This window comes from Porphyrobacter sp. MBR-49, assembly GCF_053628655.1.
The window spans coordinates 56,493-113,744 of sequence record NZ_JBRJGU010000005.1 but is presented as its reverse complement, the minus strand read 5'-3'; the positions used below and the strand labels follow the sequence as shown (position 1 = coordinate 113,744).

The following is a 57,252-nucleotide window of genomic DNA, read 5'->3' as shown; positions in this document are numbered from 1 at the left end:
CGCCGCAAGGGTGCAGGCAGCCATCGATCTGCTCGATACGGTCATCACCGCTGCGCGCGGCAAGGGCGCGCCGGCTGACCGCATTATCGCCGAATATTTCCGCACCCGCCGCTATGCCGGATCGAAAGACCGGCGCGCGGTGCGCGACCTGGTGTATCAGGCGATCCGCCTGTGCGGCCCGGTGCCCGAAAACGGGCGCGCGGCGATGCTGGCGGTCGCGGGGCAGGACGCTGCGATTGCGGCGCTGTTCGATGGATCGCCCCACGGCCCCGCGCCGAAAGCCGAGGGCGAGCCGGTGGCCAAGACTGGCCTCGCGCCCAAATGGTTGGTGGCTGCACTCAGGGCATCGGGGCTGGGCGGGCCAGAGATTGCCGCGCTGCTCGACCGTGCACCGCTTGATATCCGGGTCAACGCGCTCAAGGCGGATCGTGCCACGATCGTATTGCCCGAAGCAGGCGAGCCACTCGCCGCCGCGCAGGCGCTGCGGTTCCCGTCTGGCACGCAGGTCGAACAGTGGGATGCCTATGCCGCAGGGCTGATCGAGGTGCAGGATCACGGCAGTCAGCTGATCATCGATGCGCTGCCGGTGCAGCCGGGCGACACCATCATCGATCTGTGCGCTGGCGGCGGCGGCAAGACTCTGGCGCTGGCAGCAAGGCTGGGCAATGCGGCGAGCATTATTGCCGCCGATACCGACAAGCGGCGGCTGGGCAACCTTGCCCCGCGCGCCGAGCGGGCGGGTGCGGCAATCGATCACATCGTACTGCTCGATCCCACCCGCGAAATGCGCGCGCTGGGCGATTGGGCGGGCAAGGCCGATCATGTGCTGGTGGATGCCCCGTGTTCGGGCAGCGGAACGTGGCGGCGCAGCCCCGAAGGGCGCTGGCGGCTCGATCAGGCGGAACTGAAACGGCTCAATGCCTTGCAGGATCATGTGCTGGATGTCGGCTCCTATCTGGTGCGTCCCGGCGGTTCGCTGGTGTTCGTCACCTGCTCGGTGCTCGATGCCGAGGGGGTAGACCGGATCGCTGCGTTTCTGGCGCGTCATCCCGGTTGGCAGGCCGAACCATTGCCGCTACCATTGGGCCGCGCGCACGGGGCGGGCCACCGGCTCGATCCGCTCCATGATGGCACGGATGGATTTTTCATCGCCTGCTTGCGTTCACCGTGATAGTCTCCAATGCTATGACCCAACCTTCCGGTTCCCGGTCCAAAGCATTGAAGGAGCTTTTGATGCGTTTTGCGCCTACTGCTGCCGCCCTTTCGCTGTGTCTGGCCATGACGGCGAGCGTAACTTTCGCTGGATCGGGCACTCCCGATGCGCGCGCAGCGGCGCTGGTGGCGCAGGGACAGGCGGCGTTGCAGGCGGGCGAAACGCAGGCCGCGATTGACGCATTCGAAGCCGCGCTGGCGGTTGATCCTGGCTACACCCCGATCTTCATTGATCTGGCCGAAGCCGCGCGCCAAAGCGGGCTGCAGGGCAAGGCGATCCACTACTACCGCGAAGCGCTCGAACGTGATCCGGGCAATTTCGCGGCGATTTCAGGCGAAGGCGCGGCCTTGGTGGAAAAGGGCGCGTTGGAAAAGGCCAAGCGCAATCTTGCCACGCTGCAAAGCCTGTGCGGCGATAATTGCCCCGAAACCGTGGCGCTGCAAGGCTCCATCGCGCGCGGGGTTCCGGCAGCGCGGCTGGCAGCCGATAGCGCGGCCGATGGCGCAGCGGTCAGCAACTGACAACTTAGATCAGCGGCAGAAACTCTGCCACCAGCGCGGCGTAAACATCGCGTTTGAACGGGATGATCAGATCGGGCAGCGTTTCGATCTCTACCCAGCGATAGGCGTTGAATTCGGGCGAATCGTGCGCTTCCAGATCGATATCGGCATCGGTGCCGAGGAATCGGCCAAGGAACCAGTATTGTTCCTGCCCGCGATATTTGCCCTTCCACACCTTGCCCAGCAATTCGGGCGGCAGGTCGTAGAACAGCGGGCGTGAGGCCGGAGCGATCACTTCGACCAAGTGCGGCCCGATCCCGGTTTCCTCCACCAATTCGCGCAAGGCGGCATCGCGCGTGTCTTCGCCCGGATCGATCCCGCCTTGCGGCATCTGCCAGAACCCGTGCGCCGATGCGTCGATGCGCTCACCCACGAACACCAACCCTTCGGCGTTGACCAGCATGAAGCCCGCGCAGGGGCGATAGGGCAGGTCTTTGTGGCTCATGCCGGGTTTGCCAGCATGAACTGCATCGCAGCGATGATGCGTTCCAGATCGGCTTGGGTGCTCGGCACTGCGCCGCGCAGGTTGGTGAAGGAATGCGTCACCCCGCGCATTTCGAGGAACACCACGTCGCGCCCCGCATCGACTAGCGCTTTCGCATATGCGCGGCCCGAATCGCGGATCGGATCAAGGCTGGCGGTGGCGACGATGGTCGGCGGGGCATCGCTGTGATCGGACAGGATCGGGAAGCCGCGCGGGTCGCTGCGGTCGGCACCGTAGGCGGCATCAAAAAAGCCCATCGTGTCGGCGGTTAGCAGGAAGCCTTCGGAAAAAGCCGCCATGCTGGCCGAACCATTGGCATCAGCAACCAGCGGAAATAGCGGCACTTGCAGCACCACCGGCACGGCGGCGGGGTTCGCGCCCAGCATTTGGCTGACGACCACGGCGGCATTGCCCCCGGCACTGTCCCCGATGGTGATGATGCCAGAGGCGGCGCGGCCCAATTCGGCAGGACTGCCAGCCACCCAGCGCGCCGCCGCCTCGCAATCGAGGATCGCGGCGGGGAAGGGGGCTTCGGGTGCGAGGGCATAATCCACCGCCACCAGCGGCAGATCGATCAGCGCCGCGATTTCGGTGCAGAGCGCGTGGTGCGTGTCCAAATCACCGATCACGAACCCGCCGCCGTGAAAGAACACCACCACCGGTGAGGCCGCGTCGCGGCTCTCGCGGGCATCGTAGAGCCGCAGCGGGATGTCGCCAGCCGGGCCGGGGCAGGAAAGATCGCGGATCACCGCCAGATCGCGCGCCGGGCGGTCGGCGATATTGTGCATCGCCTGATAGGACGCGCGCGCCTCCTCCAGCGACAAATCGGCAAGCTTTGGCCCGTTCACTGCCGCCATCATGTCGAGGAAGCCCTTCATGTCGGGGCGGATGAATGGGCCAGAACTATTAGAGTGATCGGTCATTGCGGTTCTCTCCTGGAATTGCTTTGGCGCTGCGATAGGCGAGGGCGCACCAGTTTTCCAAGCGCATTTGCAGTTCCCTTGCCGTCCGCGCGTCGCTAGCCAGCGAAGTCATGGACAATCTGACACATAGCCTTGTCGGCGCAGTGCTGGGGCAGGCGGGGCTGAAGCGCACCACCGGCCTTGCCATGCCTGCGCTGATCATCGGCGCGAACCTGCCCGATGTGGACGCGGCGTGTTTTTTCTGGCTGGAAGGCACCGAACACCTCGCCTTCCGGCGCGGGATCACCCACGGCCCGCCCGCGCTGCTACTGTTGCCGTTGATATTGGCGGGGCTGCTGTGGGGGTTTGACCGCTGGCAGACCAAGCGCGGGACGCGGCCCGACGGGCGGCTGCCGGTGCGGATTGGCTGGCTTTATGGACTCGCCTTCATCGGTTGCCTTGCCCACCCGGCGCTGGACTGGCTCAACGTTTACGGAATCCGGCTGCTGGAGCCGTTTTCGTCGCAATGGTTCTACGGCGATACGCTGTTTATTATCGACGTATGGCTGTGGGCGGTGTTGATTGGAAGCATCTGGTGGTCGCGGCGGCGGGAGAAACGGGGCGAGGCGTGGATGCGGCCTGCGCGGGTGGGGATTGCGGTGGGGTTGGCGTATATCGCGATGAACTGGGGGATTAGTCAGCAGGCCAGCGCGGCAGGCGAGCATGCGCTGGAGGTCGGTGTAAGGCCCATCGCCTCGCCTGTGCCGCTAGCTTTCTGGGAGCGCGAACTGATCTTCTACGTGAAGCAAAATTCGCCCATTCCCGATGCTGTACTAGGACGCTGGTCGCTCCTTCGCGGTACGGATCAGCAATCGTGGCAAGGTGTCGGAGGCCATTTCCCGCTCGTCGTGAACGAAGGGGAAAAACTTCCCGTATCTCTCGACACATTCAAGTTCGATCCTCAAGTCGCTGCATTCCTTTTCTGGTCGCGGGCCACCGTAGCGGAGTGCGAGAAAGGTTCGGTGATCCTCTACGACGCCCGCTTCTACGATCCGCGCGCGCGGGGGCGGTTCTCGGTTGCGTTGCCTGACGTGGAGTGTGAGGAACTTACAACGAATTAATTGCCTTAAGTCCCAAAACCCGTTCGTGCTGAGCTTGTCGAAGCACTGTCCTTCTTTCTGGGGCTGGGGACAGAAGAAAGTGCAGCCCTTCGACAGGCTCAGGGCGAACGGAGTTTGATGTTGTCCGATACCCAACTCGTATGGCTGCGGCGCGATTTGCGCCTTGCCGATAACCCAGCGCTCTATCACGCCGCCAAGGCCGGGCCGGTGGTGTGCGTCTATGTGCTCGATGATGCGGCGCCCAAACATCACGGCTATGGCGGTGCGTCACGCTGGTGGTTGCATCATTCGCTGGCGAGCCTTGCCCGCAGCCTTGAAGCACGCGGGAGCAAGCTGATCCTGCGGCGCGGCGATGCGGTGGAGGAACTCGCCAAGCTGGCCGAGGAAATCGGCGCGGCCACCATCCACGCCAATCGCCATTACGAACCGTGGTGGAGGAAAGCACAAGGGCGGCTGGCCGAACGCCTCACCCTGCAACTTTACGATGGCAATTATCTGATGCCGCCGGGCAGTATCGCCACCGGGACGGGCGGGCAGTACAAGATCTACACCCCGTTCAGCCGAGCGGTGCGCGCAGAGTTCCCCCCGCGCGATGAATTGCCAGCACCCGAAAGGCTAAGCGCGCCGGATAACTGGCCCGCGTCCGACGACCTCGCATCATGGAACCTGCTCCCGACCAAGCCCGACTGGGCGGGGGGGATGCGCGATTTCTGGCAGGTGGGAGAGGCCGCCGCGCAAGAACGCCTCAACTGGTGGGAAACCCACGTCGACGATTACGATGAAAAGCGCAATTTCCCCAGCGTCGACAAAGTCTCGCGCCTCTCCCCCCACCTGCATTTCGGCGAGATTTCGCCCGTTCAGGTGTGGCACCGCTTTCAACACAAGCGCTCGGATGGCTGGCGCACCTTTGAAGGCGAACTGATCTGGCGCGACTATGCACAGAACGCGATCCTGCAATTCCCCGCCTATGCCACCCAGAACTACCGCGAGGATTTTGACCGCTTCCCGTGGCGCGACCCCTCGACGGACGACGCTGCTGCCCGCGACCTCAAAGCGTGGAAGGAAGGCCGCACCGGATACCCGATCGTCGATGCCGGGATGCGCCAATTGTGGCAGACCGGGTGGATGCACAACCGCGTCCGCATGATCACGGCGAGCTTCCTGATCAAGCACCTGCTGATCGACTGGCGCGCAGGCGAAAAATGGTTCTGGGATACGCTGGTCGATGCCGATTATGCCTCGAACGCCACCAACTGGCAGTGGACGGCGGGGACGGGCGTGGATTCCAATATGTTCAGCCGGATCATGGCCCCGCTCAGCCAGTCTGAGAAGTTCGACGCGGCCCGTTATATCCGCGAATATGTGCCCGAACTTGCCGCGCTGGATGCGCCCTATATCCACGATCCCGAAGAGTTTGGAAGGCGACCGGCGGGCTATCCGCGCAAGATCATCGCGCACCGCGCCGCGCGCGAACGTGCGCTGACGGCGTTGCAGGCGATGAAGGGCGGGTGAGGGGAGGAAGCCCCACAGGGCTTGCCCACGCCGACTTCCCCCGCCTATGCACTGCGTATAAATGCATGAAAGGGATATGATGATGGGCGGCGCACAGCGGATTTCGCGTTTGGTTTCAGGCAGCGCGCTCGCTGCTTTGCTGGCGGGATGCACCGGCACAATTGGCGGCGAATCGGCTGTTGTCCCGCCGCCTCCGCTCACCGCGCCGATCACCCAACCGCCGCCGCGCGACCAAGCCGATTTGCAGATATTGTTCTGGAACGATGACCAGCGCAGCAAACGCTTCCGCGCGATGGAACAGTGGTTTGCCGGCCACGAAGTGCCTGCCGCGCGTACGCCGCGCATCTTGCCGAAAGGCGCACCGCTTAGCCAAGCGTTGCAAGCCGATCTGAAGGCGCTGATGAAGGACACCAATGCTTCCGGGATCATGGTGCTGGTTGATGGCAAGGTGCGGTATGAAAGCTATGCTCTCGGCCTTGGCCCCAAGGATCGCTGGACCAGTTTTTCGGTCGCCAAAAGCTTTACCTCGACCTTGCTTGGCGCGGCGATCAAGGATGGGTTTATCACCAGCCTTGATGATCCGGTGACGCAGTATATCCCTGACCTCGCCGGTTCAGCCTATGAAGGCGTAAGCGTGCGTCAGCTCGCCACCATGACCAGCGGGGTCGCATGGAACGAGAATTACACCGATCCCAATTCCGATGTCGCGCAGATGGCGCGGTTTGTGGTCGACCATGGCCCCGATGCGGTGGTCGCCCAGATGAAGGCACTCCCGCGCGAGGCACCGGCAGGCGAAAAGTGGGTTTATAAAACCGGCGAGACCAACCTGATCGGGGTGCTGGTTGAAAACGCGGTCGGGATGCCGTTGGCCGAATATGCGCGGGCCAAGATTGTCGAACCGGCGGGCTTTGCCGGGGGCATGTTCTGGATGGTTGATCCGCGCGGCGGTAATATCGGCGGGTGTTGCCTGTCGCTCCGGCTGTCGGATTATGCGCGGATGGGCCAGTTCGCGCTTGAAGGCGGCAAAGGCACAGTTCCCGAAGGCTGGTTTGCCGAAGCAGGCAAGCCGCAGGTCGATTTCGGCCCTGATGCGCCGGGCTTTGGCTATGGCTACCAGTGGTGGACCTATCCCGGCGGCAATTACGGCGCTCAGGGGATTTTTGGACAGGCGATCACGCTGGTGCCGGACAAAAAACTGGTGATGGCAGTGGTCAGCAATTGGCCGACGGCGACCTCCAGCGAAGCGCGCAGCCAAGCGCGCGCGGTGGTGGCCAAGATTGCCGAGAGCCTGGAATAACCTCCAGACCCGGCCCGATCAGATCACCTGACGGTACACGCCGATATTGCTGTAACGTTGCAGGATATTGTCGTGCACGATCGGGCTAAGCAGTTCCGAAAAGGCACATCCGACGATGCAGTTATCCCACCACACCACCTCGGCCTGCAGCGATTCGAGCCCCGGCAATGTCAGCCAGCACATCTGGCCTTCGTGCATCCGGTTGATCGACGCGGCGGAAAAGCCGGAAATCGACAGGTCATGCACCACGCTCTGAAAAGCGCGCCCGCCCGATGCGCGCAAGGTCGCCGGGATCGTCAACCGTGTTCGCGGCGCGCAGCGATCTTCCTGTGCGGCCGTAAGGTAGGGATCAGAAGTAAGCGCCATCACTGGGAACCTTGTATACTTAGCCTGTGGTCTCGAGAGTCGGATGGTCCAGCGGCTGCTATGCCAGCGCATCCCCTAAGACGCATTTGCCGAAAAGGGTTAACGACCAGGTAGGTATTTGCGGGGAGTGGCGCCCGAACCGGGGCCGAGCCCTATCCGATGCGTTCGCGGTGGAGCGTGTCAAACCCTTGGGTAAGCAGCGCAACCAGACGGTTGGCGACCACTTCTGGGGCCTTGACCGTTTGCGGGTCTTCACCCGGATAGGCGCGGGCGCGCATTTCGGTGCGGGTCGCGCCCGGATCAATGATGGCGACGCGCAAGGGGCTGAGCCGCTCGACTTCGGCAGCATAGGTTTCAAGCAGGTTTTCAAACGCCGCCTTGGTCGATCCATAGGCACCCCAATAGGGGCGGGGGGTAGCGCCGACGCTGCTGGTCAGCCCGATGATGCGGCCTGCCTCGGCCCGGCGCAGCAACGGATCGAACCCGGCGATCAGCGCCTGCGTGGCGACCACGTTGGTGAGCAAGGCCTGATTGAACTGCTTCGGTTCAACCTGCGACAGCGGGGTCAGTTCGGGCAGGTAGGCTGCGGCCAGCACCATGATGTCGAGCGTGTTCCAGCGTCCGGCAATCGCACCCGCCAGCCGCGTGACTGCATCGGGCTCCATCAGATCGAGCGGCGCAATGGTCGAGGTGCCGCCGAAAGCGTGAATCTCATCCTCGACCGCTTCCAGTGCCTTTACCTTACGCGCCACCAGAATCACGTGCGCGCCAGCCTCGGCCAGCGCTTTGGCAGTGGCGGCCCCGATCCCGCGGCTTGCGCCTGTGACAAGCGCGGTGCGCCCGGATAGCGGTTTCGTCGTCTCGGTCATGGAATCAGGCGGCTTTCGGATCGGCAAAAGGAAGTTCAGCAGCCTTGTTTTCGGCCTGCGATAGGTCAGTCAGCGCGGTGGGGTAATCGCCCGAGAAGCAAGCGTCGCAGAATTGCGGGCAGGCGGCATTGCGATTTTGCGAACCGACGGCGCGGTACAATCCGTCAATCGACACAAAGGCGAGGCTGTCAGCCTTGATGAATTCGCGCATCGGTTCCAGATCCATCCGCGCGGCGAGCAGTTTGGAACGTTCCGGCGTATCGACTCCGTAGAAACAGGAATACGCAGTCGGCGGGCTGGCGACGCGGAAATGCACTTCGGTGGCGCCAGCTTCGCGCATCATCTCGACGATTTTCATGCTGGTGGTGCCGCGCACAATCGAATCGTCGATCAACACGATCCGCTTGCCCGCCACCAGCGCGCGGTTGGCGTTGTGCTTGCGCTTGACCCCCGAATGGCGCGCACCGTCAGACGGTTGAATGAAGGTGCGCCCGACATAGTGCGAACGGATGATGCCGAGTTCAAACGGCAGGCCCGAAGCTTGCGCGAACCCGATTGCGGCAGGCACGCCGCTATCGGGCACCGGCACCACCAGATCGGCATCGCACGGGGCTTCCAATGCCAGCTGGGTGCCGATCGCCTTGCGCGCTTCGTAAACGCTGCGCCCGGCAAATACGCTGTCGGGGCGGCTGAAATAGACGTGTTCAAAGATGCACGGGCGGGGCTGTGGTCTGCCAAACGGGCGCACACTGGTAATTTCGCCGGAGAAATCGACCAGCACCAACTCGCCCGGTTCAACTTCTCGAATGAATTCGCCGCCAACCACATCGAAGGCGACGGTTTCGCTGGCAAACAGGATCGTCTCTCCCATCCGGCCCATCACCAGCGGACGAATGCCCAGCGGGTCGCGGCAGGCGATCATGCCTTCGGGGGTCATCACGATCAGCGCATAGGCGCCTTCGACCAGCCGCAGCGCGTCAACCAGCCGATCAGCGATAGTGGGATAACGGCTGGTTGCAACGAGGTGGATGATCACTTCGGTATCGGAGGTCGATTGAAAGATCGAACCCTTGTTCACCAGATCGGTGCGCAGCATCATCGCGTTGGAGATATTGCCGTTGTGCGCCACCGCGAACCCGCCGCTGGCGAGTTCGGCATAAAGCGGCTGAACGTTGCGCAGGCCCGATCCGCCGGTGGTGGAATAACGCACGTGACCTGCCGCCATGTGGCCGGGCAATTCGGCGATGGCCTCGGGTGAGGAGAAATTTTCGGCAACATGGCCAAGCCCCCGGCGCGAGTAAAACTCGTGACCGTCAAAGCTGGTGATCCCGGCGGCTTCCTGCCCGCGATGCTGCAACGCGTGGAGGCCCAAAGCCGTTGCTGCGGCCGCATCGGAGGCATTGATCGCGCCAAATACCCCACATTCTTCGCGCAGCTTGTCTCCATCCGCATCAAGGAAGGGGTGGGTCATATTCAGGGGTGTCATCGGTATCACCAGACCTGTCGGCAAGATTGCTTCCGGGGCGCTCCGCCCCAATGGCGATGTGACGGATCAATTACAAGCGAAAGCGGGATGGCGATGCCCGGCTTTTTGCTGACCACGTTGTGACAAGTCTGGATTGCTTTGGTGGTGCCGGGGACAGGTTTCAACGCGGGATTGCGGCCTTTGCCCCGGCGCACTACAGGCAATGTTCACCTTACAGGCAGCACTGACCTTCCCATGCTCTCCCCATTCGAATGGATGATCGCCAAACGGTACCTCTGGCCCGGCAAGGGGGAGGCGTTCATTGCGCTGGTCGCCGGGATTTCGGTGGGCGTGGTGATGTTGTCGGTCGCGATGCTGGTGATCGTGATGAGCGTGATGAACGGCTTTCGCGCTGAATTGATGGACAAGATCGTCGGGCTGAACGGCCATGCGATTGTGCAGGCCTATGGCGGCAGGCTGGATGATTGGGAAAGCGTGCTCGCCAATGTCGAGCGCACGCCCGGCGTCGTCGATGCCTCTCCGCTGATCGAACAGCCGCTGTTGACCAGCTTCAATGGCCGGGCAGAAGCAGTGTTCGTGCGCGGCCAGACTGACAAGGATATTGCCGAACTGGGTGAAAAGGTCGTGCTGGGCGACATGGCAAGCTTGCGCGATGGATCGGGCCGGATCGCTATCGGCACGCGGCTGGCGCAGAATATCGGCGCGCGGGTGGGGGATACCATCACCATCATCAACCCGCAGGGCCGCGCGACGCCATTCGGCACCTCGATCCGGCAGGTCGGGTATGAAGTCGGCGCGATCTTTGAAGTCGGCATCTATGACTATGACGAGAAATTCGTCGTCCTGCCGATCAAGGATGCGCAGAAATTGCTATTGATGGGCGATTCCATCGGGATGATCGAAGTGACCGTGGATAACCCTGACCGGGTCGGCCAAATCCTTGAACCGCTGGCCACGCAACTGGCGGGCAAGGCGGTGATTGCCGACTGGAAAACGATCAATTCGGCGCTGTTCGAAGCCTTGCAGGTTGAACGCGTGGCGATGGCATTTGCGCTGAGTTTCATGGTGCTGGTGGCCGCGTTCAACATCCTTTCCAGCCTGGTGATGCTGGTGCGCGCCAAGACCCGCGACATTGCGATCATGCGGACAATGGGGGCAACGCGCAGGAGCTTGCTCAAGATTTTCGTCACCACCGGCACCACCGTCGGTGCGATTGGCACCTTTGCCGGTCTGGTGCTGGGCGCGATCGTGCTGTTCTTCCGCGAGCCGATTGTCGATTTCATCGCGTTCACCACCGGGCAGGAAATCTGGGATCCGCAGGTGCGGTTCCTTACGACCCTGCCATCGCGCACCGATCCGTGGGAGATCGCCGGGATTGTTACGCTCGCGTTGGTGATGAGCTTTCTGGCCACGCTCTATCCGGCGCTGAAGGCGGCCAATACCGATCCGGTGCAGGTGCTGCGTTATGAATAGCCCCTTGAACCCTGACGCTCTGATCGTTTCGTTGAAGGGCTTGAAGCGCACCTTTGAACAGGGCGGCCAGCGTATCGAAGTGCTGCGCGGGGTCGATCTCGACATCATGCCGGGGGAAATTGTCGCGCTGCTCGGCCCTTCGGGTTCGGGCAAATCAACGATGCTGCAAGCGGTCGGCCTGCTTGAAGGCGGGTTCGAAGGATCGATCAGCGTGGCGGGGGAACGCGCGGAGGAGCTTGCCAGCGATCAGCGCACCCGGCTGCGGCGTGAACATCTGGGGTTCGTTTACCAGTTCCACCACCTGCTGCCCGATTTCGATGCGCGCGAGAATGTGGTGATGCCGCAGATGATCCTCGGCACACCGCGCGCTGATTGCGAAGAACGCGCCGATAGTCTGCTCACCAGCCTCGGCCTCGGCGAGCGCCTGACCCACCGCCCCAGCCAGCTTTCGGGCGGTGAACAGCAGCGCGTTGCGGTTGCCCGCGCGCTGGCCAACCGCCCGATGCTGGTGCTGGCAGACGAACCGACCGGCAATCTTGATGAACACACGGCGGACAAGGTGCTAGAACAATTCCTCGCGCTGGTGCGCGGTGAAGGCAGCGCGGCGCTGGTCGCGACGCATAATGAACGGCTTGCCCGGCGGATGGACCGCGTGGTGCGACTCCACGACGGCGTGCTGACCCACGGGCTTTGAAAAGGATGGGCGCATGACCACGATTGCCGATTTCACTGTCACCACCAACCGCAGCGAAACACTCGACCTCAAGGACAAGCTCGGCACCGTGCTGCTGGTGGTCAACACCGCGAGCAAATGCGGTTTTACCCCGCAATATGACGGGCTGGAAAAGCTGCATCAGCGCTATCAGGATCGCGGGTTTGAAGTGCTGGGCTTTCCCTGCAACCAGTTCGGCGGGCAGGAACCGGGCAATGCCGATGAAATTGCGGAGTTCTGCAAGGTCAATTTCGGCGTCACTTTCCCGCTGATGGCCAAGGTGGATGTCAACGGCGCGGGCGCATCGCCGCTGTATGACTGGATGAAAACTTCGGCGAAGGGCCTGATGGGATCGACCGCGATCAAGTGGAACTTCACCAAGTTTCTGGTGGGCCGCGATGGCAAGGTGGTCAAACGCTACGGTCCGACCGACGCGCCCGAACGGATCGCCAAGGATATCGAAAAGCTGCTGTAGGCATATCTTCGTCATTGCGAGCGCCGCGTTTGCAACATGAGATGCCAGCTTTCGCTGGCACGACGACCATGAGTTTCCTGTGGAAGTCGCCCTTGGCGCTGGCAGCCTGTTTGCGCATAGTCGCATCATGGCTTTTGCTCCATTTGTCCCCTTGCGCGTGCTCTCGTCCTTCTCGATGCTCGAAGGGGCAATCGATCCCAAGGACATTGCCAAGCTGGCAAAGGAACGCGGCTTTCCCGCCATCGCCATCTGCGACCGCAACGGGCTTTACGGGGTCATGCCCTTCGCCGCCGCGTGCAAGGCCGAAGGTGTGCAGCCGATCATCGGCGCATTGCTGGGGGTGGCGCGCGAAGGGGTGGCAGGATCGGACGCGCGCAGCATCGATTACCTCGCACTGCTGGCGCAGGATGACGAAGGCTATGGCAACCTGTGCCACCTGGTATCGCAGGCCCACCTTGATCGCCCGCTGGAGCTTGACCCGCACGTTACGCTTGCCGATCTTGAAGGGCATACGGGCGGGCTGATAGCGCTGACCGGCGCGGGAGAGGGCGGGCTGACCCGGTTGCTCGCCGATGGGCAAGCCGAAGCGGCGGCGCGGCTGGCCACGCAGTTGGAGGCATTGTTTCCGCAGCGGCTCTACATCGAACTGGCGCGGCACGGTGATCCGGTGTGCGAACGGGCAGAAAGCGCGCTGATCGATCTTGCCTATGCGCGCGATCTGCCGCTGGTTGCCACCAACCCCGCCAACTTCGCCGAACCGCACATGCACAAGGCGCATGACGCGATGCTGTGCATTGCCCATTCGACCCAGATCGAGGCCGAGGATCGCCCGCGTTCCAACCCGCAGGCTTTCGTCAAATCGGCCAGCATGATGGACGAGGCCTTCGCCGACCTGCCCGAAGCGACCGCCAACACGCTGGTGATTGCGCAACGCTGTGCCTTCGCGCCGCCGTATCGCAAGCCGATCCTGCCGAGCCTTGCAGGCGACCTGTCGGGCGAAGCGCGGGCGCTGGCGGAGGATTCGCGAAAGGGGTTGGAGGCGCGATTGGCTGCCTATCCAGACCTGCCGGCCGAAGATCGGCAGGTCTATTTCAACCGCCTCGAATTCGAAATCGACGTGATCGTGAAAATGGGCTTTCCCGGCTACTTCCTGATCGTGGCCGATTTCATCAAATGGGCCAAGGAACAGGGCATTCCGGTGGGGCCGGGGCGCGGGTCTGGCGCGGGTTCGGTAGTCGCCTGGGCGCTGACTATCACCGATCTCGATCCGATCCGGCTGGGGCTGCTGTTCGAACGTTTCCTCAACCCCGAACGCGTGTCGATGCCCGACTTTGATATCGACTTTTGCGAAACCCGGCGCGGCGAGGTGATCCGCTATGTGCAGGCCAAATATGGCAGCGATCACGTCGCGCAAATCATCACATTCGGCAAGCTGAAGGCGCGCGCGGTGCTGCGCGATTGCGGGCGTATTTTGCAGATGAGCTATGGTCAGGTCGACCGCCTGTGCAAGATGATCCCCAACCACCCGACCGACCCGTGGCCGCTACCGCGTGCGCTGAACGGGGTGGCGGAGTTCAAGCGCGAATATGATAACGACAAGGAGGTGAAACGCCTCGTTGACCTCGCCATGCAATTGGAAGGGATGCCGCGCAATTCATCGACCCACGCGGCGGGCGTGGTGATCGGGGATCGTCCGCTGGCGCAACTGGTTCCGCTCTACCGCGATCCGCGATCCGATATGCCGGTGACGCAGTTCGACATGAAATATGTCGAATCCAGCGGGCTGGTGAAGTTCGACTTCCTCGGTCTCAAAACCCTGTCGGTGCTGCGCAAGGCGGTTGATCTGCTGGGGGAGCGCGGGATCAGCATTGATCTGGGGGCGCTGCCGCTGGACGATCCGGCGGTCTATAGCCTGATGCAGACGGGCAATACCGTGGGCGTGTTCCAGCTGGAATCCGAAGGGATGCGGCGTACGCTGAAAGCGGTGAAGCCGACCAATTTCGGCGACATCATCGCGCTCGTCTCGCTCTATCGCCCCGGCCCGATGGACAACATTCCGCTGTTCGGTCAGCGCAAAGCGGGCGCGGTGCCGATCGAATATCCGCACCCCAAGCTGGAAGGCATTCTGGCCGAAACCTACGGGATTTTCGTCTATCAGGAACAGGTGATGCAGGCCGCACAGGTGCTGGCGGGCTACTCGCTCGGCGATGCCGACCTGCTGCGCCGCGCGATGGGCAAGAAGAATCAGGCCGAAATGGACGTCCAGCGCCAACGCTTCATCGAAGGCTGCCGCGAGGTGTCCGGCATTGAGGCCAGACACGCCAACGAGCTGTTCGATTTGATCGACAAGTTTGCCGGCTACGGCTTCAACAAATCCCACGCCGCCGCCTATGCGCTGCTGGCCTATCAGACGGGTTGGCTCAAAGCGCACTACCCGGAAGAATTCTACGCCGCGTCGATGTGTTTCGACCTGCACCAGTCGGACAAACTGAGCGTGTTTGTCGATGATGCGCGACGCTACCCGAACGGCAATGGCGGGGTTGAGGTGTTGCCGCCCGATATCAACGCCAGTCAGGCGCGCTTTACCGTTGAACAGACCGATCACGGTTACGCGGTGCGCTATGCGCTCGCGGGCATTCGCAATGTCGGTGAAAAGGCGATGGAAGCGATCGCGGCGCAGCGGCAGGCGGGCGGGGCCTTTGCCAGCATCAAAGACCTGTTCGAACGCTTGCCGCAGGGCAGCATGAACCGGCGGCAGCTGGAAGGCCTGATTTGCGCGGGCGCGTTTGACGGCCTCGAACCGGATCGCGGACTGCTTTATGCCAATGCCGATCTGCTGGTGGCGGTGGCTGATGCCGCTTTGCGCGAACGATCAAGCGGGCAGGCGGCTTTGTTCGGCGGCGAGACGGCGGCGGAGGAGGATTTGCGCCTGCAATCCGCCCCCGCGTGGAGCCGGGCAGAGCGCATGGCGAAGGAGCGTGAGAATTTCGGCTTTTATTTCTCCGCCCATCCGGTGCAGCAATATCGCGATGTCGCCTCGGCCAATGGCGCGCGCACTTATCAGAGCCTGATGGAAGCAGGCGCGCCGCCGGGCGGGCGCGGCACAGCGGTGATGGCGGCGCTGGTCGAAGGCATCACCAAGGCGCGCACCCGCAAGGGCGGCACCTTTGTGCGCGCGGATTTTTCGGATTCGTCGGGCCAGTTTTCCGCCGCCTGTTTTGAAGAGGCGCTGGTGCCGCAGTTTGAACGCTGGGGACAGGAAGGCGAATGCCTGCTGCTGACGGTCGAGCTGGATGCGCCCAACCCTGATGAGCCGCCGCGCCTGACCGTGCGCGGCGCGCGGCCCCTTGCGGCGGTCAGCGGGGCGACGGCGATGCAATTGACCGCCGATATCGCCAGCATTGAGGCGCTGCTTGAACTGCGGATCGAACTCGATCTTGCGCAGGAACACCAGCGCAGCGGCAGCGGCAGCGGCGAAGTGGTGGTGCGCCTTGCGCTGGCGGCGGACGGCCATGCGCAGGTGCGGCTGGGCGGCGGGTTCTGGCTGAATGGTGAACTGGCGGAGCGGCTGGCGGCGGTTGAGGGGATCGACAATGTCGCGCTGGTGCCATTGAAGGGCAAAGCGCGGCTGCGGCTGGTGGCGTGAATTCCACGCACATCGCACGGCCGGGGGCGCAAACCGCTCGTCACCGGCGCGATGGCTACGTTGGATGATTGCCAAGCAGCCCAGTGATGGGCATTGAATGGCCATGATTCACCAAATTTGACGCAATTAATTGCGCTATTGAGGGAGAGAGACAGCGATGGCCGGATCAAGGCTTGGGGCAATGCAGGACTGGACGATGCGGGTGACGGCGGTGATCGATCACGCTGCCCGTGAAGCGCCAACGCGCGAAATCGTTACCCGCTGGGCCGACGGCAGCGTCACCCGCACCGATTGGGCCGGTATCCGCCGCGATGCGTTGATGATGGCCCAAGCGTTGCAGGCGCTTGGCCTCAAACCGGGCGACAAGGTCGCGAGCCTCGCAATGAACCACGCGCGCCATCTGGTCAGCTGGTATGGCGTCGCAGGCATGGGCGGGGTGCTGCACACGGTGAACCCGCGGCTGTTTGACGATCAGCTCGACTATATAGTCAACCACGCCGAAGACCGGGTGATGTGTTACGATGCGGCGTTCCAGCCGATTGTCGACCGTATGAAATCGCGCTGGCCGATGGTTGAACATTACATATGCTACGATAGCGGCGATCACGCCCCGGCGTTTGAGGATTGGATCGGGGCGCACGATGGCGTCTTCGAATGGGTCAGCGGGGCAGAAAGCGATCCTTGCATGATCTGCTATACCTCCGGCACCACCGGCAATCCCAAGGGCGTGCAATACGAACACCGCTCCACCGTGATGCACGCCATGGCCGGGCTGCAACCATCGGCGTTCAATTTCTCCAGCGCTTCGGTGATGCTGCCCGTGGTGCCGATGTTCCACGCGGCGAGCTGGGGCTTGCCCTATGCGGGCGCGATGGCGGGGATAAAGTTCGTGTTTTCGGCGGTCAATGATCCCGCCGTGCTGCACGATCTGATGCTGCGCGAAGGTGTGACCGATTCTGCGGGTGTGCCGACGGTGTGGCTGGCGCACTTTCAGTATTGCGATGCCAATGGCCTCGACCTGCCGCCGTTGAAGGCCGCCACCATCGGCGGATCAGCCGCGCCCAAGTTCATGATCGAACGGCTTTTGAAGTGCGGCATCCGCGTGCAGCACGCCTGGGGGATGACCGAAACCAGCCCGATCGGCACGGTTGGCGGGCCGACCTGGGATTGGGACAGCCTGACCCTTGAACAAAGGATCGAAAAGATCGCGATGCAGGGCCGTCCGATTTTCGGGGTGCAATTGCGCACCGTCGATCTCGACGACATGACCACCGAACTGCCGCGCGATGGCCAGACCAGCGGCGCGCTGCAAATTCGCGGGCCGTGGATCATCAAGCGCTATTTCAAGGCGGAGAAGGACGCGGTTGGCGATGATGGCTGGTTCGATACCGGCGATGTCGGCATCCTGCACCCTGATGGCACCCTGCAACTGACCGACCGCACCAAGGACGTGATCAAATCGGGCGGCGAATGGATCAGTTCGGTCGAGCTGGAAAATGCCGCCTGCGGGCATCCGGCGGTGGCTGAGGCGGCCTGCATCGGCATCAGCCACCCAAAGTGGGATGAACGCCCGGTGCTGTTCGTGGTCAGGAAGGCTGGCGCGGACGTCACCGGCGGGGAGATCATCGAGCATCTGAAACCGATTGTCGCCAAGTGGTGGCTGCCCGACGCGGTCGAATTCGTCGACGACATTCCGCACACCGCGACCGGCAAGATTTCAAAGAAAGACCTGCGCGACCGATTTAGCGATTACATCTTGACGGAATAGATCCTGATCTCTCCTCGTCATTGCGAGGAGCGTAGCGACGACGTAATCCATGACGCTTCGCTACGTCTGACCGGTTCATGGATTGCCGCGCAGCCGTGCGGCTGCTCGCAATGACGAAGGAAATGATTTGACCAACGTAACCTATATTGACCCATCACCCGCCAATTTCGCCGCGTTCAAGGATCTGCCGCGTGATGAGCCGATTGCGATGCTCAACCTGCTGCTTTACCGCGACCATGCCGAATATCCGGAAGGCCACGAACATGCGGGCAAGGGCTGGAGCGGACGGCGCGCCTATCAGGAATACGGCAAAACCAGCGGCCCGATCTTTGCCCGCGTCGGCGGCAGCATCGTGTGGCGCGGCACGTTCCAGACGATGGTGACTGGCCCGGATGACCGCGTCTGGCACGATGGCTTTATCGCGCAATATGCCAATGCGGGCGCGTTTTTCGATATGATCAAAGACCCGGATTACCAGCTGGCTGTGGCGAACCGCACCGCCGCGCTGGCAGACAGCCGCCTGATCCGCTTTGCACCGGGCAAGGTGGGTGCGGCGTTTGGGTAAGGGGCAGGCGTTAACCCTTCGCGCTGCCTAATCCGCGCCAGCCCAATCCCTCATCCCAGCGAAAACTGGGTTCTCAGCGCTTAAACCGCGTCATTAGCGTTCCAGCAGCGCAGACCGCACCGCTTGCGCTTGCGGAAATTCCGGCCAGCGACCCTGCGCCAGCGCGCGGCGGCTGGGGGATGGCGCTCCGGCAGCGCGCTCATACATCCAGTAATTGCGCATCACGATCGCAACATAGCCGCGCGTTTCCCAATAGGGGATCGATTCCATCCACAATAGCGGATCGTTCTGGTCGTTGATCTCGGAATTCCAGCGCGCCACCGGGGTCAGGCCGGCATTATAGGCGGCCATGATCTTGGGCAGTGTTCCGCCGGTTGCAGGCGAATCGCGCAGCATTTCAAGATTGCGCTGGCCGAATGCCAGGTTCACTTCGGGATCGTCGAGATTGACGTAGGACGCGCTCATATTGAGGCGCGGTGCGTGTTGGCGCACGGTGATCGGGGTGATCTGCATCAACCCGCGCGCATTGGCGGGGCTGACCGCAGTGGCGCGGAAATTGGATTCCTGCAGCGCGTGGGCAAAGGCGAGCGAGGGATCGACCTGCCAGCCATCTACCGGTTGCCAGCGCGCTACCGGGAACCGCAGCGATGGATCGCTGCGGGTGCCGTAAGGCGCGTTGTGCGCCATGAACAATTGTGTTGCGGGCATCCCCAATTCGCGCGCCAGCCGCGACAATGCGGCAAACTGGCTGGCAGGGCCGATCCGCGCTTCGTGGCGCAGCACCTCATCGGCGAGCGCGGGGCGGCCAATCTCGGCCAGCGCCACTGCCACGCGGATATTGCCACGGCGGGCCAGCTGTTCCCAATCGGTGCGCTCGAATGCCTGCGGCGGAGCGTGGGCGGGCAGTTCAATGCCAAGCTGATCGGCGGCGAGCATCCCGTAGAGCGTTTCGTCCATCTGCGCGGCCGCGGAAAGGTGCTGCTGCGCCTGTCCCGGTTCGCGGCAGCGCACAGCTGCGCGGTGCGCCCAGTAGTGGCCTGCGGCGGCAAGTTCGACATTCGAGGCGCGCGATGCGGTGCGGGAAAATGCGTCCCCGGCGAGCGAGCAATGGCCCAACCGCCACGCGGCCAGCCCTTCGACCCACGCGCCTTCAGCCACCCATTCGCCCGAACCTTCGGCAACGGTGCGTGCCAGTTCGAGCGCGGCAGCGTCATCATTCTCGATATAATGGCTCCACGCCACGCGCTGGCGCCATTCGGCGCGGGCATCGCTGGAGAGTTGCCAATCCGCTTCGGCCAGCAGGCGCTGGGCTTCGGCGGGATTGTCAGCCTTGATCGCTTCAAGGATTGCCGATGCGGTCGCGGCGGCCATCGTGCCATCGTTCACAGTGCGCGGCAGGATCCGTTTTGGCGCATAGGGTTGGCGGGCGAAGCCTTGTTCAGGGGGAAGCGCGGGCAGGTATTCGACCCCGCGCTTGGCCCCCATCCGCACCAGCTGATCGGCCTGCGGCAGTTCGACTCCGGCGGTGAACCACGCAGCGATCTGTTCGGGCGAAATTTTGGGACTATTGGCGTGGGTGTAATATTCGGCGCGGGCAACCTGCGTCAGAACGCCATCGGGGCGCTGTGCCAGCAGTTCTTCAACCACGCTCCATTGCTGGGCATCAATCGCCGCGAACAACTGGCGGTAATGCGCGCGTTCTTCCTGCCCAAGCACCGCTGGAAGCGCGCTTTCGCCGCGCGTCTGATTGCCCCATTGTGCGACAAGGCTGCCCGATTGCGCCTGTGCGGCGACCGGCAGAGCCAGCCCCGCCAAGGCAATTGCCGCAAATCCGGCGCGCTTGCGCATTAGTTTGAGGCTGACCATTCCATCCATCTCTTCCAGAATCGGGCTTTGAGCCGGGGCATATCCATCATGGCATCAAGCGTTTCACTGACCATGACCGGGGTCTTGCCACCATTATGGTTGATTTCACGTAAAGGTTGATCGTCTTGCGGGCCAAGCATCGGTGCAAGCCCGGTGCCCAGCACCAGCAAGCGTTGCGGCGCGGCGCGCGCAATGTGATGCGCCAGCACCGCGTCCATTCCGCCAGCGGCCAAGTTGGCCAGATCGGCCATCGGTGTGTGGCAGGGCAGGGCAGAGGCAATGTAAGTCGCGCTGTCATCCAGCCCCATCGCGGCCAGAATATTCGCCAGCAAGCGGCCCTGCGGCCCTTGCAGCAGCACGTCGCGGTCGTGTTCCTCGGGCTGCGGCACCAGCACCATCAACGCGGCGCCGGAATCGCCGCGCGGCGCAATCCGGGGATAAAGCCCGCCGGTATCGAGTTCGGGCGATTCCAGCCACCACTGGCGAAACGCAGCCAGATCAGCGGGCGGCGAATCGCCCAGCAGGTTGCGGCGCTGAGCCACCGGGGCGGGGGCGGGCGAGGGGACAATCCGTTGCGGCGCCATTTCATGCCCGGCGGGCGAGGGCGCGGTTCGCTGTGCGCCAGATAACGCAGCGCCCGCTGTCGCAGCCGCTTCCAATGGCGCGTCTGCCAACCACGTCGTAGCGTCATCGGCAAAGTCACAGTCCACCCCGGCCGCGCGCCACCAGGCGAGCGATGCGTCGAATTCGCGTGCTAGAGAGGGGGCCGGTTGGGTCATGCTGATGAAGGCAGGTCTTGACTGTCCCATACCCAGTTAGCAAGTGGGTCATAAGATCAATTCGCCGGAGTGTGCGGCGGGCGCGCTCAAAGCATCAGCAAACAGGAAAGCCCCATGACGACACGTGAATCAATGCCCTGCGACGTCGTGATCGTCGGCGGTGGCCCGGCGGGACTGGCATCGGCGATCCGACTCAAGCAGATCAATGCTGAGCTTGAGGTGATCGTGCTGGAGAAAGGCTCGGAAATCGGCGCGCATATCCTGTCGGGCGCGGTGGTCGATCCCAAGGCTTTGGACGAATTACTGCCCGAATGGCGTGAGCAAGGCTGCCCGATGGCGGAAACCCAGGTGACCGACAATTGGCACTGGGCTTTGTCCAAGACGGGCAAAACCGCCATCCCGCACCTCATCATGCCCTCGTTCCTGTCGAACCACGGGTGCTACACGGGGTCGCTCGGCAACATGACGCGCTGGCTGGCCGAACAGGCCGAAGGGTTGGGGGTGATGGTGTTCCCCGGCTTTCCCGCTGCCGAGGTGATGATCGACGAAGAAGGCCGCGTCGCTGGCGTCATCACACAGGACATGGGTATCGCCGCTGATGGCAGCCACAAACCCGATTACACCCCCGGCATGGAAATCCACGCCAAGTACACCCTGTTTGCCGAAGGCGCGCGCGGGCATCTGACCAAGCGAATGAAGGCGCGTTTTGATCTTGAGGCAGATTGCCAGCCGCAGATCTATGGCCTCGGCATCAAGGAATTGTGGGACATTGATCCGGCGAAGCACAAGCCGGGTCGGGTGATCCACACGCAGGGCTGGCCGCTGTCGGAGAGCGGCAGCAATGGCGGCGGGTTCCTCTACCATCAGGCCAATGGGCAGGTGGCGCTCGGCTTTGTGACCTGGCTCAACTACAAGAACCCGTGGGTCTCGCCCTATCAGGAATTCCAGCGCTGGAAGCAGCACCCAGCGATCCGCGAATATCTCGAAGGCGGTAAGCGCGTCAGCTACGGCGCCCGCGTCATCAATGACGGCGGTTGGCAGTCGATCCCCAAGCTCGCTTTCCCCGGTGGTGCGCTGATCGGCTGCGCGGCGGGCTTTGTGAACGTGCCGCGCATCAAGGGCAGCCACACCGCGATGAAGAGCGGGATGCTGGCGGCCGAAAGCGTCGCTGCGGCGATCGCCGCGGGCCACGAGAAGACCGAGCTCACCGATTACGAGCCTGCCGTGCGCGGCAGCTGGGTTGGAGACGAGCTTCAGAAGGTCAAGAACGTTCTCCCGGCGATGGAGAAGTACGGCGATGACATCGGCACGCTGCTCGGCGGGATCGACATGTGGATGCGCCAGCTCAAGATCGGCCTGCCGATCACAATGAAGTTCCACGCCGATCACGAAATGACCGGCCGCGCCGATCTTTATCCCAAGATCGACTACCCCAAGCCGGATGGCGTGATCACCTTCGATAAGCTGACCAACGTCGCCTATAGCTACACCAACCACGCCGAGGATCAGCCGTTGCATTTGCAGGTGGCGGACTTAGGCTTGCAAAAGGCGAGCGAGTTGGCGGTGTTCGGCGGCCCCTCGGCGCGTTACTGCCCGGCGGGGGTGTATGAATGGCTGGAGGAAGCTGACGGCAGCCCCAAGTTCCAGATCAACTCGCAGAACTGCGTCCACTGCAAGACCTGCGACATCAAGGACCCCAACCAGAACATCAACTGGGTAACGCCTGAGGGCGGCGGCGGGCCGAACTATCCGAATATGTGATCGTGAGCGCGTTCCAACTCCATCGCGTTTGGCTGCTGGCGTTCCTTGGAGCGATGCTCGGCATGTTCGTGCTCTCGATGTTGATCAGCCGAGGGAGCAGTGCTGACCAATTGCTCGTGCCGACCGCGATCTTTGTCCTTTTCTGGTTTGTGGCGCTCGTGTCGCTCTTCGGGCTCGCGGTATCGGCGAACCGGCTCGCCAAGGAGCTCGGCGTCTGGAAGCATGAGGCCCCACTTCCGCTCCTCTATGCCGTAGGACTGGGCGCCTTCTACTCGGTGTGGCTTGACAGGAAGGCCAGCCAGTCAGGCCCATCGCTCGGCGACTGACGGTGGCTCTGACCGAAACCGCCTACGCCAAGATCAACCTCGCGCTGCATGTCCGCAGGCGGCGGGAGGACGGCTATCACGACCTCGAGACCCTGTTCGCCTTCGTCGATGCGGGCGATGTGCTGAGCGCCGCGCCTGCCGCCGCCGACAGTGTCACCACGCTCGGCGAGTTTGCGGGTGGGCTCGACAATCCCTTCGACAACCTCGTTGCCCGCGCCTTGGGCGCCCTGCCGCGCACTCAGGGCCTTGCGGTGACGCTGGAGAAGAACCTTCCCGTTGCGGCTGGCCTTGGCGGCGGGTCGGCGGATGCGGGGGCGGTGTTCCGAATCGTCGAAGCGCTGCACGGCTTGCCGGACGACTGGCAGGCAAAGGCCGCAAAACTCGGCGCGGATGTACCTGCCTGCGTGCTCAGCCGCACCCATATTGGTCTCGGCACCGGCACCGAGCAGCTTGCGGTCGAGGACGACCATGCCGGAACCCCCGTCCTGCTGGTCAACCCGCGCGTGCCGCTGTCGACCGGGCCGGTGTTCAAGGCGTGGGATGGTGAAGACCGGGGCGCGCTGCCGCAAGGCCCCGCCTCAAAAATCGCGCTGGAAGGGCGCAACGATCTCGAAGCCCCGGCGATTTCGCTATGTCCGGTGATCGCCGAGGTGCTGGCGGCCTTGCAGGCAACCAAGCCGTGGCTCGCGCGAATGTCCGGTTCTGGCGCGACCTGTTTTGCGCTGTATGAGACCATTACAGTCCGCGATGCGGCGCGGGCGGCCATGCCCGCCGCGTGGTGGACGATGGCGGGACGGCTGCGGTGATTTTCCGCAAATCCGTTCGCCCTGAGCTTGTCGAAGGGCCGTCCTTGCTTGAAAGCCACTGCCTCCGCAAAAGAATTGCAGTGCTTCGACAAGCTCAGCACGAACGGGGGTTGGGTTTGTGACTTTGCCCTTCCGCCAACGCGGCACGCCCACCCCCGGCGGGATCGTCTGCGTTGCCGACCATGCCAGCAACCATGTGCCGCAAGGCATTGATCTCGGCATCCCTGCGCGCTTGCTGGAAGACCACATCGCGGTTGATATCGGCACCGAAGCCATTGCCGAACGACTGGCACATACCCACGCCATCCCCGCACACATCGCCGCCATCAGCCGCCTCGTGTGCGACCTCAACCGTGAGGAAACCGCGCCCGGCCTTGTCCCCGACACCAGCGACGGCCACCCGATCCCCGGCAATATCGGCGCGGATCGCAAGGCAAGGCTCACCCGCTTCCACCGGCCCTATCACACCGGGCTGGAGCAATGGCTGGCGGCGGCCGAACCGGCGCTGATCCTCTCTCTCCACAGCTTTACCCCGCAGCTTGCCTCGCGCGAAGAGGCGCGTCCGTGGCAAGCTGGCGTGCTCTACAATCAGGACGACCGCGCCGCGCGCATCGCCATCCCGCTGCTGGCGGAGCGAGGACTCATCGTGGGCGACAACCTCCCTTATTCGGGCCGTGATCTCAATTACACCATGAACCGCCATGCCGAATTGGCGGACAGGCGCTATCTTGGTATCGAAATCCGGCAAGACTTGGCCCGAACCCCCGCAGACCACGCCCGCTGGGCCGCGTTGCTCGCCGATCTTGCGCAAAGGGTTGCGTCGGCGCTCACCTGAAGGCAGGGGAAGTTTCGCAAAATCCCCGAAACAGGAAATCTTATGTCTCGCACGTTTGACAAGTCCAAGCTCCCCAGCCGCCACGTCTCGGTCGGGCCGGAGCGCGCCCCGCACCGGTCCTATTACTACGCGATGGGCATGACCGAGGAAGACATCGCCCGGCCCTTCGTCGGCGTGGCGAGCGCGGGTAACGATTCCGCGCCGTGCAACACAACCTTGAACGCGCAGGCCGATATCTGCCGCGAAGGCGTGATCGCAGGCGGCGGCACCCCGCGCCGGTTCAACACCATCACCGTCACCGATGGCATCGCGATGGGCCATCAAGGCATGAAATCCTCGCTCATCAGTCGTGAAGTGATTGCCGATTCGGTCGAGCTTTCCGTGCGAGGCCATTGTTATGACGCGCTTGTCGGGTTCGCGGGCTGTGACAAGAGCCTGCCCGGCATGATGATGGCGATGCTACGGCTCAACGTGCCGTCGATCTTCGTCTATGGCGGGTCGATCCTGCCCGGCACTCACCACGGCAAGGATGTGACCGTGGTCGATGTGTTCGAGGCGGTGGGGCAATTCGCGGCTGGAAATTGCCCGCTGCAAGAACTGATCGCGCTCGAAAAGGTCGCTTGTCCCGGCCACGGCGCGTGCGGCGGTCAGTTCACCGCCAATACCATGGCCTGCGTGGGTGAGGCTATCGGATTATCTCTGCCGAACAGCAATATGACACCGGCACCTTACACTTCGCGCGAAGAAATTGCGCGGGCGGCAGGCGCGCAGGTGATGGAATTGGTGGCGCGCAACCTGCGCTCGCGCGATATCTGCACCCGCGCCGCATTTGAAAACGCTGCGCGCGTTGTGGCGGCCACCGGCGGTTCGACCAACGCCGCGCTGCACCTGCCCGCCATGGCGAGCGAATGCGGGATCGATTTCGACCTGTTTGACGTCGCCGAAATCTTCAAATCAACGCCTTACATCGCTGACCTGAAGCCCGGCGGGAGGTATGTCGCCAAGGATATGCACGAAGCGGGCGGGGTCTATATGGCGATGAAAACTCTACTTGATGGCGGGTTCATCGATCCCAACCCGATCACCGTGACGGGCAAGACCATCGGTGAAAACCTCGATGAAATCACCTGGAACCCCGATCAAAAGGTGTTCTACGACGTGAAGACCCCGATCACGCCTACCGGCGGCGTGGTTGGTCTTGGCGGCAGCCTTGCCCCTGATGGTGCAATCGTGAAGGTTGCGGGGATGGCACGCTTGCAATTCAGCGGCCCGGCGCGGGTGTTTGAATGCGAGGAGGACGCCTTTGCTGCCGTCGAACGCCGCGACATTGCCGAAGGCTGCGTGATCGTGATCCGTTACGAAGGGCCCAAGGGCGGCCCCGGAATGCGCGAGATGCTGTCCACCACCGCCGCGCTCTATGGGCAGGGGATGGGCGAAAAGGTCGCGCTGATCACCGACGGGCGCTTTTCGGGCGCAACGCGCGGGTTTTGCATCGGCCATGTCTGCCCCGAAGCCGCCGATTGCGGCCCGATTGCGCTGGTCGAGGATGGCGACATCATCAGCATCGATGCCGAAGCGGGCACGATCGAACTTGACGTTGCCGATGACGTGCTGGCTGAGCGGCGCAAGGCATGGCAACCGCGCTCCAATGACTATCAGGCGGGCGCTTTGTGGCGCTATGCCCAGAATGTCGGGCCGGCGCGCTATGGAGCACTGACCCATCCCGGCGCGAAGGCGGAAACCCATGTGTTTGCGGATATCTAGCGCCGCCTTATTGCTTGCGCTGACGGCGTGCGGAGCGGAAAGCCCGCCTCCGCCGGGTGACATCGTCGATTGCGCGATCGGCGCGGGCGCGGATTTGTCGCCGGTTTGCACGCTGGAACTGGTGGCCGGGACGCAGGACATCGTGATCCATCACCCTGATGGCGGGTTCCGGCGGCTTTCCCGCGACCTCGCCACTGGCACACTGGCTCCGCTTGACGGAGCGGAGCCGCTAGTGCCGGAGCCCGGCACGGGCGGCACGGTGCAATTCGCTATTGGCGAAGATCGGTACAGCATTCCGCCCGATCTGCTGGAACCCGCTCAGCCGTGAGCGCCGCGCAAGTCCTCACGACTGTGCAAATGCGCGCTGCCGAACAGGCGCTGTTCGATGCGGGGATGAGCGTTGTTGAATTAATGGAAGTGGCGGCAAGCGGCGCGGCGGAATGGGTCCGGCGCGTCGCCGCGGGGCGCAGTGTCACGGTGCTGTGCGGCCCCGGCAACAATGGCGGCGATGGCTATGTTATCGCAAGGCTTTTGCGCGATGCTGGCAATGCCGTCACCGTTGTCGCTCCGCTTGAACCCACGACCGATGCGGCCAAGGAGGCGCGCAGGCGTTGGGGCGCTGCGACCATGCAAACGGGCGCGGATGGCGATGTGCTGGTCGATTGCCTGTTCGGTTCCGGCCTGACCCGTCCGCTGGAAGCCGAACACGCGTTGTTACTGCGCGATCTGGCGGCGCGGCACCGCTATCGTGTCGCGGTGGATGTGCCATCGGGCATTGCATCCGATAGCGGCGCAGTGCTGAACGAGCGGTTCCCCGGCTTTGATCTCACGCTGGCTCTCGGCGCGTGGAAATTCGCGCATTGGAGCCTGCCGGGGCGTGCGCTGATGGGGCAGTTGCGGCTTGTGCCGATCGGTATCGCGCCAACCGAGGGGGCGGCGCAGATCATCACGCGCCCTCGCATCGCCGCTCCTGCCGCAGATAGTCATAAATATATCAGAGGCCTGCTGGGCGTTGTTGGCGGTACCATGCCGGGGGCGAGCCTGCTGGCCGCCGCCGCTGCGCAACGTGCCGGGGCGGGCTATGTCAGGCTGCTCGGTCGCGCAGCCGATCCGCGCACGCCGCCCGATCTGGTGGTCGATACCACGCCGCTATCCGAAGCATTGGCCGATCCGCGCATGGCGGCGGTGCTGGTCGGGCCGGGGCTGGGGCGCGATGGCGCGGCGAAAGCGGCGCTGGGTGAGGCTTTGCGACGGGCGCAGACGCTGGTGCTTGATGCCGATGCGCTGGTGCTGCTCGCGCCAAATATGCTCGCGCGCGAGGTGCCAATGCTTGCCACCCCGCATGATGGCGAGCTGGAAACGCTGTGCCGCACGTTCGGGGTGATTGCCGAGGGGCGGCAGGCCCGCGCGCTGGCGCTCGCCAAGATGACCGGCATGGTGGTGCTGGCCAAGGGGCCGGACACGGTCATCGCCGCGCCCGATGGCAGGCTGGCGATCGGCACGCCTGCGCCAAGCTGGCTCTCGGTCGCGGGCACGGGCGATGTGCTGGCGGGGATAGCAGCGAGCCGGATGGTCACCGGGACCGATCCCTTCACCGCAGCTTGCGAGGCGGTGTGGCTGCATGGGGAGGCCGCGCGGCGATCTGGCCCGGCTTTCACCGCGTCACAGCTTGCCGAACGGGTATCAGAGGCGCTAGCGGCCTGTCGATGAACGCTAGCGGCAGCATTTCCGAACCCATCATCCGCCTCGCCGCCAAGGGAGACGGCGTTGCCGCATCGGGTCGCCATGTGGCTGGCGCAGTGCCGGGCGATGCGGTGGACGCGGGCGGGGCGATCACGCCGGGGCCGCACCATGTTGCGCCCGCTTGCCGCCACTTTGCAACCTGCGGCGGATGCCAGCTGCAACACGCCGATGACGCGGTGCTGGCTGATTTCGTGCGCGACCGGGTGGTGAATGCCGCCAAAGGGCAGGGGCTTGAGCCTGCCGAACTGCTGCCTGTCCACCTTTCGCCGCCCGCCAGTCGCCGCCGCGCCGGGTTGCATGGGTTGCGCACCGCCGGGGGCGCGGTGCTGGGCTATCGCGAAGGCGGATCGCACCGCGTGGTCGATCTGGCCGAATGCCCTGTGCTGCACCCCGCGCTGACCGCGCTGATCGCGCCTTTGCGCAAGTTTGTCGCGGCGCATGGGCCAAAGGTGATGGTCGGGATCGACCTGACGCTCGCCGATCAGGGCGTGGACGTAAATCTTGCGCACTTCCCGCTTGAAGGGCTGGGGCCGACCGAAGCCGCGCTCGATTGCGCGCGTGAACAGGGCCTTGCGCGGCTGAGCATTGATCAGGGCTATGGCCCGGAAACCGTGTGGGAGCCTGAGCCCTCCACAGTAACGCTTGCCGGGGTGCCGGTCAGCCTGCCAGCGGGTGCGTTCCTGCAGGCGACCCACGATGCCGAGGCCCGGATGGCCGCCGATGCCGCAGACTGGCTCGGCAGCGCGCGGTTGGTGGCCGATCTGTTCGCCGGGCTGGGCACCTTTGCCTTTGCGCTGCGGCAGGGACGAAAAGTGCTGGCGGTTGAGGCCGAGCGTGCGGCGCATCTGGCCTGCAAATCGGCCGGTGCACAGTCGGGCGGAGGCGTGCTGGCGCTGCACCGCGATCTGTTCCGCAATCCGTTGCAGCCTGAGGAATTGAACCGCTTTGATGCCGTGCTGCTCGATCCCCCGCGTGCGGGCGCACGGGCGCAAGTGGCTGAAATCGCGGCGAGTACGCTGGCGCGGGTGGTTTATGTCAGCTGCAACCCGTCAAGCTGGGCGCGCGATGCGGCGACGTTAACGGCCGCCGGGTTCAGCTTGACCAAACTGCGCCCGGTCGGGCAGTTTCGGTGGTCCACCCATGTCGAATTGGTGAGTTATTTCGAGCGTTAAGCGCGTAATGCGCTGAGGATTTCGGCCTTCAGCCAGTCACGATGTTCTGGCTCAACATAGGCGTGGCCTGCCCCGTCGCAGCGCCGGATGCGCGGGTCGGATGGGTTCCATGCGCTCTCGAATACCTGCGCGGTTCGGTCCGCGGTGGCGAGCAGGATGCGGACATCGCCAGCAAAGCCTGCCAGCCCCGCGCGCATTTCCTCGGCCAGCGTTGATGGCGGCGGGGCAGGGCGCAGCGAACGGGTGAGACCACGCGCCAGCTTGCGCAGATCAACCCCGCCGCCCAGCAAACGCGCAATTTCGCGCGGGTTTTTGAGCTTTTCGAGATAGCGCGCGCGGATCGCTGCGGGGGGCGGGGTGGTATCATCCTCGGCCCCGTCGTCTTGCTCAATCGTCCACGGGTTTGACAATATCAGCCCATCGCATCCCGCACCGCCTGCCAGCATCAGTGCCGAAGCAGCATCGCAATTGCCGAAAGCGACCACGCGGGTGATCTGCGGGGCCATCGCCCGGAATGCGTCGAGCGCGGCGGCGATATCGTTCGCGCTTTTGCGAAATCCGCGGTTTTCGCCCTCGCTGTCTCCCACCCCGCGTCGGTCGAACCGGAATACCGGGAACCCGGCGCGGGCAATGCGCGCGGCGAGCTGCGCCTGCCCACCAAACGCGCCGCTGCGGATTTCATTGCCGCCGCTGACGATCAGCAGTCCGCAGGTGCCCGGCGCGGTGTCGAGCGTGCCCGCCAGCGTCTGGCTGCCGCAGCCGAAGGTGAGCGGGAGGCGGGTCATGCCAGTGCCTCGATGATGATTGTAGCCAGAGCGTCAGCCTGCGCGGCGTCTTCGGCAGGTTCGGCGCGCAGCCACAGGCCGGGGCCGCCGAGTTCCAGCTGCGCGATACCGTGCTGACCGGGGGCGAGGGCGGGTTCTGCGATCTCCAGCGCCGCAATCATTGCCGCGCCCAGGTGCCAGCCGCCGAGCGTTAGCCCCTCGCTTCGGCCGATGGCCAACAGCTCGTCAGAAGTCTCTGAAATCCCGGCCTCACGCGCAGCAATAGTGCGGGCGCGGATCATGCCGCGCAGCAGTTTGGGGCCGGATTGCGGAGCATAATGCCACCCCGGCAGCCCCGCCGGGGCCAGCATTGCACCTGCGCGGATCGCCAGCACATGGGTCGCGGCAAAGCTGGTGGCGGCAATATCGGCAGCCCTGCGCCAACCCTCCAACGTCTGATCCGCGAGCGGGGCGAGGCTTTCATTGCAACCGGGCAGATCGGGCAGAAAACTGTCGATTCCGGCTGCATCGAGCCGCCGCATAACCTCGACCGTAAAGCGCCGCAGCTTGTTTGCCTCGTCAAACCATGCGGGCAATATCAGCACCCGAGCCGGGCGGCCCCGGTCGAATGCCAACAGCAGTTCTTCACCCGCAATGCTGCCATCAAGGGCCGGAATGTTCCACGTGAAACTCACGCAAGCACGGGCTTAAAGGGGGTCAAGAGTGGGTCTGGAGGGGGTCTAGCTTGGCACGCGCAAATGCCCGCAGCCCGCCATAGGTTTCGAGCATTTCGCCATCCACATCGTCATCTTCGATCACAATGCCGAACCGGTCTTCCATTTCGGTAAGCAGGCCCGCCACCGCCATCGAATCGAGTTCGGGTAAGTGGCCAAACAGCCCCGAATACGCGTCAAACGCAGCCGCCTGCGCCGGATCAAGGCCCAGCACATCGGCGATCAGCGTCTGCAATTGCTGGTCGAGCGCGGCTTCGTCCAATTGGCCATCAATGATTGGCGTGATGCTCATTGGGGTACCTTGATCCCTGTCTCCAAGCTTGGCCGCGGGGCTTAGCCATGCGCGCGCGCGGGTGCAAGTATTGCGGGCCTGTTAGGCGCGCAGCCCCGCCAGCATTCGCTTGGCCAGCGGTGCCCAACTTCGCCGCTGTGCCGGGTCGAGACAATCGATGCGATAGCATGGGCGCACGTCCTCCATCCAATCGGCCTTGTAGCTTTGATGACCAGTGCCGAAATCGACCAACTCGACCCGGTCGATGTCGATCACGTGGGCAAACAGCGCCGCGCTTAACGTGGTGCCCGCCGATAGTGGCTTGTAGCTGTCAAGATGGGCGAGCTTGTGGATGTAGGCAATTGAATTTTCTACCGTCCAGCATTGCGCTGCCACCGCCACGCCGTCGACCCGTGCCACACCAAGCCGCAATCGTCCCGCCGCGCCTTCGGCCTTGGCAAAGGCGCGCAGCATTGCAGGGTGATCCTCGGCGGGTTTCCAGCTGGCGGCATAGATTGCCTCGTATTCATCCCACACGTCTACATCGAAGCGGGTGAGCACCTGCGTTTCTACCTTTTTGGCCTTGCGTTTCAGCGTGGTGTGCAATTGTCCGGGGCGGCTTTCCCAATATTCGGCAAAGCTGCGTCCGCGCAAGGGGAGGACGTGGTTGGTGTCCGATTCCTCGACGCTGACGCGCCACCCGGCCGTGCGAAACGCCTGCGCCAGCCGCTCGGCCGAGCCACCCTCCCCCGGCACGGGTTCGAGCGTGACGCGCCAGCCGCGTGTTTTCAGATCCTTGGCGATCACGGCCAACAGCCGGTCGCCCGCCGCGCCTTCAGGAGCCAGCGCGCGCCAGGTGAAGCTGTACCAATTACGCAAGGGGGTGATCCGTCCGCCATCCTCGGTCAAAGCCATCGCGGCGGTGCTTTCGCCGTCGCTGGCAGTGGCGATCAGCGGCGTGATGCCGGTATCGGCGATCAGCGCAAACCAATCGGCGCGGTCAAACGGCGCAGCGCCTGCGCCCGCAGTGAGGGCTTGCAAGACGTTAACGCTATCGTGATACCGCGTTTCGATCACTGAAAGAATACTCCTGCCGATGCCCACCACGCCCGATCCTTCCCCGCGTCCGCTCGATCACTTGGCCGAACTGGCCGGGGCGATGGGGCATGGGGAGCGCCCGGCGCTGCGCTTGCGCGACGCCACGCTTAACCACAATCAGTTAAGACAGCGTGTTGCTGTGCTGGCCGGGTGGCTGGCCGGGATGGTGCCACACAAGGGCGCGCGGGTGGCAAGCTGGGCGGCGAAGGGCGAACTCACCTGCCTGCTGCCGCTGGCGGCGGCGCGTGCGGGGCTGGTGCACGTGCCGATCAACCCGCTGCTCAAACGCGCGCAGGCGGCGCATATTCTCGGCGATAGCGGGGCGCGGCTGCTGATCGGCACGGGTTCGCGGCTGGCTTCGCTGGAACCGGGTGATCTGCCACCGGGCTGCGCGGCGCTGGGCGAGGGTGAGGCGTTGGCGGCGGCTGCCACGACGGGGCGCGAACTTGGCCCATCTGCGGCTGATCCCGATGATCTGGCGGCGATTCTCTACACCTCGGGTTCTACGGGGAAGCCCAAGGGCGTGATGCTCAGCCATGCCAATATGTGGCTCGGCGCGGTGAGTGTGGCGCATTATCTTGGGCTGGCAGCGGATGATGTGACGCTGGCGGTGCTGCCGCTGTCGTTTGATTACGGGCAGAACCAGCTGTTTTCGACTTGGTATGCTGGCGGTTGCGTGGTGCCGCTCGATTTCCTGTTCCCCAAGGATGTGGCCAAGGCCTGCGCAAAGCATGGTGTAACCACGCTGGCCGCCGTGCCGCCGCTGTGGGTGCAACTGACCGAGATTGACTGGCCGGATGAGGCGCGCGCGCCGCTGCGGCGGTTGACCAATAGCGGCGGGGCGTTGACGGTTGATCTGGTCACGGCGTTGCGTGGGATGTTCCCGGCGGCAAAGCTGTTCCCGATGTATGGTCTGACCGAGGCGTTCCGATCAACCTTCCTCGATCCTGCTCTGGTCGATTCGCATCCGACTTCAATGGGTAAGGCAATACCCATAGCAGAGATTCTGGTTATCAATGATGCAGGCGGCATCGCGGCTGATGGCGAGGAGGGTGAGCTGGTGCATTGCGGCCCGCTGGTGGCGCAGGGTTACTGGCAAGACCCGGCGCGCACCGCTGAACGGTTCAAGCCTGCGCCCGCAGAGTCCACCTATGGCGGCACTGCCGTGTGGTCAGGCGACAGGGTGCGGCGTGATGCGGATGGATTGCTCTATTTCGCCGGACGGCGCGATGCGATGATCAAGAGCGCGGGCAACCGCATCAGCCCGCAGGAGGTTGAAGAGGCGGCCCTTGCTACCGGGCTGGTGGCGGAAGCCGTGGCGCTTGGCGTGGCGGATGCGCGGTTGGGCCAAGCGGTTCATCTGGTGGTGCGCGGAGCGGGCGAGGATGAGGCGCGCGCGGAGCTGCCGATCCGGCTCAAGCGCGAATTGCCCAATTTCATGCAGCCGCAGATGATCCACTGGCGCGATGCGATGCCGTTGAACCCCAATGGCAAGATTGACCGCACCGTTTTGCAGGCTGAACTCACACAGGAATTTGCACAATGAAGCCCGTTGGCCCGATCCCCGCCGGTTACACCGCGATTGATGGAGAACTCGCCATCGACGGGCGGCGTGTCAGCGAATTGGTGGCAGAGGCGGGGCGCACGCCGCTGTTTGTCTATTCGCGCGCGCATCTCGATGCCCGCGTCGCCGCATTGCGCATGGCGCTGCCCGCACGGGTGGGGATCAATTACGCGGTCAAGGCCAATCCGCATCTGGCGGTGATCGGCCATATGGCGGCGTTGGTCGATGGGTTCGACATTGCCTCGTCGGGAGAACTCGGCCTTTGCATCGCTGTCAGGATTGATCCTGCGCGCATCAGCTTTGCCGGGCCGGGCAAGCGCGATGATGAGTTGGAGGCGGCGATTGCGGTCGGGGTGACGCTCAATTGCGAAAGCGCGGGCGAGGCGGCGCGCGCGCTCGCCATCGGGGAGCGGTTGGGCAAGGCGCCGCGCATCGCGATCCGGGTCAATCCTTCGTTCGAACTCAAGGGATCGGGCATGAAGATGGGCGGCGGGGCCAAGCCGTTCGGGGTGGACGCCGATCAGGTGCCCGCGCTGGCCCGCCATGTCATCGCCGCAGGGGCCGAATGGCGCGGGCTGCACATCTTCACCGGCAGCCAGGCGCTGAGCGCAGACGCGATCATCGAAGCGCAGGGCAACGTGTTGGAACTGGCTGCAAAACTGGCAGGGGATATCGGCCAGCCCTTACCCAAACTGAACATGGGCGGCGGGCTGGGAATCCCCTATTTCCCCGGCGATACGCCGGTCGATCTGGCGCGGGTCGGCGCGGCACTGGCCGAGCGGGTCGAGAGCCTGCCTGCGGTGCTGGCCGAAACCGAATTGTGCATTGAACTCGGGCGTTATCTGGTGGGCGAAGCGGGCGTCTATCTCACCCGGATCATTGATCGCAAGGTCAGCCACGGGGTGACTTATCTTGTTACCGATGGCGGGTTGCATCACCAACTGGCGGCGTCGGGCAATTTTGGCACGGTGGTGCGGCGCAACTATCCTTCTGCGATTGCAACGCGTTATGGCGCGGAGCCGACAGAGGAAGTCAACATCGTTGGCTGTCTGTGCACCCCGCTCGATCGGCTCGCCGATGCGGCTGCGATGCCGGAGGCGCAGGTGGGCGATCTGGTCGCGGTGTTTTGCGCCGGGGCTTACGGGGCAAGCGCATCGCCGGCCGCCTTTCTCGGCCACGGCCCGGCGGCGGAAATGCTGGTGTGAAGTGCACCGGCCGCGCCGCGCGTTAACCCGCGCAAATCCGCTGTCCCGGATCGGGATGGGGCCGCATTTGGCGCTCTATAACTAACATTATATTCACCAATTTCGACGACAAGCGATCCTCAGCGCAGAACCATGTGTCGCAGGTCGCTCCTGCGGCGTGCACATGGCCCTCGCGAACTTTGGCCAAGGACTTGTGCGTCGATGTTTACTTTCCCGTCTCTCCCCCGTTTGGCGACCCTGAGCCTGTCTGCGCTGGCGCTTGCCGCCTGTGCCGCCGGGGGCAAGGAACTGCCGCCTGCGAATTATTCGAGCACGGAAATCGCGCCGAGCGAGGAATACACCATCGGCCCGCTCGACGAGATCACCATCCACGTCTGGCGCAACCCCGAACTTTCCGCCGACAAGGTGCGCGTGCGCCCCGACGGGCGGCTCACCATCCCGCTGGTGCAGGACATTCCGGCGGTGGGCAAAACCAGCACCGAATTGCAGGAATACATCGCGGGCGAGTTGGCGAAATATATCGAACAGCCGATCGTCTCGGTGATCGTCAACACGCCCGAGGGCAATTTTACCCAGCAGGTGCGGATCATCGGCGCGACCGGGCAACCGGCCTCGCTGCCATTCCGCGCCAACATGACCGTGCTCGACGCGATGATCGCCGTCGGCGGCTTGAACGAATTTGCCGCAGGCAACCGCGCCAAACTGATCCGGCTTGATCGCGACAGCGGTGAACAGGTCGAATATCGCCTGCGCCTGTCGGATCTGATCCGTCGCGGCGATGCGACCGCCAATGTCCTGTTGATGCCGGGGGATACGATCATCATCCCCGAAAGCCGGTTCTGACGGAGCCGTTGCACCCATGAGCGAGATATTCGACGAATTGCGCGCGGCGCTGTGGTCGGTCTGGCACCGGCGCTGGATCGCGATTGCGGTCGCGTGGGGCGTGTGCCTGCTGGGCTGGCTGGTGATCGCGATGATCCCCAATTCGTACGAATCCAAGGCGCGCGTTTACGTTGATGTGCAGGATGTGCTGTCCAAACAGCTCGGCATTGCTGGCGACGGCAAGGAAGAAATCATGCGCGTGCGGCAAACCTTGTCGAGCGCCAAGAACCTCGAAAAGGTGATCACTGCCACCCGGCTGGGCGAAGGCATCACCGAACGCGGTGCGCTGGACACCGCGATTGCCGAGCTGGAAAAGAAGGTCAAGGTGACGAGCGAGCAGGATAACCTGTTCGAAATCACCGCCCAAATCGGTCGCCGCGACCTGTCTGACGCGGAAAACGCGGTGCTGGCACGCGATGTGGTGCAGAAACTGCTTGATATCCTGCGCGAAGAACACGTCATCGGCAACCGCACCGGGATCAGCACAGCGATCGGCGATCTTGATCGGCAGCTGGACGAACGCAAGCTTGAGCTGGAACAGGCCGAACAACGCCGCCTGGCGTTCGAAGCGCAATATCCCGAACTGATCGGCGGGTCGGCGACGCTTTCGAGCAAGGTGCAGCAGGCGCGCGCCGAACTGCGCGATGTCGATGCCAACCTGGCCGCTGCGCAAAGCGCGCTGGCGGCGATTTCCAGCCAGTTGGCCACCACCCCGCGCACCTTGGCGGGAGGCCGCGATGCCACCGGCCCGCGCGCCGCGTTGCAGCAGGCGCAAACCCAGCTGGCAGAACTGCGCGCACGCGGGCTGACCGATAATCACCCTGATGTAATTTCCACCAAGCGGCAGGTGGCGATCCTGACGCAGCAGGCCGCCGCAGCTGGTGATGATGCCGGCGGCACGCCCAACCCGGCGCATTCTTCGCTGATCGCGATCCGCAGCGAACGGCAGGCCGGGGTTGAAGCCTTGCAGGCGCGCCGCGCCGCTTTGCAGAGCAATTTTGCCGCATTGATGGCAAGTCAGGCGAGCGAGCCGACCGTTGCCGCCGAAGCCAACCGCATCAGCCGCGATTACGACGTGCTGCGCCAGAATTATGAAAAGCTGCTGCAAGACCGTGAGGCGCTGCGCACGCGCGGGCAGGTTGAGGACAAGGCCAGCCAGTTCCGTTTCGATGTGATCCAGCAACCCGGCGTGCCGCAGAAACCGGCAGCACCCAATCGTCCACTGCTGCTGTTTGGCGTGCTGATTGTCGGGTTCGGCGCGGGCGCGGCTGCGGCCTATGGGCTGAGCCAGGTGAAATCGAGCTTTGCCACGGCGCAAAAGCTGGAGCGCGCGTTTGATCTGCCGGTGATCGGTTCGATTTCGCTGACGGTATCCGATGCCGCGCGGGTGATTGAACGCAAGCGGCTGAAGCAGTTTGCCGGGGCCTGCACCGGGCTGGTGGCGATGTTCGTGGTGCTTGTCGCCATTGAAATCATCGCTGTCGGAACGATTGCATGAGGGTGGGGGCAATCCGATGACCGAACAGAGCAAGATCAACCGCGAAGGCGCAACGCCTGCGTCGCTGTTTGAACGGGCCGATGCCGCGTTCGGGCTTGGCCCGGTGCGCGTGCCGCAGGTGCCGCCGGTTCCCGAACCACAACGCCGCGCGCCCACGCCGCAGCCGCAACCGCCGCAGCAAAATGCAGCGCCAGTCGCTGCGCCTGCCGCTCAGCCGCAACCCGCCGCGCCTGCTCCCGCCCCCTCTCCAACCGCGCCGCGTGCCGTGGCGTTTGGCGGCCCGGTTGTATCGATCGACCGCGATCACCTGCGCGACGAAGGCCTGATCGTGCCTGAAGACCCGGTGACAGGCCTGTTGGAGGAGTTCCGGATCGTCAAACGTGATCTGCTCGCCGATGCGCGCGCGGGCGATACCCCGCTGGCGCGCCGGATACTGGTATGTTCCCCGCATCAGGGGGAGGGCAAGACCTATTGCGCCATCAACCTTGCGATTGCGCTGGCGGCTGAACGCGGGCTGGAAGTGCTGTTGGTCGATGCCGATGTGGTCAAGCCATCGGTGGCGAAGCGGCTGGGGATCGAAGCCGAACGCGGCCTGATGGATGCGCTTTCCGATCCCGCAATCCTGCCCGAAAAGCTGGTGATTGCGACCGATATTGACGGCCTGTTCGTGCTGCCTGCGGGCACCGCGACATCGCTCGACGCCGAATATCTCGCGAGCGCGCGCACCGGTGAAGTGCTCGACCGGCTGACGCAGGGCGCGCCGGACCGGATCGTGATTTTTGATACCCCGCCCGCGCTTGCCGCGTCGGCGGCCGCCGAACTTGCCGCCCATGTCGGGCAGGCGTTGCTGGTGGTGCGCGCCGACGAAACGAGCCGCGCCGCGCTGGAAGATGCGCAGCAATTGCTGTCGGCCTGCGGGGATATCAAATTGCTGCTCAACGCTGCGCGCTACAGCCCTTCGGGTCGGCGCTTTGGCTCTTACGGGGCCAAGGGGAAATGATGATGCGTGGGCGCTCGCTTTGGTCCGCACTGATAGCTGCTGCCGCAGCCGTGGCGGGTGCCTGCCCGGCAGTCGCGCAGGATCAGGGCCAGGCCTTTGGCGGTAGCGAGGACAGCGCGGGCACGCGCCGCGCCGCAGTGGTGCAGCCCTATATCGAAGTTTCGCAGATCATCTCGGCTGAATTGACGCCGGGTGATGATGTGTTGACCTATACCCAGGTCGCCGCCGGGGTCGATATCAACGTGCAGGGCCGCAACAGCGGCGTGGCGGTTTCGCTGCGCTATGAGCGCAACATTTCCTACGGTGATGACGATGTTGATTCCGACACCATCAGCGGGGTCGCGCGCGGCACGCTGGCGGTGATCCCCAATGCGCTGAGCTTTGAAGCGGGCGGCCTCGCCGCGCGCACGCGGTTTGATGGCGGCGGCGGGACAACCAATAATCCGCTGCCAAGCGAGGATGCCGAAAGCCGGTTCTACAGCGTCTATGCCGGGCCAAGCCTCAACACCCGCGTCGGCGGTGTCGATCTGCAAGGAGTGGCAAGGGTTGGCTATAACCGCTTTGAAAACGACGATTTCCTGGTCAACACTCAGGGCGAAAGCGTCGATGTTTTCGACGATAGCGTGACCTATCTTGGGCAGATCCGGGCCGGGGTCAGCCCCGACGTGGTGGCGCCGGTAGGCCTTGCGGTGACCGCCGGCGGATTTCAGGAAGATATCGGCAACCTCGATCAACGCGTGCGCGATCTTTACGTGCGCGGCGATGTCACCTTGCCGATTTCGCCCTCGCTCGCACTGGTGGCGGGTGCGGGTTATGAAGATGTCGAGATTTCCAGCCGCGATGCGCTGCGCGATACCAACGGCGCGCCGGTGATTGATGCCAATGGCCGGTTTGTCACGGATAAATCTGCGCCGCGCCGGATTGCCTTCGATGTCGATGGCTTGCTGTGGGACGTGGGCGTGCTGTGGCGGCCCAGTTCGCGCACCAACCTTCAGGCTTCGGTCGGGCGGCGGTATGATTCCACCACCTATTACGGCACCTTCACCTACGCCCCCAGCCAGCGCAGCAGCTTTGCGGTGTCGGCCTATGATGGGGTGACGGGGGCTGGCGGCGTGCTCAATAATGCGCTGGCCGGGCTGTCGAGCGATTTCGAGGCGATTCGCAATCCGGTGACCGGCGATTTCGGCGGGCTGGTGACCGGCACCGATGGCATCGCCACGATTGGCGGGCTGGGTTCGGTGCGATCAGCGGCGTTCCGCGGGCGCGGGGTGCGCGCGTCCTATCAACGCCGGATCGGGCGCACCAGCGCGTCGCTCGGCGCAGGCTATGACCGGCGCACCTTCATAGCGGCGGCGGGCACGGCCTTGTCGCCAGCCAACGGCCTGACCGACGAAAGCTATTACGTGATCGCGGGGCTTGCGCGGGACTTGGGCGCGAATGCCAACATTTCGACCAATGCCTATGTCAACTGGTTCGATTCTGCCGGTGTCAATAATGATGTCACCGCCGTGGGTGTATCAGGGGCCTATAATCGTTCGATCACCCGCCGCCTGACGGGCCGCGCGGCGATTTCGGTCGATTATTTCGACAGTGAATTCACCGCTGAAGATTTCGCCTTTGCCACCGCGCTGGTCGGCCTGCGCTACAATTTCTGACGGGGAGCATCTGCGCCATGTATGAACAATATTATGGGTTTAGCGAGCGGCCTTTCCAGCTTACGCCCGATCCGCAATTCTATTTCGAAAGCACCAGCCACAAGAAGGCGATGAGCTATCTTGGCTATGGCCTGTCGCAAGGTGAAGGCTTCATCGTCATTACTGGCGAGGTCGGCGCGGGCAAATCGACGCTGGTGGCGCATCTGATGGAACGGATCGACCCGGCGGCGCTGACCGTGGCGCAGGTTGTGACCAGCGCGCTCGATGCGGACGAAGTGGTGCACGTCGTCGCGCAGGCATTCGGGCTGGCGGTTGAAGGGCAGGACAAGGCCAGCGCATTGGGCGCGATTGAACGGTTCCTGCAGGACGAAGCCCGCGCGGGACGGCGATGTCTGCTGGTGGTCGACGAATGCCAGAACCTTGATCTGAGCGCGCTTGAAGAACTGCGGATGCTCTCCAACTTCCAGCTCGGTTCGCACCCGCTGCTGCAAAGCCTGCTGCTGGGCCAGCCGGAATTCCGCCGCACGGTTGCGCATCATCCCGATCTGGAGCAGCTGCGCCAGCGGATCATCGCCTCGCACCATCTCGCACCGCTGGATGCGGACGAGGTTGAACATTACGTGCGCCACCGGCTGATGCATGTCGGCTGGAGCGAACGTCCCGGCTTTGCAGAAGGCCTGATCGACGCGCTCTATCGCCGTACGGATGGCATCCCGCGCAGGGTCAATCAGGTGATGAACCGCCTGCTGCTGCTCGGCGCGATCGAGGAACGCGGCGAATTGACGCTGGCGATGCTGGATGAGGTGATGGCGGAAATGGCTGCGGATCAGACCCGCGGCGCGCAGGGCAACGCGGGCGATCTGAGGGCAGCCCCGGCTGCGACTGCCGTGCCTGACTGCCCCGACAGCCTGCCCGCCACCGAAGTCGCCGCGCTGCTTGCCGCCCGTGATGCGCGCACCGCCGAACTTGAGGCCGCGATCAGCGAATTGCAGGCCGCCGGGACGGGTCAGCGCGATGCAGCGGGCGATCCGCTCTCACCCGACGACGCGCGCATAGCCGAAGCCCAGCTTGCAGAAGCGCTCGAACGGATCGAGGCGCGGCTGGAGGAGCAGGAACAATCCTTCCGCCACGTGCTGACCATGCTGATCGAATGGCTTGAGGAAGACCCGTCGCGCGAGGCGGCGTGAACCATGAACGCTCCGTTTCACCCCTTACCCGATCCTGATCCGGAGGTGCAGACCCCGGTAATCCCATCAATCGTCAATGGCTTGTCGGTTGATGTTGAGGATTGGTTTCAGGTCGGCGCGTTCGAAAACGTGATCGCGCGCGGCGAGTGGGAAAGCATCCGCACGCGGGTGGAAGACAATGTCTATCGGGTGATCGATCTGCTTGCCGAGGCTGATGTCAGGGCGACCTTCTTCACGCTTGGCTGGGTGGCGCAGCGGCATCCGAACATGATCCGCCGGATTGCCGATGCCGGGCACGAACTTGCCAGCCATGGTTATGATCATGCGCGGGTGTTCACCCTTGATCGCCCCGCCTTTGCCGAGGATATCCGCAAGGCGCGCGAAATCATCGAGGATTGCGCTGGCGTGGCGGTGACAGGGTATCGCGCGCCGAGTTTTTCGATCGACCACCGCACCCCCTGGGCGTTCGCTGAACTGGCCGCGCAGGGCTATGCCTATTCGAGCAGCGTCGCCCCGGTGGCGCATGATCACTATGGCTGGCCTGAAGCCCCGCGCTTTGCGTTCCGCCCGTTGTCGTGGTCATCGCTGGTCGAACTGCCGGTGACCACCGCGCTGCTGGGCGGCAGGCGCGTGGCGGCGGGCGGCGGCGGGTTTTTCCGGGTGCTGCCCTATGCCTTTTCGCGCTGGGCAATCCGGCAGGCCAACCGCGAGGAGGGCCGTCCGGCGGTGTTCTATTTCCACCCGTGGGAAGTCGATCCCGATCAGCCGCGTATGCCGCACGCGCCGATGCGATCACGCCTGCGGCACTATACCGGGCTTAGCCGGATGGCGGGCAAGCTGCGTGAGCTGGTGAATGAATTTCGCTGGGGCCGGATGGACATGATCGCCCACCGCGAATCCGCGCGCGCCGGGGAACTGGCACCGCTCAATCCGCCTGCGGATCACGCCGTATGAACGCGCCGTTGAATGCCGCGCCAAGCCTGCGCATGGCCGATTTTGGCGATGCGAAGGACGTGCGCCGGATCGAGCGTTTCGTCAACGAAGCGCGCGCCAGCCTGTTCCACCGCCCGGCATGGCTCAAGGCGGTCGCGGCGGGCACAGGGCAGCGCGCGGCGGGCATTGTCATCGAACGGATGGGCATCATCACCGGCTGGCTCCCGCTGACCGAAGTTCGCTCGCCGCTGTTTGGCAAGGCGCTGGTATCGAGCGGGTTCGGGGTCGGCGGCGGGATTTGCGCTGGCAGCGATGAAGCGGCGCGTGCGCTGGCTGAGGCTGCGGCGTGCTATGCGCGGCGCGCAGGCTTTGCGGCCATCGAACTGCGCGGCGGGCCGATCCCCGATGGCTGGAGCCAGTGGAGCGACAAGCATTGCGGGTTTGAACGCGCGCTGGCTGACAATGACGAGGCCGAACTCACTGCCATCCCGCGCAAGGCGCGCGCCGAAGTGCGCAAGGGGCTGGGCTTCGGCCACCGCGTCACCATCGGGCGCAGCATGGCTGATCTGGCCGCGCATTACGCCTGTTACAGCGCAAGCGTGCGCAACCTTGGCACCCCGGTATTCCCGCGCGCGCTGTTTGCCGCGATGCTGGAAGCCTTTCCGGGAAGCAGCGACATTCTTACCGTGTGGGACGGCGATACCCCGCTCGCCAGCGTGCTCAGTTTTTACCACGATGGCGCGGTGATGCCGTTCTGGGGCGGGGGCAGCCACGCCGCCCGGCCCGCGCGCGCCAATGAGCTGATGTATTACGAATTGATGCTCCACGCGCGGCGGCAAGGCATGGAGCGGTTCGATTTCGGGCGTTCCAAAACCGGCAGCGGGCCGTTTGCGTTCAAGAAGAACTGGGGCTTTGTCCCGCAACCGCTGACCTATGGCGCATGGGCGGCTTTTGGCGCGGCGGCGCGCAATATCAATCCCACCGACGCCAGCTATTCCCGCAAGATTGAATTGTGGAAGAAGCTGCCACTGCCGGTCGCCAATACAATAGGGCCGTGGATCGCGCGCGGGCTCGCGTAATGGGGGAAATCCTGCTCCTCACCCACCGCGTGCCGTTCCCGCCGGATCGCGGCGACCGCATCCGTTCGCACCATTTACTCAAGGCGCTGGCGCGGCTTGGCCCGGTGCACGTCGGATGCTTTTCCGATGGAGACAGGGCGGGGGAGGCGGCGCTTGCGCAAGTTGCCGCGTCGCACTGCATCGTCCCGCGCACCAAACCGCTGGCGCTCGCCGGGATTGAGGCGGTGTTGGCGGGCAAGCCGGTCAGCCTCACCGCGTTCCACAGCCGCAAGCTTGCAGCATGGGTGCGAGCGACAATCGCCGATCGCAACATCACCGCCATCACCGTGTTCTCCGGCCAGATGGGGCAATATGTCCCGGCTGACTTTGCGGGCCGGGTGATGATCGACCTGTGCGATGTCGATAGCGCCAAATTTGCCAGCTATGCCGAAGCGGGCGAGCGGGTGTGGCTCAATGCGCGTGAGGCACGGCTGCTTTCTGCCGAGGAACAACGGCTCGGCCAGCGCGCCGATGCGACGCTGCTGATTTCCGAGGCGGAGGCGGCGCTCTATCGCAGCCGCCTTGCCGACCCGGCGCGGGTGAATGTGCAGGTAATCGGCAACGGGATCGACGCTGCGTTTTTCGATCCTGCCAAGGTCACCCCGCACCCGATCATCGCAGGTCTGCCGGGGCCGCATTTCGTCTTTACCGGGCAGATGGATTATCGTCCCAATGAACAGGCGGCGCTATGGGTAATCGAAGCGCTGATGCCGAAACTGCGCGCGCTTTACCCCGCCGCAATGTTCCATATTGTCGGACGCAATCCCACTGGTAAGCTGATGGCGCACCACGGCACCCCCGGCGTGCAGGTGTGGGGCGAAGTGCCCGACGTGCGCCCGTTCCTCGCCGCTGCCGACATGGTGCTCGCCCCGCTGCTGATCGCGCGCGGGGTGCAGAACAAGGTGCTCGAAGCGATGGCTATGGCGCGCACGGTCGTGCTGACCCCCGACGCTTCTACGGGAATTGCGGCTGAGGACGGCGCGCAGTGGATCATCAGCCCGCCCGATCCTGATGCCATGTGCGCCCGGATCGCGCCGCTGCTGGCCGCCCCTGATGCGCGAGCGCAAATGGGCGCGGCGGCGCGGCAATTCGTGCTCGATCAACATGGCTGGGATGCGATGCTGGCACCACTTGCGGGGCTTGTCGGCAGGGGCGGGGAGGGTGCGCGCCATGCCGCCTGAACCTGCCGCTCTGCCCGCAAGCGCCGCCGCCCGGTTTGATCGCATTGCGCCCGCGTGGCGCACGCCGCTGCTGGCTCTGGCTGCGGCTTGGATAACGCTGATCGCGGCCACCGCGCCTAGCTGGGGTGAGATGCTGCATCAGTGGTGGAATATCGACACCTATAACCATTTGCTGTTGGTGCCGTTCATTATCGGCTGGCTGGTGATGTTGAAGGCGGGCGAGCTGGCGCGGATTACCCCGCAGCCGTTCCTCCCCGGCCTTGCGCTGGTCGCCGCAGCGTTGGCGCTGTGGTGGGCGGGGCGCGCGGCTGACATCAACTTGATCGCCCATGCCGGGGCGGTTGGCGCGGTGCAGGCGGCGGTGCTCACCGTGCTTGGCTTGCGCGCATCGGCCCTGCTGGCGCTGCCACTGGCGATGGGGGCGTTTCTGGTGCCGTTTGGCGACGAGATCATCCCGCCGCTGCAATTCATCACCGCCGATATCACCGTCGCGCTCACCCGCTGGAGCGGGGTGCCTGCCAGCATTGAAGGCATTTATATCAACACCCCCGCCGGGCTGTTCATCGTCGCCGAGGCCTGTTCGGGGGTGAAGTTTCTGATTGCGATGGTGACTTTGGGCGTGCTGGTCGCCTTCACCCGCTTTGCCAGCTGGCGGCGGCGGGCCGCTTTCCTTGCCGCCTGCATCATCATTCCGATCCTCGCCAACGGGGTGCGCGCCTGGGCGACGGTTTATATCGCGCAATATGTCGGGGCCGAGGCTGCGACCGGGTTCGATCACATCGTCTATGGCTGGATATTCTTCGCCGTCATCGTCGCCGCGTTGCTGGCGGGCGCTTGGCGGTTCTTTGAACGCGAGCCGGAGGACTATGGCTGGACGGCTGACGCGCTGACCACTTGGCACTGGCTGACCCGCGCCGAAGGCCTCAACATCGCGCCGACTGTGCCCGCGTTGGTGATCGCAGGCATGGCCGCGATTGCTGCGCTGGCCGCCATGCTTTAGGCCCGCGCGCTATGTGCGGAATTGCCGGGATCTTTCATGCCGAAACTCCCAAGCCGGTTGATCCGGCGCGGGTAGAACGGATGTGCGATGCGCTCGCCCATCGCGGGCCGGATGGGGCAGGCGTGTGGACCGATCACGGCGTCGGGCTGGGCCACCGCCGCCTCTCGATCATCGACATCGCCGGATCGCCGCAGCCGATGCATTCGGCAGACGCGCGCGCGGTGATCGTGTTCAACGGCGAAATCTACAATTTCCGGGAGCTTCGCAGCGAGCTGGAGCAGGCCGGTTTCACCTTCCGCACCAATGGCGATACCGAGGTGATCCTCGCCGCGTGGCAGCGCTGGGGGCCGGATTGCCTTGCGCGGCTCGACGGGATGTTCGCTTTCGCGCTGTATGACCGGGATAAACGCCAGCTGTTTCTGGCGCGGGATCGCTTTGGGGTGAAGCCGCTGTTTCTGGCGCACCTGTCGGACGGCAGCATCGCCTTCGCCTCGGAACTGAAGGGCTTGCTCGCGCACCCACTGCTGCGCCGCCGGGTCAGCCCGCAGGCGATTGAGGCCTATATGACATGGGGCTATGTCCCCGATAGTCATTCGATCCTGGCAGGGGCAGAAAAGCTTCCGGCAGGGCATTTTCTTTCGCTTGAACAAGGCCGTGCGCCGGGCCGTCCGCGGCGCTGGTATGACATCGACTTCACGCAGCGCGAACGTGGGAGCGAGGCCGATCTCTCCGCACAGCTCGTCCACCGCCTGCGCGAAGCGGTGCGGTCGCGCATGGTGGCCGATGTGCCATTGGGCGCGTTCCTTTCAGGCGGGGTGGATTCGTCCGGGGTTGTCGCCTTGATGAGCGAGGCGAGCAGCCAGCCGGTGCAGACCTGTTCAATCGGCTTCGATGTCGCCGCCTATGATGAAACCAGCTACGCCCGCCGCGTCGCCGCGCGGTTTGGTGCGGATCATCAGGAACGTATCGTCGCGACCGATGATTTTGGCGCGATTGATACACTCGCCGCGATGTTTGATGAACCCTTCGCCGATGCCTCGGCGCTGCCGACATGGCGGGTGTGCCAGTTGGCGCGTGAACGGGTGACGGTGGCGCTATCGGGTGACGGCGCGGATGAGGCCTTTGCCGGATACCGGCGGCAGGTGTTCCACCATCATGAAGAACGCGCGCGCCGCGTGCTGCCTGCCGCATTGCGTGCACCGTTGTTCGGCACGCTGGGGAGGGCATGGCCAAAAGCCGATTGGGCACCGCGCCCGCTGCGCGCCAAGGCGACGCTGCTGGCGCTCGCTGAAAGCGGCGAGGCTGGCTATGCACGCGGGCTTTCCGTCACCACGCCAGAGGCGCGCGCCGCGCTTTATTCCGACAGCTTTACCGCCAGCCTCGGTGGGTTTCGCGGCGAGGATGAGCTGATCGCGTTGATGCGCAATGCGCCGGGCCGCTCGGGCCTCGACCGCGCGCAATATGCCGACCTCACCTTCTGGATGCCCGGCGATATTCTCACCAAGGTTGATCGCACCAGCATGGCGGTCAGCCTTGAGGCGCGCGAACCGCTGCTCGATCACCGCCTAGTGGAATTCGCCGCGCGCCTGCCCGAGGGGATGCGGGTGAAGGGCGGTACCGGCAAATATCTGCTCAAGAAATCGCTCGAACGCTATCTTCCGCAGGACATTCTCTACCGGCCCAAGCAGGGGTTTGTGACCCCGATTGCCGAATGGCTGCGCGGGCCATTGGCGGGTGCGGCGCGGGGGATTGCCAGCAGTCCCGCTATCGCACAGTCCGGGTTCTTTGATCCGCAAGCCGTTGCTGTGATGGCCGAAGCGCATATCGCGGGCCGCGCCGATCATTCGCGCAGCCTGTGGCAATTGCTGATGCTGGAAAAGTCGCTGTCGCAGCTTGGGGTAAGCGGCTGAGAGTTTACCCCTCAGCCCCGTGGCCCATCGCCATATATTCATCGGACTGCATTTCATTCAACCGGCTTACCGTGCGTTCAAATTCAAACGCCCCATCGCCCGCCTGATACAACGCCTCCGGCTCGGCGGCGGCGGTGGTGAACAGCTTCACGCGGTGTTCGTAAAGCGCATCGATCAGCTTGGTGAAACGGATCGCCTCGTTGCGGTTCTCCGGCCCCATCTTCGGAATGCCGACGAGGATCACCGTGTGAAACGCCCGCGCAATCGCGAGATAATCCGCCGCGCCGCGGTTTTCGCCGCACAGCTTCTTGAAGCTGAACACGCCCACGCCCTTGAGGCATTTTGGCACAAACAGGGTGCGCCCGCCGCCCAGATCGAGTGCGCCGCTAGGCACATGGGCCGCGTCTTCCGGTTCAAAGTCGGTCAGGCGGAAAAACGCCTCACGCACCTGCGCGGTCGCCGCATCGCCCATCGGCGTGTGCCAAGTTGCCAGCCCGCCTATCCGGTCGAGCCGGTAGTCGGTCGGGCCGTTGAGGCTCAGCACGTCCATGCGTTCCTCGACGAGCGCGATGAACGGCAGGAACAATGATCGGTTGAGGCCGTCTTTGTACAGGTCGCGCGGCGGACGGTTGGAGGTGGTGACGATCACCGTGCCGCTTTCCATCAGCGCGCCGAAAAAACGTCCCATGATTGCGGCATCGGCAGTATTGGTGACGACCATCTCGTCGAAGGCGAGACAGCGCAGACCTGCCGCCATGTCTAACGCGACGGACAGCAGCGGGTCTTTGCGCTCGGCCTTACGCGCTTCGGCGATGCGGCGGTCGACTTCGAGCATGAAGGCATGGAAATGGACGCGGCGCTTGGCGGTGATCGCCAGCGTCTCGACGAACAGGTCCATCAGCATCGATTTGCCGCGCCCGACCCCGCCCCAAAGGTAAACACCGCGCGGTTCGGGCGTTGCGGCGGAGGTGCCGGTCAGCCGCGCGAACAAACCCTGCTTGGGCGGGGGCGCCTCTAACTCGCGTTGCAACCGGTCAAGCCGCTCGGCCGCCGCGCGTTGATCCGAATCGGCGCGCAGTTCTCCACTGGCAATCAGCGCTTCGTAGCGCGCGAGCAACCCGGTCACGCGCGCGGCTGCATCTTGCGCACGATGCCTGAGAAGGATGCGACGATATCGCCGTCCTGCTCCACCATCCCGCGCACGAACACCAGTTTGCCGGTTTCACGCACGATTTCGGTCACGGCGTCCAGCGGCCGCGTTGGATCGCCGCCACCGACGAACTGCGTCGAAAGTTCCAGCGTAACCGAAGGCCCGGCGTTCCCGCTGCCCAGCGTGTGCATGGTGGTGAACAGCGAGATGTCGATCAGCGACAACGTCACCGCGCCGTGGATTATGCCTTGCAGGTTTTCGTGATGGCGCTGCGGGAACATTCGAAGCCGAGCTTTTCCATCGGGATCAACGCGGGTGATGAGCTTGCCCATCACCGCGCCGTTGAACAGCGTCGGGTCTTTCAGGTTCCAGTGCCGCCAGCCGGGGTTGTCCGGGTCTGGCCCGTGCTCGAATACGTCGTCTCTCAATGTCACCGGATCAGATCGCCCGCTCAGCCAGCATCTTCTTGGTTTCGGCAATCGCCTTGGCGGGGCTTAATCCCTTGGGGCAGACATTGGCGCAGTTCATGATGGTGTGGCATCGATAAAGGCGGAACGGATCCTCCAGATCATCAAGCCGTTCGCCGGTCATTTCATCGCGGCTATCTGCCAGCCAGCGATAGGCCTGCAGCAGGATCGCCGGACCGAGAAACTTATCGCTGTTCCACCAATAGGACGGGCAGGCGGTCGAGCAACAGGCGCACAAGATGCATTCGTAGAGGCCATCAAGCTGTTCGCGCTGCTGCGGCGATTGCAGCCGTTCCTTGCCACTCGGCGTCGGGGTGACGGTTTGGAGCCACGGACGGATCGAGGCATATTGCGCGTAGAAATGGGTGAAATCGGGCACCAGATCCTTGATCACGTCCATACTGGGTAGCGGGGTGATGCGAATCTCGCCCTTCAGGTCTTCGATTGCGGTGGTGCAGGCGAGGCCGTTCTTGCCGTTCATGTTCATCGAACACGAACCGCAGATGCCTTCGCGGCATGAACGGCGGAAGGTCAGTGTCGGGTCAATCTCGTTCTTGATCTTGAACAGCGCGTCGAGCACCATCGGACCGCATTCATCAAGGTTGATTTCGAACTTGTCGTAACGCGGATTCTGGCCGCTGTCGGGATCGTAGCGATAGACCTTGAACGATTTCACCCGCCCCTTCCCATTGGCGCCTGATGCTTTGTGCACCTTGCCAGCGGGGCTGATTTTCGAATTCTTGGGGAGAGTGAAGGTCGCCATCATGTGATCCCGTTGTGATTTGCCCCCTATCTAACGTTTCATCACACGCTGGCAAGCGGGCCGTGCCTGCCATGTGTTGCAGGGTTTCGAACGGGGGTTGATTGGGGCGCGGCGATGCGCGCTGTCCCTAGTCGAACAGGCCCACGGCCAGTTCTGCCCAAACGATCAGGAATGCCAGAGCCGCCAGAACGATCGCGGAAAACCGGAGCAAGGGGGTGGCAAGCCAGTGGCAAGCCGTCTCTACCGCCATGCAAAGCGCGGCCAGCATCACGCCGAAGACCATGAAATCGCCCGCACCCCAATTGACCTCGCGCGTCACCAGCATCGCTGCGGCCGGAACCAGCAAAGCGGCTGCCGCCATGCCCCATATCAGCGGGTGGAACCGGAATGCGGGAATGGACGATGTGGTTGTGGTCATCGCCATAGGTTAGCACCTTCCCAGCGTGCTGACAGCGCAAATCGGCATTTCCCGATCTGCCATCGCCGCGCTAGGGTGGTGCCCTGCTGCCGAGGAAGGAAAACCCATGGGCCTCAAGAATTGGTACGAAGCGACGATCATGCCAAAGCTGATCACCTGCGCCTGCAGTCAGGGCCAGGTGATGAAGCGCCGCGCGGCGGTGGTGCCTTTGGCGCGCGGCGACGTGTTTGAGCTGGGCTGCGGGGGCGGGATCAATCACGAATTCTATGACCCGGCCGCGATCACATCCTATGCCGGGATTGATCCGCACGAAGGCCTGCTCGACAGCACCCGCGCGGCGGCTCAGGCCAAGGGCTGGGCGGCGGATTTGCGCGCGGCCAAAGGCGAGGCGATCCCGTTCGCCGATAGCAGTTTCGATTGCGTGGTATGCACCTTCACGCTGTGTTCGGTGGATGATCCGGCGCAGGTGACGCGCGAATTGCGGCGCATTTTGCGGCCCGGCGGGCAGGCGCTGTTCCTTGAACATGGCCGCGCGCCTGATGCAGGCGTGCGCCGCTGGCAGGAACGGATTGAGCCTGTGTGGAAGCAGCTTGCCGGGGGATGCCACCTGACCCGCCCGATCGCCAGCGCCTTGCAGGACGCAGGCTTTGCGGTGGAAACGCTGGGCGATGGCTATACCCCCAAAACGCCGCGCTTTGCCGGGTGGATGGAGTGGGGGATCGCGCGCAAGCTGGCGTGAAAAGGGCGGGAGAAGTTACCCTCTCCCGCCCGTTTTCTTCAAATAGGTGCAATCAGCTCATTCGCCAAAAGTACGCTGCCACCAGCCCCGGCGCGGTGTGCCATCGGCATTGGCAGCATCAACAGCTTGATCGGCTGCAGGCACTGCATCAGGCGCGGGCTGCGATACTTCTGTCACCTCTGCCGGAGCAGCGTCTGCGACCTTCGCCTTGCGTGGGGCGCGTTTGCGCTTGGGCTTTTCGGCCGCAGCTTCAACGGCTTCCTCAACCGCAGCAGCGGGTTCCGGCGCGGGCGCGGCTTCGGGTGCAGCTTCTGCCTCTGCCTCTGCCGCAGCTTCTGCCGCCAACATTGCCTTGGTCTTGCGCGGGGCGCGTTTGCGCTTGGGCTTTTCGGCGGGCGCTTCGTCCGCTGTCGGTGCGGCTTCGGCTTCGACGGACTCGGTCTCAGCCTCGACCACGGTCAGACCGTCATCGTCGCCTTCGGTTCCAGCCGTTTGTGCTTCGCCATTGGCGCCTTCACCTTCGCCGCCTTCATCCGAGCGACGCTTGCGACCGCGACCACCCCGGCGACGACGCTTTTTCGGACGGCCTTCTGCATCAGCGGCACCATCATCGCCGGATTCGCCCGCAGGCGCATCGCTGCGATCATCGGTGTCTTCGCCATTGTCGGCGTTTTCGCTGCTGTCTTCGGCCTCGTCGGACTCGCCTTCGACACCGTCTTCACGATCACCGCGACTGCGATTGCGGCCTCCGCGCCGACGACGGCGCTTCTTGCGGCGCGCGGCGTCATCTTCGCTCTCACTGGCTTCGCTGCGCTCCCCACTGCCGCGACGCTGGCGACGCTGGGGCGCTTCACGCTCTTCTTCTTCCTCCTCGAAATCGTCCTCGGGGAGATCTTCGTCCTCTTCATCATCGATGATCGGTTCAAACTTGGGAGCCTGTGACGGGCGCGGGCCTGCGCTCGACACGCTCATCTTGGCGCCTTCATCCTCGCCTTCGGGCACGACTTCGACCGTCACGCCAAAGCGTTGTTCGATCTCGACCAGATCGGCGCGCTTTTCGTTGAGCAGGTAGATCGCCGCTTCGGTGCTGGCGGCAAGCCGGATCAGCGTGCCTCTGCCCTTCGCGGCCTCGTCCTCGATCAGGCGCAGCGCCGAAAGCCCGGCTGATGAGGCGGTGCGCACCAGCCCGGTGCCGTCGCAATGCGGGCAGGAACGGGTGGTCGCTTCGAGCACGCCGGTGCGCAGGCGCTGACGGCTCATTTCCATCAGGCCGAAGCTGGAGATGCGGCCGACCTGAATGCGCGCGCGGTCGTTTTTCAGCGCGTCCTTCATCGCCTTTTCGACTTTGCGGACGTTGTTGGAGTAATCCATGTCGATGAAGTCGATCACGACCAGGCCGGCCATGTCGCGCAGGCGCAGCTGGCGGGCGATTTCCTTGGCCGCTTCAAGATTGGTGTGAAGCGCGGTCGCTTCGATCCCGTGTTCCTTGGTCGAACGGCCCGAGTTGATGTCGATCGACACCAGCGCTTCGGTCGGGTTGATGATCAGATAGCCGCCCGATTTGAGCTGCACCATCGGATCATACATCGCGCGCAATTGGTCTTCGGCGCCATAACGCTGGAACAGCGGAACGGGATCGGAATAGGCTTTCACCCGGCGCGCATGGCTGGGCATCAGCATTTTCATGAATGCCTTGGCCGATTTGTAGCCATCCTCGCCTTCGACCACGACTTCTTCGATGTCGCGGTTATAGATATCGCGGATCGCGCGCTTGATCAGGTCGCTGTCCGAATGGATCAACGCGGGGGCGACCGAGGCCAGCGTCTTTTCGCGGATTTCATCCCACACGCGGGCGAGGTAATCGAAATCGCGTTTGATTTCTGGCTTGGTGCGGCTCATCCCGGCGGTGCGCACGATCAGGCCCATGCTGCGCGGCAGCTTCAAGTCGGAAACCATGTCCTTCAATCGTTTGCGATCGCTGGTGGAGCTGATCTTGCGGCTGATCCCGCCGCCGCTTGTGGAGTTGGGCATCAGCACGGTGTAACGTCCGGCAAGGCTGAGGTAACTGGTCAGCGCCGCGCCCTTGTTGCCGCGTTCTTCCTTGACGACCTGCACCAGCAACACCTGACGGCGCTGGATCACGTCCTGGATCTTGTAACGGCGGCGCAGTTCCTGACGCTTGGCGCGAACTTCGTCGACCTGTTTGGCGCGGGTGCGGCCCGAACCATTGGCCCCACCATTGCCTTTTTCGCCGCCCTTTTCGCCCCGGCCACCCTGACGGCGGCGCCCGCGACGACCGCGGCCCCGATCCTGATCAGCACCCTCGGTGGTTTCATCGTCGGTGGTCTCATCGTCGCTGATTTCGTCGTCAGAACCGTCATCGTCCGACGCGCCGCCTTCAAAGGTGGCGACGTCATCCTTGTCGGAGGTGTCGACTTCCTCAACGCCATTTTCAGCAAGGTCTTCGGCGAGCGCTTCGCCGCTTTCGTCCTCGGCGTCGTATTCGTCGCCGGGGGAAATGCCTTCGTCTTCTTCCTCAGCGCGCAGGCGCTCTTCTTCTTCGGCGGCTTCGGCGTCTTCGGCCAGCAGCGCGTCACGATCCGCCTTGGGGATCTGGTAATAATCGGGGTGGATTTCGCTGAAGGCGAGGAACCCGTGGCGATTACCGCCAAAATCGACAAACGCCGCCTGAAGCGATGGTTCGACCCGCGTTACCTTGGCGAGATAGATATTGCCTTTGATCTGCTTGTGTTCAGCAGATTCGAAATCGAATTCCTCAATCCGGTTGCCTGTAAGAACCGCCACCCGGGTTTCTTCCGGGTGGCGCGCATCGATAAGCATGCGCGTTGACATTGAATATTCTCCAAGCGCCCGGCCTTGCCCGCAATGGGGCATCAAGGGGGCGCGCATTGTTTGGTGAACCGGCACGGTTCAAGACCACGCCGGGGTTGGTAGCCGCGCCTGATCCACCACGGGATAGGCCAATAGCGAAGGGCGCGAAGTTCGTGTCTGCTGCAACGCAACTGCGGCGTGGTGGTAAACCTTGGGCCGCGCTTTGGTCCATCGCACCGCCAGCGAGCGAAACGCGCGCTGTGCTGGTGGGTGGGGAAAAGCGTTTCGTCACTGCATCAACCTGTTGTGAACCGGGAGCCGGAGTAAAAAGGGCGTCCGGTAGTCAGAGAGCGAAGCGGTCAGGCACCAAGGCACCATGTTGCAACCTCTCTGATCGAAGCGCTAGCACTGTGGGGCAAACCCCGCAACTCTATTGCGTTTCGCAGTCGCAAGAACGTAAGCCGCATTCGATATGAACTATCGCACCATGTTGCTGATCGTGCTGCTGGCACCCCTGTTGCTGTTGGGCGGGGCTGCGGCATTGGGGGTGCTGATCCCGGTGCCGCAATGGGGGCGCGATTATGTGCTGCGGTTTGTGGTGGACGGCGCGCGCGCGCCGCTTGAACTGCCGGATATCGCCGGCCCTGATGATCCCGCGCGCCCGCTGGTGGTGATCGATGCCGGTCATGGCGGACGTGACCCCGGTGCTATCGGCACCGATACTGAGGGGCGCAAGGTCAATGAAAAGGACATCACGCTCGCTATCGCGCTGGCGCTGCGTGATGAATTGCTGCGCGCGGGCGGCATCCGGGTGGCCATGACCCGCGGCGATGATCGCATCGTGCCGCTAGGCTACCGGCCCGAGATCGCCCGGCTGCTCGAAGCTGACCTGTTCATTTCGATCCACGCCGATTCCGCAGGAGAGCGCGCCGATGTCGGCGGGGCGAGCATCTACACCTTGTCCGATGACGCGTCGAGCGAGGCCGCGGCGCGGTTTGCTGCGCGTGAGAACGACGCCGACCGGTTGAACGGCATTGCGATTGACGACCAGAGCGAGGCGGTGAGCGCGATTCTGGTCGAACTGGCGCAGCAGCGCACACAGGAGGACGCGATCGAATTTGTCGGGTTGGTGCTGCGCGAAGGCGGGGACAAGCTCGCGTTTAACACGCAACCGCGCCGAGCCGCTGCGCTGGTGGTGCTGCGCGCGCCCGATGTGCCTTCGGTGTTGTTCGAAAGCGGGTTTGTGACCAATCGGGATGACAGGGCGCGGCTGACCACGCGGGAAGGCCGCGCGCAATATGCCAGTGTCTTGGCGCGCGCGGTGCAGGTCTATTTCGCCCGCCGCGCCGATACCGCTGCGCTGACTGCGGGCGGGGAATAGGCATCTAAATCGGCTAGCCATTGCACCCGCGCGCGTGCTAGTCGCTTCGCGCCGATGACCGACCTGACACCCGCCACTGATACCCAACCGCTATGGGCCTATCTGCGCTACCGCGTGAACCGCGATATCGCGGCGGCGCTGGCGTGGTTTGGCGAAAAATGGCGCCAAAGCCTGCTGTTCAAACTCGCCGCAGCGGCGGTTGGCGCGTTTCTGGTGATCTGGATTGCGGTGTTCGTCTGGCTCGCCAGCGATCTGCCTGAGGCTGACGCGCTGCTGACCTATGAAACCCCGCTGCCTTCGGTGGTGCGCGGGGTGGATGGCGAGATTGTCCATTCCTATGCCCGCGAACGCCGGGTGCAGCTTCAATATGCCGATTTTCCCGAACAGTTGATCGAGGCCTATCTCGCGGCCGAGGACAAGACCTTTTTTAGCCACGGCGGGGTCGATTTCTTTGGCACATTAAACGCAGTGTTCGATTATGCCAGCAAGATGGGATCGGGCGAGCGTGCGGTGGGCGGGTCGACGATCACGCAGCAGGTCGCCAAGAACCTGCTGCTGGGCGATGAATATTCGGTCACGCGCAAGCTCAAGGAAATGATCCTTGCCGGACGCATCGAACAGGTGCTGACCAAGCAGGAAATCCTTGAACTTTACCTCAATGAAATCCCCCTCGGACGGCGGTCGTTCGGGGTGCAGGCGGCCTCACGCGCTTATTTTGACCGCGACGTGGACGAGTTGGAACTGCACCAGATGGCGTTTCTGGCGATCCTGCCCAAGGCCCCCGAACGCTATGGCCGCAAGGGGCAGGAACAGGTCGCGCTGGATCGCCGCAATTTCGTGCTGAGTCAGATGGAGGCCAATGGCTTTATCACTGCGGCGCAGAGTCGCGCGGCGGCGGCCAAGCCTTTGGGCCTTGTCACCCAGCGCCGCGAACGTAGCGTGGATGCGGGATATTTCCTAGAAGAAGTGCGCCGCGAACTGATCGACCGTTTCGGTGAAACCGCCGAAGATGGCGGCAATAGCGTCTATGCAGGCGGGTTGTGGGTGCGCACCTCGCTCGATCCCGAAATTCAGCTCGCCGCGCGCGATGCCTTGCGTGAAGGGTTGCTGCGCTATCACGGCGGTCGCGCATGGAGCGGGCCGATTGCCACTATTGACGTTGGCGAGGGCAATTGGGCGGGCCAGCTTGCCAGCTCGCCTTTGGGGATCAATTATCGTAACTGGCGCATCGGTGTCGTCACCAGCCGCAGCGGATCATCGGCGCGGATCGGCTTTGCTGATGGCGCTGAGGCGCCGCTATCGGGCCTGCCCAATGCGCTCAAGGCAGGTGATGTGATCGCCGCCAGCCCAGCGGGTAATGGCTGGCAAGTGCGCACTATTCCCGAAGCGCAAGGCGCGTTGGTGGTGCAAGCTGCACAATCAGGCCGCGTGGTGGCGATGCAGGGCGGGTTTGACTACCGCCTGTCCGATTTCAACCGCGCGACACAGGCGATGCGGCAGCCGGGCTCGACGATCAAACCGTTCGTCTATGCCGCCGGGCTGGACAATGGCATGACCCCGTCAACCCAGATCGATAATTCGCGCTTCTGCTATTATCAGGGCGCCAACCTCGGCGAAAAGTGCATTCGCGGCGGGCGCGGCGCGGGTGGGCAGCACCCGATGCGGTATGGCCTTGAACAGTCGCAGAACATCATGACCGTGCAGATCGGCATGGCTGCGGGTATGCCCAATGTTGTCGAGGAGATTGAAAAGCTCGGGATCGGCAAGTTTGCACCCTATCCTTCCACCGCGCTGGGCGCAGGCGAATCGACGCTGGTGAAAATGGTCAGCGGTTACAGCGCGCTCGCCAATCATGGACGGCTGAATGCGCCGACCGTTATCGATTATGTGCAGGATCGGCGCGGCAAGGTGCTGTGGCGCGCCGATACCCGCAATTGCCGGGGGTGCAGCATGGCCGAATGGGACGGCAAACCAATGCCGCGCATGGGCATCAGAGGCCAA

General features: G+C 63.8%; 50 protein-coding genes (2 of these 50 running past the window's edge). 34 read left to right on the top strand and 16 right to left on the bottom strand.

Annotated elements, in window-relative coordinates; genetic code table 11:
• Both ACSSV3_RS08485 and ACSSV3_RS08480 read left to right on the top strand, forming a co-directional pair.
• Positions 1-1,171 carry the 3' portion of an RsmB/NOP family class I SAM-dependent RNA methyltransferase gene (locus ACSSV3_RS08485; RefSeq protein ID WP_354324354.1) on the top strand. The gene continues 8 nt to the left of window position 1, outside the view, so 1,171 of the gene's 1,179 nt are visible here — the last part of the coding sequence; its start codon lies beyond the left edge, outside the window; it ends in the stop codon at positions 1,169-1,171.
• 62 nt (positions 1,172-1,233) lie between these two features.
• Complete coding sequence (locus ACSSV3_RS08480; protein WP_354324356.1) at positions 1,234-1,734, top strand: tetratricopeptide repeat protein; 501 nt, start codon at positions 1,234-1,236, stop codon at positions 1,732-1,734.
• A gap of 4 nt (positions 1,735-1,738) precedes the next feature.
• Here the strand turns inward: ACSSV3_RS08480 and ACSSV3_RS08475 are convergent, their stop codons facing one another.
• Positions 1,739-2,218, bottom strand: a complete 480-nt coding sequence (locus tag ACSSV3_RS08475) for an RNA pyrophosphohydrolase (protein ID WP_354324358.1) — start codon at positions 2,216-2,218, stop codon at positions 1,739-1,741.
• Positions 2,215-3,180 (bottom strand): alpha/beta hydrolase, encoded by a 966-nt coding sequence (locus ACSSV3_RS08470; protein ID WP_354324360.1) that lies wholly within the window; start codon positions 3,178-3,180, stop codon positions 2,215-2,217. Before ACSSV3_RS08470 ends, ACSSV3_RS08475 begins: the two co-directional genes overlap by 4 nt.
• 110 nt (positions 3,181-3,290) lie before the next feature.
• Between ACSSV3_RS08470 and ACSSV3_RS08465 the strand changes: the two genes are divergently transcribed.
• From ACSSV3_RS08465 to ACSSV3_RS08455, 3 genes are all read left to right on the top strand, one after another.
• Positions 3,291-4,280: a metal-dependent hydrolase gene (locus ACSSV3_RS08465; RefSeq protein WP_354324362.1), complete on the top strand. Its 990-nt coding sequence runs from the start codon at positions 3,291-3,293 to the stop codon at positions 4,278-4,280.
• A 120-nt stretch (positions 4,281-4,400) separates the two neighbouring features.
• Entirely contained in the window at positions 4,401-5,792 is a 1,392-nt protein-coding gene (locus tag ACSSV3_RS08460; protein WP_354324521.1) for a cryptochrome/photolyase family protein, read from the top strand.
• Between the two features lie 61 nt (positions 5,793-5,853).
• Positions 5,854-7,089, top strand: coding sequence for a serine hydrolase domain-containing protein (locus ACSSV3_RS08455; protein ID WP_354324363.1), 1,236 nt, complete (start codon positions 5,854-5,856; stop codon positions 7,087-7,089).
• 18 nt (positions 7,090-7,107) lie between these two features.
• Here ACSSV3_RS08455 and ACSSV3_RS08450 read toward each other — a convergent pair whose 3' ends face one another.
• From ACSSV3_RS08450 to purF, 3 genes are all read right to left on the bottom strand, one after another.
• A complete protein-coding gene (locus tag ACSSV3_RS08450; protein ID WP_354324365.1) occupies positions 7,108-7,455 on the bottom strand; it encodes a PilZ domain-containing protein in 348 nt (115 codons plus the stop codon).
• A 152-nt stretch (positions 7,456-7,607) separates the two neighbouring features.
• On the bottom strand, positions 7,608-8,324 hold the full coding sequence (locus tag ACSSV3_RS08445) for an SDR family NAD(P)-dependent oxidoreductase (RefSeq protein ID WP_354324367.1): 717 nt from the start codon (positions 8,322-8,324) through the stop codon (positions 7,608-7,610).
• A gap of 4 nt (positions 8,325-8,328) precedes the next feature.
• Complete coding sequence (gene purF / locus ACSSV3_RS08440) at positions 8,329-9,801, bottom strand: amidophosphoribosyltransferase (protein ID WP_354324523.1); 1,473 nt, start codon at positions 9,799-9,801, stop codon at positions 8,329-8,331.
• Positions 9,802-10,044: 243 nt separating this feature from the next.
• Between purF and ACSSV3_RS08435 the strand changes: the two genes are divergently transcribed.
• From ACSSV3_RS08435 to ACSSV3_RS08410, 6 genes are all read left to right on the top strand, one after another.
• Complete coding sequence (locus ACSSV3_RS08435) at positions 10,045-11,283, top strand: lipoprotein-releasing ABC transporter permease subunit (protein WP_354324368.1); 1,239 nt, start codon at positions 10,045-10,047, stop codon at positions 11,281-11,283.
• On the top strand, positions 11,276-11,977 hold the full coding sequence (locus tag ACSSV3_RS08430; protein ID WP_354324370.1) for an ABC transporter ATP-binding protein: 702 nt from the start codon (positions 11,276-11,278) through the stop codon (positions 11,975-11,977). Before ACSSV3_RS08435 ends, ACSSV3_RS08430 begins: the two co-directional genes overlap by 8 nt.
• Positions 11,978-11,990: 13 nt before the next feature.
• Positions 11,991-12,470, top strand: coding sequence for a glutathione peroxidase (locus tag ACSSV3_RS08425; RefSeq protein ID WP_354324371.1), 480 nt, complete (start codon positions 11,991-11,993; stop codon positions 12,468-12,470).
• 127 nt (positions 12,471-12,597) lie between these two features.
• Positions 12,598-16,116, top strand: a complete 3,519-nt coding sequence (dnaE, locus tag ACSSV3_RS08420) for a DNA polymerase III subunit alpha (RefSeq protein WP_354324373.1) — start codon at positions 12,598-12,600, stop codon at positions 16,114-16,116.
• A 157-nt stretch (positions 16,117-16,273) separates the two neighbouring features.
• Positions 16,274-17,884, top strand: a complete 1,611-nt coding sequence (locus tag ACSSV3_RS08415) for a long-chain fatty acid--CoA ligase (protein ID WP_354324374.1) — start codon at positions 16,274-16,276, stop codon at positions 17,882-17,884.
• A gap of 127 nt (positions 17,885-18,011) precedes the next feature.
• Positions 18,012-18,449: a DUF1330 domain-containing protein gene (locus ACSSV3_RS08410; RefSeq protein WP_354324376.1), complete on the top strand. Its 438-nt coding sequence runs from the start codon at positions 18,012-18,014 to the stop codon at positions 18,447-18,449.
• Positions 18,450-18,542: 93 nt separating this feature from the next.
• Here ACSSV3_RS08410 and ACSSV3_RS08405 read toward each other — a convergent pair whose 3' ends face one another.
• Positions 18,543-20,315, bottom strand: coding sequence for a lytic transglycosylase domain-containing protein (locus ACSSV3_RS08405; protein WP_454184796.1), 1,773 nt, complete (start codon positions 20,313-20,315; stop codon positions 18,543-18,545).
• Positions 20,297-21,124 (bottom strand): uracil-DNA glycosylase family protein, encoded by an 828-nt coding sequence (locus tag ACSSV3_RS08400; protein WP_354324380.1) that lies wholly within the window; start codon positions 21,122-21,124, stop codon positions 20,297-20,299. The genes ACSSV3_RS08405 and ACSSV3_RS08400 overlap by 19 nt, the downstream gene beginning before the upstream one ends.
• Positions 21,125-21,208: 84 nt before the next feature.
• Between ACSSV3_RS08400 and ACSSV3_RS08395 the strand changes: the two genes are divergently transcribed.
• The 8 genes from ACSSV3_RS08395 to ACSSV3_RS08360 all read left to right on the top strand — a co-directional run bounded on the left by ACSSV3_RS08395 (position 21,209) and on the right by ACSSV3_RS08360 (position 29,501).
• Positions 21,209-22,855 carry an electron transfer flavoprotein-ubiquinone oxidoreductase gene (locus ACSSV3_RS08395; protein ID WP_354324382.1) on the top strand — a complete coding sequence of 549 codons (1,647 nt, stop codon included), beginning with the start codon at positions 21,209-21,211 and terminating at the stop codon, positions 22,853-22,855.
• A gap of 2 nt (positions 22,856-22,857) precedes the next feature.
• Positions 22,858-23,181 carry a hypothetical protein gene (locus tag ACSSV3_RS08390; protein WP_354324383.1) on the top strand — a complete coding sequence of 108 codons (324 nt, stop codon included), beginning with the start codon at positions 22,858-22,860 and terminating at the stop codon, positions 23,179-23,181.
• A 2-nt stretch (positions 23,182-23,183) separates the two neighbouring features.
• Entirely contained in the window at positions 23,184-23,987 is an 804-nt protein-coding gene (locus ACSSV3_RS08385; protein WP_354324384.1) for a 4-(cytidine 5'-diphospho)-2-C-methyl-D-erythritol kinase, read from the top strand.
• 118 nt (positions 23,988-24,105) lie between these two features.
• Positions 24,106-24,822 (top strand): N-formylglutamate amidohydrolase, encoded by a 717-nt coding sequence (locus ACSSV3_RS08380; RefSeq protein WP_354324386.1) that lies wholly within the window; start codon positions 24,106-24,108, stop codon positions 24,820-24,822.
• A 42-nt stretch (positions 24,823-24,864) separates the two neighbouring features.
• Positions 24,865-26,586, top strand: coding sequence for a dihydroxy-acid dehydratase (ilvD, locus tag ACSSV3_RS08375; RefSeq protein ID WP_354324387.1), 1,722 nt, complete (start codon positions 24,865-24,867; stop codon positions 26,584-26,586).
• Positions 26,567-26,914, top strand: a complete 348-nt coding sequence (locus ACSSV3_RS08370; protein ID WP_354324389.1) for a hypothetical protein — start codon at positions 26,567-26,569, stop codon at positions 26,912-26,914. Before ilvD ends, ACSSV3_RS08370 begins: the two co-directional genes overlap by 20 nt.
• Positions 26,911-28,296, top strand: coding sequence for an NAD(P)H-hydrate dehydratase (locus ACSSV3_RS08365; protein WP_354324390.1), 1,386 nt, complete (start codon positions 26,911-26,913; stop codon positions 28,294-28,296). The genes ACSSV3_RS08370 and ACSSV3_RS08365 overlap by 4 nt, the downstream gene beginning before the upstream one ends.
• On the top strand, positions 28,293-29,501 hold the full coding sequence (locus tag ACSSV3_RS08360; protein ID WP_354324392.1) for a class I SAM-dependent RNA methyltransferase: 1,209 nt from the start codon (positions 28,293-28,295) through the stop codon (positions 29,499-29,501). Before ACSSV3_RS08365 ends, ACSSV3_RS08360 begins: the two co-directional genes overlap by 4 nt.
• Here ACSSV3_RS08360 and ACSSV3_RS08355 read toward each other — a convergent pair.
• The 4 genes from ACSSV3_RS08355 to ACSSV3_RS08340 all read right to left on the bottom strand — a co-directional run bounded on the left by ACSSV3_RS08355 (position 29,498) and on the right by ACSSV3_RS08340 (position 32,347).
• Entirely contained in the window at positions 29,498-30,286 is a 789-nt protein-coding gene (locus tag ACSSV3_RS08355) for a hydrolase 1, exosortase A system-associated (RefSeq protein ID WP_354324393.1), read from the bottom strand. The genes ACSSV3_RS08360 and ACSSV3_RS08355 overlap by 4 nt on opposite strands.
• Positions 30,283-30,960: an alpha/beta hydrolase family protein gene (locus ACSSV3_RS08350; protein WP_354324395.1), complete on the bottom strand. Its 678-nt coding sequence runs from the start codon at positions 30,958-30,960 to the stop codon at positions 30,283-30,285. The genes ACSSV3_RS08355 and ACSSV3_RS08350 overlap by 4 nt, the downstream gene beginning before the upstream one ends.
• Before the next feature lie 22 nt (positions 30,961-30,982).
• Positions 30,983-31,291: an acyl carrier protein gene (locus tag ACSSV3_RS08345; protein WP_354324396.1), complete on the bottom strand. Its 309-nt coding sequence runs from the start codon at positions 31,289-31,291 to the stop codon at positions 30,983-30,985.
• An 81-nt stretch (positions 31,292-31,372) separates the two neighbouring features.
• Positions 31,373-32,347 (bottom strand): GNAT family N-acetyltransferase, encoded by a 975-nt coding sequence (locus ACSSV3_RS08340; protein ID WP_454184787.1) that lies wholly within the window; start codon positions 32,345-32,347, stop codon positions 31,373-31,375.
• Positions 32,348-32,366: 19 nt separating this feature from the next.
• On the opposite strand from ACSSV3_RS08340, the gene ACSSV3_RS08335 reads away from it, so the two are divergent.
• The 12 genes from ACSSV3_RS08335 to ACSSV3_RS08280 all read left to right on the top strand — a co-directional run bounded on the left by ACSSV3_RS08335 (position 32,367) and on the right by ACSSV3_RS08280 (position 47,501).
• On the top strand, positions 32,367-33,914 hold the full coding sequence (locus ACSSV3_RS08335; RefSeq protein ID WP_354324399.1) for an acyl-CoA ligase (AMP-forming), exosortase A system-associated: 1,548 nt from the start codon (positions 32,367-32,369) through the stop codon (positions 33,912-33,914).
• A complete protein-coding gene (locus ACSSV3_RS08330) occupies positions 33,911-35,137 on the top strand; it encodes a pyridoxal-dependent decarboxylase, exosortase A system-associated (RefSeq protein WP_354324401.1) in 1,227 nt (408 codons plus the stop codon). The genes ACSSV3_RS08335 and ACSSV3_RS08330 overlap by 4 nt, the downstream gene beginning before the upstream one ends.
• A 201-nt stretch (positions 35,138-35,338) precedes the next feature.
• Positions 35,339-35,980, top strand: a complete 642-nt coding sequence (locus ACSSV3_RS08325; RefSeq protein ID WP_354324403.1) for an XrtA/PEP-CTERM system exopolysaccharide export protein — start codon at positions 35,339-35,341, stop codon at positions 35,978-35,980.
• Between the two features lie 16 nt (positions 35,981-35,996).
• Positions 35,997-37,517 (top strand): XrtA system polysaccharide chain length determinant, encoded by a 1,521-nt coding sequence (locus tag ACSSV3_RS08320; RefSeq protein ID WP_354324405.1) that lies wholly within the window; start codon positions 35,997-35,999, stop codon positions 37,515-37,517.
• Between the two features lie 16 nt (positions 37,518-37,533).
• The gene (locus ACSSV3_RS08315; protein WP_354324406.1) at positions 37,534-38,517 is read left to right on the top strand and encodes an AAA family ATPase; all 984 of its coding nucleotides are present in this window, start codon (positions 37,534-37,536) and stop codon (positions 38,515-38,517) included.
• Positions 38,514-40,172, top strand: coding sequence for a preprotein translocase subunit YajC (locus tag ACSSV3_RS08310; protein ID WP_454184786.1), 1,659 nt, complete (start codon positions 38,514-38,516; stop codon positions 40,170-40,172). The genes ACSSV3_RS08315 and ACSSV3_RS08310 overlap by 4 nt, the downstream gene beginning before the upstream one ends.
• 17 nt (positions 40,173-40,189) lie before the next feature.
• A complete protein-coding gene (locus tag ACSSV3_RS08305; protein ID WP_354324410.1) occupies positions 40,190-41,359 on the top strand; it encodes an XrtA/PEP-CTERM system-associated ATPase in 1,170 nt (389 codons plus the stop codon).
• 3 nt (positions 41,360-41,362) lie between these two features.
• Positions 41,363-42,313: an XrtA system polysaccharide deacetylase gene (locus ACSSV3_RS08300; protein ID WP_354324412.1), complete on the top strand. Its 951-nt coding sequence runs from the start codon at positions 41,363-41,365 to the stop codon at positions 42,311-42,313.
• The gene (locus tag ACSSV3_RS08295; protein ID WP_354324413.1) at positions 42,310-43,371 is read left to right on the top strand and encodes a FemAB family XrtA/PEP-CTERM system-associated protein; all 1,062 of its coding nucleotides are present in this window, start codon (positions 42,310-42,312) and stop codon (positions 43,369-43,371) included. The genes ACSSV3_RS08300 and ACSSV3_RS08295 overlap by 4 nt, the downstream gene beginning before the upstream one ends.
• Positions 43,371-44,591, top strand: a complete 1,221-nt coding sequence (locus ACSSV3_RS08290) for a TIGR03087 family PEP-CTERM/XrtA system glycosyltransferase (protein ID WP_354324415.1) — start codon at positions 43,371-43,373, stop codon at positions 44,589-44,591. The genes ACSSV3_RS08295 and ACSSV3_RS08290 overlap by 1 nt, the downstream gene beginning before the upstream one ends.
• Positions 44,581-45,591, top strand: coding sequence for an exosortase A (gene xrtA / locus ACSSV3_RS08285; protein ID WP_354324417.1), 1,011 nt, complete (start codon positions 44,581-44,583; stop codon positions 45,589-45,591). The genes ACSSV3_RS08290 and xrtA overlap by 11 nt, the downstream gene beginning before the upstream one ends.
• An 11-nt stretch (positions 45,592-45,602) precedes the next feature.
• Positions 45,603-47,501 (top strand): XrtA/PEP-CTERM system amidotransferase, encoded by a 1,899-nt coding sequence (locus ACSSV3_RS08280; RefSeq protein ID WP_354324419.1) that lies wholly within the window; start codon positions 45,603-45,605, stop codon positions 47,499-47,501.
• Between the two features lie 4 nt (positions 47,502-47,505).
• On the opposite strand, the gene zapE is transcribed toward ACSSV3_RS08280, so the two are convergent.
• From zapE to ACSSV3_RS08260, 4 genes are all read right to left on the bottom strand, one after another.
• Positions 47,506-48,627, bottom strand: coding sequence for a cell division protein ZapE (gene zapE, locus ACSSV3_RS08275; protein ID WP_354324422.1), 1,122 nt, complete (start codon positions 48,625-48,627; stop codon positions 47,506-47,508).
• Positions 48,624-49,085 carry a PaaI family thioesterase gene (locus ACSSV3_RS08270; RefSeq protein WP_354324424.1) on the bottom strand — a complete coding sequence of 154 codons (462 nt, stop codon included), beginning with the start codon at positions 49,083-49,085 and terminating at the stop codon, positions 48,624-48,626. The genes zapE and ACSSV3_RS08270 overlap by 4 nt, the downstream gene beginning before the upstream one ends.
• A 4-nt stretch (positions 49,086-49,089) precedes the next feature.
• A complete protein-coding gene (locus tag ACSSV3_RS08265; protein ID WP_354324524.1) occupies positions 49,090-49,881 on the bottom strand; it encodes a succinate dehydrogenase iron-sulfur subunit in 792 nt (263 codons plus the stop codon).
• 127 nt (positions 49,882-50,008) lie between these two features.
• Complete coding sequence (locus ACSSV3_RS08260) at positions 50,009-50,299, bottom strand: hypothetical protein (protein ID WP_354324426.1); 291 nt, start codon at positions 50,297-50,299, stop codon at positions 50,009-50,011.
• A 106-nt stretch (positions 50,300-50,405) separates the two neighbouring features.
• On the opposite strand from ACSSV3_RS08260, the gene ACSSV3_RS08255 reads away from it, so the two are divergent.
• Complete coding sequence (locus ACSSV3_RS08255) at positions 50,406-51,038, top strand: class I SAM-dependent methyltransferase (protein WP_354324428.1); 633 nt, start codon at positions 50,406-50,408, stop codon at positions 51,036-51,038.
• 57 nt (positions 51,039-51,095) lie between these two features.
• Here ACSSV3_RS08255 and ACSSV3_RS08250 read toward each other — a convergent pair whose 3' ends face one another.
• Positions 51,096-53,891 carry an Rne/Rng family ribonuclease gene (locus ACSSV3_RS08250; protein ID WP_354324429.1) on the bottom strand — a complete coding sequence of 932 codons (2,796 nt, stop codon included), beginning with the start codon at positions 53,889-53,891 and terminating at the stop codon, positions 51,096-51,098.
• A 451-nt stretch (positions 53,892-54,342) separates the two neighbouring features.
• On the opposite strand from ACSSV3_RS08250, the gene ACSSV3_RS08245 reads away from it, so the two are divergent.
• Positions 54,343-55,251 carry an N-acetylmuramoyl-L-alanine amidase family protein gene (locus ACSSV3_RS08245; protein ID WP_354324431.1) on the top strand — a complete coding sequence of 303 codons (909 nt, stop codon included), beginning with the start codon at positions 54,343-54,345 and terminating at the stop codon, positions 55,249-55,251.
• A gap of 54 nt (positions 55,252-55,305) precedes the next feature.
• A protein-coding gene (locus tag ACSSV3_RS08240; RefSeq protein WP_354324432.1) for a penicillin-binding protein 1A crosses the window boundary here: on the top strand, positions 55,306-57,252 show its 5' portion. The gene runs 582 nt beyond the window's last position; only the first 1,947 of its 2,529 coding nucleotides appear in the window; it begins with the start codon at positions 55,306-55,308; the stop codon falls past the right edge of the window.

Excerpts from the sequence above, each read along its gene's own strand:
- ACSSV3_RS08335 (WP_354324399.1), top strand. The coding sequence starts at position 32,367 with ATGCCCACCACGCCCGATCCTTCCCCGCGTCCGCTCGATCACTTGGCC.
- ACSSV3_RS08455 (WP_354324363.1), top strand. The coding sequence starts at position 5,854 with ATGCATGAAAGGGATATGATGATGGGCGGCGCACAGCGGATTTCGCGT.
- ACSSV3_RS08345 (WP_354324396.1), bottom strand. The coding sequence starts at position 31,291 with ATGAGCATCACGCCAATCATTGATGGCCAATTGGACGAAGCCGCGCTC.
- ACSSV3_RS08315 (WP_354324406.1), top strand. The coding sequence starts at position 37,534 with ATGACCGAACAGAGCAAGATCAACCGCGAAGGCGCAACGCCTGCGTCG.
- ACSSV3_RS08280 (WP_354324419.1), top strand. The coding sequence starts at position 45,603 with ATGTGCGGAATTGCCGGGATCTTTCATGCCGAAACTCCCAAGCCGGTT.
- ACSSV3_RS08370 (WP_354324389.1), top strand. The coding sequence starts at position 26,567 with ATGTGTTTGCGGATATCTAGCGCCGCCTTATTGCTTGCGCTGACGGCG.
- ACSSV3_RS08320 (WP_354324405.1), top strand. The coding sequence starts at position 35,997 with ATGAGCGAGATATTCGACGAATTGCGCGCGGCGCTGTGGTCGGTCTGG.
- ACSSV3_RS08355 (WP_354324393.1), bottom strand. The coding sequence starts at position 30,286 with ATGACCCGCCTCCCGCTCACCTTCGGCTGCGGCAGCCAGACGCTGGCG.
- ACSSV3_RS08405 (WP_454184796.1), bottom strand. The coding sequence starts at position 20,315 with ATGGTCAGCCTCAAACTAATGCGCAAGCGCGCCGGATTTGCGGCAATT.
- ACSSV3_RS08400 (WP_354324380.1), bottom strand. The coding sequence starts at position 21,124 with ATGGGACAGTCAAGACCTGCCTTCATCAGCATGACCCAACCGGCCCCC.
- ACSSV3_RS08305 (WP_354324410.1), top strand. The coding sequence starts at position 40,190 with ATGTATGAACAATATTATGGGTTTAGCGAGCGGCCTTTCCAGCTTACG.
- ACSSV3_RS08300 (WP_354324412.1), top strand. The coding sequence starts at position 41,363 with ATGAACGCTCCGTTTCACCCCTTACCCGATCCTGATCCGGAGGTGCAG.
- ACSSV3_RS08255 (WP_354324428.1), top strand. The coding sequence starts at position 50,406 with ATGGGCCTCAAGAATTGGTACGAAGCGACGATCATGCCAAAGCTGATC.
- ACSSV3_RS08470 (WP_354324360.1), bottom strand. The coding sequence starts at position 3,180 with ATGACCGATCACTCTAATAGTTCTGGCCCATTCATCCGCCCCGACATG.
- ACSSV3_RS08450 (WP_354324365.1), bottom strand. The coding sequence starts at position 7,455 with ATGGCGCTTACTTCTGATCCCTACCTTACGGCCGCACAGGAAGATCGC.
- ilvD (WP_354324387.1), top strand. The coding sequence starts at position 24,865 with ATGTCTCGCACGTTTGACAAGTCCAAGCTCCCCAGCCGCCACGTCTCG.
- ACSSV3_RS08310 (WP_454184786.1), top strand. The coding sequence starts at position 38,514 with ATGATGATGCGTGGGCGCTCGCTTTGGTCCGCACTGATAGCTGCTGCC.
- ACSSV3_RS08395 (WP_354324382.1), top strand. The coding sequence starts at position 21,209 with ATGACGACACGTGAATCAATGCCCTGCGACGTCGTGATCGTCGGCGGT.
- ACSSV3_RS08360 (WP_354324392.1), top strand. The coding sequence starts at position 28,293 with ATGAACGCTAGCGGCAGCATTTCCGAACCCATCATCCGCCTCGCCGCC.
- ACSSV3_RS08250 (WP_354324429.1), bottom strand. The coding sequence starts at position 53,891 with ATGTCAACGCGCATGCTTATCGATGCGCGCCACCCGGAAGAAACCCGG.
- ACSSV3_RS08465 (WP_354324362.1), top strand. The coding sequence starts at position 3,291 with ATGGACAATCTGACACATAGCCTTGTCGGCGCAGTGCTGGGGCAGGCG.
- ACSSV3_RS08475 (WP_354324358.1), bottom strand. The coding sequence starts at position 2,218 with ATGAGCCACAAAGACCTGCCCTATCGCCCCTGCGCGGGCTTCATGCTG.
- ACSSV3_RS08295 (WP_354324413.1), top strand. The coding sequence starts at position 42,310 with ATGAACGCGCCGTTGAATGCCGCGCCAAGCCTGCGCATGGCCGATTTT.
- ACSSV3_RS08430 (WP_354324370.1), top strand. The coding sequence starts at position 11,276 with ATGAATAGCCCCTTGAACCCTGACGCTCTGATCGTTTCGTTGAAGGGC.
- ACSSV3_RS08260 (WP_354324426.1), bottom strand. The coding sequence starts at position 50,299 with ATGACCACAACCACATCGTCCATTCCCGCATTCCGGTTCCACCCGCTG.
- ACSSV3_RS08290 (WP_354324415.1), top strand. The coding sequence starts at position 43,371 with ATGGGGGAAATCCTGCTCCTCACCCACCGCGTGCCGTTCCCGCCGGAT.
- dnaE (WP_354324373.1), top strand. The coding sequence starts at position 12,598 with ATGGCTTTTGCTCCATTTGTCCCCTTGCGCGTGCTCTCGTCCTTCTCG.
- ACSSV3_RS08415 (WP_354324374.1), top strand. The coding sequence starts at position 16,274 with ATGGCCGGATCAAGGCTTGGGGCAATGCAGGACTGGACGATGCGGGTG.
- ACSSV3_RS08425 (WP_354324371.1), top strand. The coding sequence starts at position 11,991 with ATGACCACGATTGCCGATTTCACTGTCACCACCAACCGCAGCGAAACA.
- ACSSV3_RS08435 (WP_354324368.1), top strand. The coding sequence starts at position 10,045 with ATGCTCTCCCCATTCGAATGGATGATCGCCAAACGGTACCTCTGGCCC.
- xrtA (WP_354324417.1), top strand. The coding sequence starts at position 44,581 with ATGCCGCCTGAACCTGCCGCTCTGCCCGCAAGCGCCGCCGCCCGGTTT.
- ACSSV3_RS08330 (WP_354324401.1), top strand. The coding sequence starts at position 33,911 with ATGAAGCCCGTTGGCCCGATCCCCGCCGGTTACACCGCGATTGATGGA.
- ACSSV3_RS08480 (WP_354324356.1), top strand. The coding sequence starts at position 1,234 with ATGCGTTTTGCGCCTACTGCTGCCGCCCTTTCGCTGTGTCTGGCCATG.
- ACSSV3_RS08245 (WP_354324431.1), top strand. The coding sequence starts at position 54,343 with ATGAACTATCGCACCATGTTGCTGATCGTGCTGCTGGCACCCCTGTTG.
- ACSSV3_RS08445 (WP_354324367.1), bottom strand. The coding sequence starts at position 8,324 with ATGACCGAGACGACGAAACCGCTATCCGGGCGCACCGCGCTTGTCACA.
- ACSSV3_RS08325 (WP_354324403.1), top strand. The coding sequence starts at position 35,339 with ATGTTTACTTTCCCGTCTCTCCCCCGTTTGGCGACCCTGAGCCTGTCT.
- ACSSV3_RS08265 (WP_354324524.1), bottom strand. The coding sequence starts at position 49,881 with ATGGCGACCTTCACTCTCCCCAAGAATTCGAAAATCAGCCCCGCTGGC.